The 57671-nt window shown below is 31.3% G+C and carries 60 protein-coding genes; 31 read left to right on the forward strand and 29 right to left on the reverse strand.

Features of this window, described 5'->3' with window-relative positions:
- Window positions 1-17: 17 nt before the first annotated feature.
- From accC to ACMHJW_RS06125, 8 genes are all read right to left on the reverse strand, one after another.
- The gene (accC, locus tag ACMHJW_RS06090; RefSeq protein WP_413532521.1) at window positions 18-1382 is read right to left on the reverse strand and encodes an acetyl-CoA carboxylase biotin carboxylase subunit; all 1365 of its coding nucleotides are present in this window, start codon (window positions 1380-1382) and stop codon (window positions 18-20) included.
- Between the two features lie 23 nt (window positions 1383-1405).
- On the reverse strand, window positions 1406-1888 hold the full coding sequence (gene accB, locus ACMHJW_RS06095) for an acetyl-CoA carboxylase biotin carboxyl carrier protein (RefSeq protein ID WP_413532522.1): 483 nt from the start codon (window positions 1886-1888) through the stop codon (window positions 1406-1408).
- A gap of 125 nt (window positions 1889-2013) precedes the next feature.
- Window positions 2014-2211: a 50S ribosomal protein L32 gene (gene rpmF, locus ACMHJW_RS06100; RefSeq protein WP_019975824.1), complete on the reverse strand. Its 198-nt coding sequence runs from the start codon at window positions 2209-2211 to the stop codon at window positions 2014-2016.
- A 56-nt stretch (window positions 2212-2267) separates the two neighbouring features.
- A complete protein-coding gene (locus ACMHJW_RS06105) occupies window positions 2268-2837 on the reverse strand; it encodes a YceD family protein (RefSeq protein ID WP_413532523.1) in 570 nt (189 codons plus the stop codon).
- Between the two features lie 72 nt (window positions 2838-2909).
- Window positions 2910-3983, reverse strand: coding sequence for a 4-hydroxythreonine-4-phosphate dehydrogenase PdxA (gene pdxA, locus ACMHJW_RS06110; RefSeq protein WP_413532524.1), 1074 nt, complete (start codon window positions 3981-3983; stop codon window positions 2910-2912).
- 9 nt (window positions 3984-3992) lie between these two features.
- Window positions 3993-4469 carry a hypothetical protein gene (locus ACMHJW_RS06115; RefSeq protein ID WP_413532525.1) on the reverse strand — a complete coding sequence of 159 codons (477 nt, stop codon included), beginning with the start codon at window positions 4467-4469 and terminating at the stop codon, window positions 3993-3995.
- A gap of 9 nt (window positions 4470-4478) precedes the next feature.
- Window positions 4479-4865: a RidA family protein gene (locus ACMHJW_RS06120; RefSeq protein ID WP_413532526.1), complete on the reverse strand. Its 387-nt coding sequence runs from the start codon at window positions 4863-4865 to the stop codon at window positions 4479-4481.
- A 10-nt stretch (window positions 4866-4875) separates the two neighbouring features.
- The gene (locus ACMHJW_RS06125; protein ID WP_413532527.1) at window positions 4876-7488 is read right to left on the reverse strand and encodes a putative LPS assembly protein LptD; all 2613 of its coding nucleotides are present in this window, start codon (window positions 7486-7488) and stop codon (window positions 4876-4878) included.
- Window positions 7489-7560: 72 nt separating this feature from the next.
- Here ACMHJW_RS06125 and ACMHJW_RS06130 point away from each other — a divergent pair, with 72 nt between their 5' ends.
- The 12 genes from ACMHJW_RS06130 to ACMHJW_RS06185 all read left to right on the forward strand — a co-directional run bounded on the left by ACMHJW_RS06130 (window position 7561) and on the right by ACMHJW_RS06185 (window position 17931).
- On the forward strand, window positions 7561-8856 hold the full coding sequence (locus tag ACMHJW_RS06130; RefSeq protein ID WP_413532528.1) for an N-acetylmuramoyl-L-alanine amidase family protein: 1296 nt from the start codon (window positions 7561-7563) through the stop codon (window positions 8854-8856).
- Window positions 8857-8915: 59 nt separating this feature from the next.
- On the forward strand, window positions 8916-9890 hold the full coding sequence (locus ACMHJW_RS06135) for an MlaD family protein (RefSeq protein ID WP_413532529.1): 975 nt from the start codon (window positions 8916-8918) through the stop codon (window positions 9888-9890).
- A gap of 51 nt (window positions 9891-9941) precedes the next feature.
- A complete protein-coding gene (locus tag ACMHJW_RS06140; RefSeq protein ID WP_413532530.1) occupies window positions 9942-11267 on the forward strand; it encodes a 4Fe-4S dicluster domain-containing protein in 1326 nt (441 codons plus the stop codon).
- A gap of 68 nt (window positions 11268-11335) precedes the next feature.
- Entirely contained in the window at window positions 11336-11764 is a 429-nt protein-coding gene (locus ACMHJW_RS06145) for a phosphoheptose isomerase (RefSeq protein WP_413532531.1), read from the forward strand.
- A gap of 40 nt (window positions 11765-11804) precedes the next feature.
- Window positions 11805-12596, forward strand: coding sequence for a (Fe-S)-binding protein (locus tag ACMHJW_RS06150; protein ID WP_413532532.1), 792 nt, complete (start codon window positions 11805-11807; stop codon window positions 12594-12596).
- Window positions 12597-12748: 152 nt separating this feature from the next.
- The gene (locus tag ACMHJW_RS06155) at window positions 12749-13216 is read left to right on the forward strand and encodes an ABC transporter ATPase (RefSeq protein ID WP_413532533.1); all 468 of its coding nucleotides are present in this window, start codon (window positions 12749-12751) and stop codon (window positions 13214-13216) included.
- Between the two features lie 111 nt (window positions 13217-13327).
- Window positions 13328-13939 (forward strand): LemA family protein, encoded by a 612-nt coding sequence (locus ACMHJW_RS06160; RefSeq protein ID WP_413532534.1) that lies wholly within the window; start codon window positions 13328-13330, stop codon window positions 13937-13939.
- 15 nt (window positions 13940-13954) lie between these two features.
- Complete coding sequence (locus tag ACMHJW_RS06165) at window positions 13955-14395, forward strand: TPM domain-containing protein (RefSeq protein ID WP_413532535.1); 441 nt, start codon at window positions 13955-13957, stop codon at window positions 14393-14395.
- Complete coding sequence (locus ACMHJW_RS06170) at window positions 14376-15176, forward strand: TPM domain-containing protein (protein WP_413532536.1); 801 nt, start codon at window positions 14376-14378, stop codon at window positions 15174-15176. Before ACMHJW_RS06165 ends, ACMHJW_RS06170 begins: the two co-directional genes overlap by 20 nt.
- A 93-nt stretch (window positions 15177-15269) precedes the next feature.
- Entirely contained in the window at window positions 15270-16637 is a 1368-nt protein-coding gene (locus ACMHJW_RS06175; protein WP_413532537.1) for a deoxyguanosinetriphosphate triphosphohydrolase, read from the forward strand.
- A 95-nt stretch (window positions 16638-16732) separates the two neighbouring features.
- Complete coding sequence (locus ACMHJW_RS06180; RefSeq protein ID WP_413532538.1) at window positions 16733-17185, forward strand: N-acetyltransferase family protein; 453 nt, start codon at window positions 16733-16735, stop codon at window positions 17183-17185.
- A 44-nt stretch (window positions 17186-17229) separates the two neighbouring features.
- The gene (locus tag ACMHJW_RS06185; RefSeq protein WP_413532539.1) at window positions 17230-17931 is read left to right on the forward strand and encodes a hypothetical protein; all 702 of its coding nucleotides are present in this window, start codon (window positions 17230-17232) and stop codon (window positions 17929-17931) included.
- Window positions 17932-17977: 46 nt separating this feature from the next.
- On the opposite strand, the gene ACMHJW_RS06190 is transcribed toward ACMHJW_RS06185, so the two are convergent.
- The gene (locus tag ACMHJW_RS06190) at window positions 17978-18508 is read right to left on the reverse strand and encodes an RNA methyltransferase (RefSeq protein WP_038332036.1); all 531 of its coding nucleotides are present in this window, start codon (window positions 18506-18508) and stop codon (window positions 17978-17980) included.
- An 80-nt stretch (window positions 18509-18588) separates the two neighbouring features.
- Between ACMHJW_RS06190 and mutS the strand changes: the two genes are divergently transcribed.
- From mutS to ACMHJW_RS06215, 5 genes are all read left to right on the forward strand, one after another.
- Window positions 18589-21144, forward strand: coding sequence for a DNA mismatch repair protein MutS (gene mutS, locus ACMHJW_RS06195; protein WP_413532540.1), 2556 nt, complete (start codon window positions 18589-18591; stop codon window positions 21142-21144).
- Window positions 21145-21153: 9 nt separating this feature from the next.
- Window positions 21154-21957, forward strand: a complete 804-nt coding sequence (locus ACMHJW_RS06200; RefSeq protein ID WP_413532541.1) for a M48 family metallopeptidase — start codon at window positions 21154-21156, stop codon at window positions 21955-21957.
- A 99-nt stretch (window positions 21958-22056) separates the two neighbouring features.
- Complete coding sequence (gene acs / locus ACMHJW_RS06205) at window positions 22057-23961, forward strand: acetate--CoA ligase (protein WP_413532542.1); 1905 nt, start codon at window positions 22057-22059, stop codon at window positions 23959-23961.
- Between the two features lie 101 nt (window positions 23962-24062).
- Window positions 24063-24710 carry an O-methyltransferase gene (locus ACMHJW_RS06210; RefSeq protein ID WP_413532543.1) on the forward strand — a complete coding sequence of 216 codons (648 nt, stop codon included), beginning with the start codon at window positions 24063-24065 and terminating at the stop codon, window positions 24708-24710.
- Window positions 24710-25471: an NlpC/P60 family protein gene (locus ACMHJW_RS06215; RefSeq protein WP_413532544.1), complete on the forward strand. Its 762-nt coding sequence runs from the start codon at window positions 24710-24712 to the stop codon at window positions 25469-25471. The genes ACMHJW_RS06210 and ACMHJW_RS06215 overlap by 1 nt, the downstream gene beginning before the upstream one ends.
- Before the next feature lie 16 nt (window positions 25472-25487).
- Here ACMHJW_RS06215 and ACMHJW_RS06220 read toward each other — a convergent pair whose 3' ends face one another.
- The 3 genes from ACMHJW_RS06220 to ACMHJW_RS06230 all read right to left on the reverse strand — a co-directional run bounded on the left by ACMHJW_RS06220 (window position 25488) and on the right by ACMHJW_RS06230 (window position 27783).
- Window positions 25488-26264 (reverse strand): alpha/beta fold hydrolase, encoded by a 777-nt coding sequence (locus ACMHJW_RS06220; protein WP_413532545.1) that lies wholly within the window; start codon window positions 26262-26264, stop codon window positions 25488-25490.
- Between the two features lie 89 nt (window positions 26265-26353).
- Window positions 26354-26923, reverse strand: a complete 570-nt coding sequence (gmk, locus tag ACMHJW_RS06225) for a guanylate kinase (protein WP_413532546.1) — start codon at window positions 26921-26923, stop codon at window positions 26354-26356.
- Window positions 26923-27783, reverse strand: coding sequence for a YicC/YloC family endoribonuclease (locus tag ACMHJW_RS06230; RefSeq protein WP_413532547.1), 861 nt, complete (start codon window positions 27781-27783; stop codon window positions 26923-26925). Before ACMHJW_RS06230 ends, gmk begins: the two co-directional genes overlap by 1 nt.
- A gap of 156 nt (window positions 27784-27939) precedes the next feature.
- Between ACMHJW_RS06230 and ACMHJW_RS06235 the strand changes: the two genes are divergently transcribed.
- Window positions 27940-29250 carry a DUF4026 domain-containing protein gene (locus tag ACMHJW_RS06235; RefSeq protein ID WP_413532548.1) on the forward strand — a complete coding sequence of 437 codons (1311 nt, stop codon included), beginning with the start codon at window positions 27940-27942 and terminating at the stop codon, window positions 29248-29250.
- Here ACMHJW_RS06235 and hutI read toward each other — a convergent pair.
- The 4 genes from hutI to hemH form a co-directional block, all read right to left on the reverse strand.
- A complete protein-coding gene (hutI, locus tag ACMHJW_RS06240; RefSeq protein WP_413532549.1) occupies window positions 29240-30469 on the reverse strand; it encodes an imidazolonepropionase in 1230 nt (409 codons plus the stop codon). The two genes, ACMHJW_RS06235 and hutI, sit on opposite strands and share 11 nt — an antisense overlap.
- 365 nt (window positions 30470-30834) lie before the next feature.
- Complete coding sequence (locus ACMHJW_RS06245; protein ID WP_413532550.1) at window positions 30835-31890, reverse strand: DUF3078 domain-containing protein; 1056 nt, start codon at window positions 31888-31890, stop codon at window positions 30835-30837.
- A 24-nt stretch (window positions 31891-31914) separates the two neighbouring features.
- Window positions 31915-33015: a DUF3078 domain-containing protein gene (locus tag ACMHJW_RS06250; RefSeq protein ID WP_413532551.1), complete on the reverse strand. Its 1101-nt coding sequence runs from the start codon at window positions 33013-33015 to the stop codon at window positions 31915-31917.
- An 80-nt stretch (window positions 33016-33095) separates the two neighbouring features.
- Entirely contained in the window at window positions 33096-34079 is a 984-nt protein-coding gene (gene hemH, locus ACMHJW_RS06255) for a ferrochelatase (protein ID WP_413532552.1), read from the reverse strand.
- A 108-nt stretch (window positions 34080-34187) separates the two neighbouring features.
- On the opposite strand from hemH, the gene ruvB reads away from it, so the two are divergent.
- From ruvB to ACMHJW_RS06285, 6 genes are all read left to right on the forward strand, one after another.
- Entirely contained in the window at window positions 34188-35225 is a 1038-nt protein-coding gene (gene ruvB / locus ACMHJW_RS06260; RefSeq protein ID WP_413532553.1) for a Holliday junction branch migration DNA helicase RuvB, read from the forward strand.
- Window positions 35226-35322: 97 nt separating this feature from the next.
- Window positions 35323-36270 carry a tRNA epoxyqueuosine(34) reductase QueG gene (queG, locus tag ACMHJW_RS06265; RefSeq protein ID WP_413532554.1) on the forward strand — a complete coding sequence of 316 codons (948 nt, stop codon included), beginning with the start codon at window positions 35323-35325 and terminating at the stop codon, window positions 36268-36270.
- A 59-nt stretch (window positions 36271-36329) separates the two neighbouring features.
- Entirely contained in the window at window positions 36330-37010 is a 681-nt protein-coding gene (locus ACMHJW_RS06270; protein ID WP_413532555.1) for a hypothetical protein, read from the forward strand.
- Complete coding sequence (locus ACMHJW_RS06275; protein WP_413532556.1) at window positions 37003-37533, forward strand: hypothetical protein; 531 nt, start codon at window positions 37003-37005, stop codon at window positions 37531-37533. The genes ACMHJW_RS06270 and ACMHJW_RS06275 overlap by 8 nt, the downstream gene beginning before the upstream one ends.
- A complete protein-coding gene (locus tag ACMHJW_RS06280; protein WP_413532557.1) occupies window positions 37523-38017 on the forward strand; it encodes a hypothetical protein in 495 nt (164 codons plus the stop codon). Before ACMHJW_RS06275 ends, ACMHJW_RS06280 begins: the two co-directional genes overlap by 11 nt.
- A 30-nt stretch (window positions 38018-38047) precedes the next feature.
- Window positions 38048-38566, forward strand: a complete 519-nt coding sequence (locus ACMHJW_RS06285) for a hypothetical protein (RefSeq protein WP_413532558.1) — start codon at window positions 38048-38050, stop codon at window positions 38564-38566.
- A 49-nt stretch (window positions 38567-38615) separates the two neighbouring features.
- Here ACMHJW_RS06285 and ACMHJW_RS06290 read toward each other — a convergent pair whose 3' ends face one another.
- Window positions 38616-39665 (reverse strand): endonuclease, encoded by a 1050-nt coding sequence (locus ACMHJW_RS06290; protein ID WP_413532559.1) that lies wholly within the window; start codon window positions 39663-39665, stop codon window positions 38616-38618.
- A gap of 80 nt (window positions 39666-39745) precedes the next feature.
- Window positions 39746-40624, reverse strand: coding sequence for a helix-turn-helix domain-containing protein (locus ACMHJW_RS06295; RefSeq protein ID WP_413532560.1), 879 nt, complete (start codon window positions 40622-40624; stop codon window positions 39746-39748).
- A 197-nt stretch (window positions 40625-40821) separates the two neighbouring features.
- Between ACMHJW_RS06295 and hemA the strand changes: the two genes are divergently transcribed.
- From hemA to ACMHJW_RS06320, 5 genes are all read left to right on the forward strand, one after another.
- Window positions 40822-42069: a glutamyl-tRNA reductase gene (gene hemA / locus ACMHJW_RS06300; RefSeq protein WP_413532561.1), complete on the forward strand. Its 1248-nt coding sequence runs from the start codon at window positions 40822-40824 to the stop codon at window positions 42067-42069.
- A gap of 7 nt (window positions 42070-42076) precedes the next feature.
- A complete protein-coding gene (gene hemC, locus ACMHJW_RS06305; protein ID WP_413532562.1) occupies window positions 42077-43003 on the forward strand; it encodes a hydroxymethylbilane synthase in 927 nt (308 codons plus the stop codon).
- Window positions 43003-43680, forward strand: a complete 678-nt coding sequence (locus ACMHJW_RS06310) for a uroporphyrinogen-III synthase (RefSeq protein ID WP_413532563.1) — start codon at window positions 43003-43005, stop codon at window positions 43678-43680. The genes hemC and ACMHJW_RS06310 overlap by 1 nt, the downstream gene beginning before the upstream one ends.
- Window positions 43667-44695, forward strand: a complete 1029-nt coding sequence (hemE, locus tag ACMHJW_RS06315; RefSeq protein WP_413532564.1) for a uroporphyrinogen decarboxylase — start codon at window positions 43667-43669, stop codon at window positions 44693-44695. Before ACMHJW_RS06310 ends, hemE begins: the two co-directional genes overlap by 14 nt.
- A 745-nt stretch (window positions 44696-45440) precedes the next feature.
- Window positions 45441-46217, forward strand: a complete 777-nt coding sequence (locus tag ACMHJW_RS06320) for a superoxide dismutase (protein WP_413532565.1) — start codon at window positions 45441-45443, stop codon at window positions 46215-46217.
- 83 nt (window positions 46218-46300) lie between these two features.
- Here ACMHJW_RS06320 and ACMHJW_RS06325 read toward each other — a convergent pair whose 3' ends face one another.
- The 10 genes from ACMHJW_RS06325 to ACMHJW_RS06370 all read right to left on the reverse strand — a co-directional run bounded on the left by ACMHJW_RS06325 (window position 46301) and on the right by ACMHJW_RS06370 (window position 54071).
- A complete protein-coding gene (locus tag ACMHJW_RS06325) occupies window positions 46301-46624 on the reverse strand; it encodes a T9SS type A sorting domain-containing protein (protein ID WP_413532566.1) in 324 nt (107 codons plus the stop codon).
- 128 nt (window positions 46625-46752) lie between these two features.
- On the reverse strand, window positions 46753-47577 hold the full coding sequence (tsf, locus tag ACMHJW_RS06330; protein WP_413532567.1) for a translation elongation factor Ts: 825 nt from the start codon (window positions 47575-47577) through the stop codon (window positions 46753-46755).
- Window positions 47578-47691: 114 nt separating this feature from the next.
- Window positions 47692-48438, reverse strand: coding sequence for a 30S ribosomal protein S2 (rpsB, locus tag ACMHJW_RS06335; protein WP_413532568.1), 747 nt, complete (start codon window positions 48436-48438; stop codon window positions 47692-47694).
- A gap of 124 nt (window positions 48439-48562) precedes the next feature.
- A complete protein-coding gene (gene rpsI, locus ACMHJW_RS06340) occupies window positions 48563-48949 on the reverse strand; it encodes a 30S ribosomal protein S9 (protein WP_413532569.1) in 387 nt (128 codons plus the stop codon).
- A gap of 9 nt (window positions 48950-48958) precedes the next feature.
- On the reverse strand, window positions 48959-49414 hold the full coding sequence (rplM, locus tag ACMHJW_RS06345) for a 50S ribosomal protein L13 (RefSeq protein ID WP_019975767.1): 456 nt from the start codon (window positions 49412-49414) through the stop codon (window positions 48959-48961).
- Between the two features lie 344 nt (window positions 49415-49758).
- On the reverse strand, window positions 49759-50619 hold the full coding sequence (locus tag ACMHJW_RS06350) for a fumarylacetoacetate hydrolase family protein (protein ID WP_413532570.1): 861 nt from the start codon (window positions 50617-50619) through the stop codon (window positions 49759-49761).
- Window positions 50620-50745: 126 nt separating this feature from the next.
- On the reverse strand, window positions 50746-51885 hold the full coding sequence (locus ACMHJW_RS06355) for an acyl-CoA dehydrogenase family protein (protein ID WP_413532571.1): 1140 nt from the start codon (window positions 51883-51885) through the stop codon (window positions 50746-50748).
- A 35-nt stretch (window positions 51886-51920) separates the two neighbouring features.
- Window positions 51921-52715 carry a porin family protein gene (locus tag ACMHJW_RS06360; RefSeq protein ID WP_413532572.1) on the reverse strand — a complete coding sequence of 265 codons (795 nt, stop codon included), beginning with the start codon at window positions 52713-52715 and terminating at the stop codon, window positions 51921-51923.
- Between the two features lie 26 nt (window positions 52716-52741).
- On the reverse strand, window positions 52742-53482 hold the full coding sequence (gene ubiE, locus ACMHJW_RS06365) for a bifunctional demethylmenaquinone methyltransferase/2-methoxy-6-polyprenyl-1,4-benzoquinol methylase UbiE (RefSeq protein ID WP_413532573.1): 741 nt from the start codon (window positions 53480-53482) through the stop codon (window positions 52742-52744).
- Between the two features lie 25 nt (window positions 53483-53507).
- Window positions 53508-54071, reverse strand: coding sequence for a hypothetical protein (locus ACMHJW_RS06370; RefSeq protein ID WP_413532574.1), 564 nt, complete (start codon window positions 54069-54071; stop codon window positions 53508-53510).
- Between the two features lie 124 nt (window positions 54072-54195).
- Between ACMHJW_RS06370 and ACMHJW_RS06375 the strand changes: the two genes are divergently transcribed.
- Complete coding sequence (locus ACMHJW_RS06375) at window positions 54196-55269, forward strand: 3-oxoacyl-ACP synthase III family protein (RefSeq protein WP_413532575.1); 1074 nt, start codon at window positions 54196-54198, stop codon at window positions 55267-55269.
- 15 nt (window positions 55270-55284) lie between these two features.
- Complete coding sequence (gene aroC, locus ACMHJW_RS06380; RefSeq protein WP_413532585.1) at window positions 55285-56349, forward strand: chorismate synthase; 1065 nt, start codon at window positions 55285-55287, stop codon at window positions 56347-56349.
- A 33-nt stretch (window positions 56350-56382) separates the two neighbouring features.
- On the opposite strand, the gene ACMHJW_RS06385 is transcribed toward aroC, so the two are convergent.
- Window positions 56383-57522: a M24 family metallopeptidase gene (locus ACMHJW_RS06385; RefSeq protein ID WP_413532576.1), complete on the reverse strand. Its 1140-nt coding sequence runs from the start codon at window positions 57520-57522 to the stop codon at window positions 56383-56385.
- Window positions 57523-57671: the final 149 nt, after the last annotated feature.

A 57671-nucleotide genomic window follows, 5' to 3' on the forward strand; every position in this document is an offset into this window, starting at 1 on the left:
TTGAAATATTTAATTTCTTATAATTCTGAATAATTTGCGTAAGATTCGTCAAAAACAAAATCTTCCATAAATTTAGTTGTGTAATTACCTGCGATAAAATCTGGGTGATCCATCAACTGTAAATGGAATGGGATTGTTGTTTTGATTCCTTCGATATAGAATTCTCCTAATGCACGTTTCATTTTGCTAATTGCTTCTTCACGAGTTTGTGCAGTAACAATTAATTTAGCAATCATAGAATCGTAGTTTGGTGGAATTGTATAACCAGCATAAACGTGTGTATCTACACGAACACCATTACCACCAGGGATATTAATATTTGTAATTTTTCCTGGAGAAGGGCGGAAGTCATTATATGGATCTTCTGCGTTGATACGACATTCAATAGAATGTCCTTGTGGGAAATAATCTTTACCTGAAATAGGATGACCAGCAGCTAACATGATTTGTTCGCGAACTAAATCAAAACCTGTTACTTGTTCTGTAATTGGGTGTTCTACTTGAATACGAGTGTTCATCTCCATAAAGTAGAAATCTCCGTGTTTATCCACTAAGAACTCAATAGTACCAACACCTTCGTAACCGATATATTCACAAGCCTTAACAGCAGCATCTCCCATACGTTGACGTAATTCATCAGTCATAATTGGAGAAGGTGTTTCTTCAGCTAACTTTTGATTACGACGTTGAATAGAACAATCGCGTTCAGATAAGTGACAAGCTTTTCCGTTTTGATCACTTGCTACTTGTATCTCGATATGACGTGGCTCTTCGATTAATTTTTCCATGTACATTCCGTCGTTACCGAAAGCTGCAGCAGCTTCTGTACGAGCAGATTCCCATGCATGTAATAAATCTTCTTCTTTCCAGATAGCACGCATACCTTTACCACCACCTCCGGCAGTAGCTTTAATCATTACAGGGTATTTAATTTCGCGAGCAACTTCTAAAGCTTGTTCATAGCTTTCTAATAATCCGTCTGATCCTGGAACAACAGGAACACCTGCTTCTTTCATTGTGGCTTTAGCATTCGCTTTATCTCCCATACGGTCGATATTATCTGCTGGCGCACCAATGAATTTAATTCCGTTTGATTGACAGATTTTAGAAAAAGTTGAATTTTCAGATAAGAATCCATAACCTGGGTGAATAGCATCCGCATCAGTAATTTCTGCTGCTGCGATGATGTTAGCCATTTTTAGGTATGAATCTTTACTTGGAGCAGGACCAATACATACCGCTTCGTCTGCGAAACGAACATGTAATGATGTTTCATCTGCTGTAGAGTAAACAGCAACCGTTTTGATTCCCATTTCTTTTGCAGTACGTATAATACGCATTGCAATTTCACCTCTATTAGCGATTAATATCTTTTTAAACATAGTTTTCTAATCTAAAAAATAAATTAAGCTGGATCAACTAAGAATAATGGTTGATCGTACTCAACAGGACTAGCGTCATCAACTAAAATTTTAACGATTTTTCCTGAAACTTCTGATTCAATTTCATTGAATAATTTCATCGCTTCAACAATACATAATACTTTTCCTGGAGCAATAGAATCACCTACACTTATGAAAGGTTCTTTACCTGGACCTGCAGAACGGTAAAAAGTTCCAATCATAGGAGATTTTACTGTGATTAAATTACTGATTTCTTCTTCTGATTGAGTTGTAGAGTTATTTGCTGGTTCAGCAGCTAAAGTTTGTGGCGCTGAAGCTTGTGCTACAGGAGCTTGAGGTACATAAAATTGTTGAGACGCAACTTGTGCAGGTACGCTAGCTAAAGTTTTGATTTTGATCTCGATGTCATCTTGTTTGATGCTCACTTCAGCAACTTCTGCTTTTGATACGAATCTAATTAAATTTTGAATGTCTTTAATGTCCATATAATGCGGTTTTTATTTGACCTTTTATGTTTGTTTTTTATAAAACGATTTCAAAGGTATTGAAAAAAAAATAAAAAAAGCTGTTTCTTTTATAGAAACAGCTTCAAAATCTTTGTAAGATTATATTATTCAGTAACTTCTTGTACTTTCTCTAATACTACTTTACCTTTGTAGTATAATTTTCCGTCAGACCAGTGAGCTCTGTGGTATAAGTGTGCTTCACCTGTTGTTTTATCAATTGCTAATTGTGGAGCTTCGATTTTGTAGTGTGTTCTACGTTTATCTCTTCTTGTTGACGACTGTCTTCTCTTAGGATGTGCCATATCTAACTACTTTTTTTTCTTTATTTCTATAATTTATTTTAATATAAAAAAACCAATTATGGTTTTAAATCTTTCAATTTTGCCCAACGAGGATCGATGTCATCATCATCATCGTTATTGTTGTCATCATCTTCTTTGTCTTCTAGGTTTTCGTCTATTTCGTAAATGCTATACTGATCTAACAGTTTTATCATTTCAGAATCGCTCTTACCGTTTAAAACATCGGGATGAATTCGTTTTGTTGGTACTGATAAAATTGCTAATTCATAAAGAACTTGTGCAACATTGATTTGGTATTCTTCTCTTGGAATAACCCAGATATCAAAATCAGTATCGTCAAACTCGTCGCCAAATTTAACAATTAATTCTGCATTATTTGAAATTTCTTGCTGAAACAATTCTCCAGTCAAATCACAAGGGACTGTAATCTGTCCTTTCAAGTTGATTTCTAGCTCAAGCATTGTCGATTTTTTATCTAAAATGATTGTTGCAATCAAATTAGGATTTTCAAAATCTTGCTCAATTTCAAATAAATCAAAGAACGATTGTGATAATTCGAACGTAAAATCACTCTTACCTAAAGGCAAGCTTGTAAATACAATATTATAATTTTTTAACTTGTCCATACCACAAAAAGGTGTGCAAAGATAATCTAATTTATTTAAAATTAATAGCTCTTTGCAACTTATTTTAATTTTTTATTCTTTATTATCTCCTTTCTCTAATTTTAGAGGAATGTGCTTTAACACATTTTTAGTTAACTCTTGATATTCGTTTCGATTTCTATACAAATCAATTGCAGCGAAAATAGCTTCTTTAAAAGATTCTTCGTTTGCAATTCCTTTTCCTGCAATATCGTAAGCAACACCATGATCTGGCGAAGTTCGTACATATTTTAGTCCAGCTGTATAATTAACACCTTCGTCGAAACTGATAGTTTTGAATGCGACTAAACCTTGGTCATGATACATTGCTAAAACGGCATCAAAAACGTTTAGATTATTTGGGTTGAAGAAACTATCTGCCGAATATGGTCCAAAAACTAATTGATCTTCGTTGATGCAACGCTCGATAACTGGTGCAATAATTTCTTTTTCCTCCGATCCTAATAATCCATTATCTCCTGCGTGAGGATTAAGTCCAAGAACTGCTATTTTTGGTTTTTCGATTGCATAATCTTCAATCAAACTTTTATGAATTTGTTGAATTTTTGTATAAACAGATTTTGGATTAATGTTTTTTGCAACATCACGAATCGGAATATGTTGTGTAACTAAGCCAACTCGTAATTTCTCAGAAACTAAAAACATCAAAGGATTGCCTCCCCAAACTTCTCCTAAATATTCTGTATGTCCTGGGAAATGGAATTCTTCGGACTGAATATTGTCTTTGTTGATTGGAGCAGTTACTAAGACATCTGTAAAACCATCTGTTACAGATTGAGCAGCTGCTTTTAAAGACTGGTAAGCATGTTCACCAGCTTCTTTGGTTACTTTACCATAATGTACATCAATTTGGTCTTTCCAAAGATTAACCACATTGATTTTTCCATCTACAATTTGACCTGCATTTTGGATTCCTTGAAAATTGATTCGGTCAAATTTTAAACGATCTTTTTGAAACGATAATAATTTGGTAGAACCAAAAATAACAGGTGTAAAAAATTCTGTTATTTCTTTTTCTTGTAAGGTTTTTAAGATGATCTCAATTCCGATTCCGTTGTAATCACCAATTGAAATGGCAACTCTAATTTTTCTATCTTTTTCAGACATAATGTTAGTTTAATATGATTGGCTGGATGGTTTATGTTTTTTTAAAAACTTCTTGTAAATTAAATCTACAATTAAACCTCCAATCCATGATGAAAAGAATAAAACTGGACAGATTGCAATTTCGTACCAAGTTGGATGAGCAGGTGTAATAAGAACATCGCCTAATGCAATAATTAAGACAATGAAACCTACAAACATTGTATATGCTTGTTTTGCTCTTTTTACAATAAGTGCTGTTACAACACCACCAACTAAAGCCGCAATTCCACTAATTGCTAGCATTGATCCAAAAAATTGAACCTCGTATTTTTTTCCTTCTTTATTAGAAAAGTATTTGATAATGTGTCTCCATTCTGGGAAAACTTTATCATCCCAACCTAATCTATTTGCGTTGTATAGAAGACCAAATTGTATAATAGCGTAGATAACAATTAGTCCTACTACAACAGCAATTGTATTTCTTAATACAGTTTTGTCTTTTAGCATAATATTTTATTAATCTGCAATAGCGATTACAGAAATTTCAACATTTACATCGCGTGGTAAACGTGCAACTTCAACACATTCTCGTGCAGGATAATTTTCGTCATTAAAATAAGAAGCATAAACTTCGTTTACAGCATTGAAATCGTTCAAGTCTTTTACGAAAATTGTTGTTTTTACAACTTGATCAATTGTTGTTCCACCAGTTTCTAAAATTGCAATTATATTTTTCATTACTTGGTGTACTTCGTCTTGAATACCAGTAGTAACTAATTCATTTTTTTCTACATTGAAAGGAATTTGTCCAGATGTATAAAGAAATCCGTTGTATTTTACTCCTTGTGAATAAGGTCCGATAGCTTGCGGAGCTTTTTCTGTATGAATGATTTGTTTTTTCATTTTAATATTTTTAGTAATTAAGTCTTGATCTGTCGTTGTATTTTAAATCTTGTAGGATTGAAGCTTTGATTCCGATAAAGAAATCATAACTTTTATAAGTTCCCATTGGCGTCCAATTGAATGATAATGTAAAGCTTCGTAAATCTCTTTCAAAACCAAAACGTACGTAGGTAATTTCACTATTTATAAAATCATAAGTTGCATTTGCAGAAATTGCCCAATATGGTGTTGGTGATATTTTACCATTCAATGCAACGGAACCTGTACTATTTCCTTTTCTCTCCGTTCCTTTACTATAATTATAACTCAAGTTAGCTGTTAAACTCCAAGGTATGGAAAATTGAGCATAATTATCGTTATCGTAATAAAAATTCTCATCACGAACTGTACCACGTTTTTTATAGTTCTTGGCATCAAAACGTTTTCCTCCAAAAGTACTATTATCAAAAGTATAACCAGTTCCTAATGTCATATTTGAAATACGAAGATTTCCTAAGCCAAGTTCATCAACGTATTGAGAAATTTCTTTTCCTTCTGCATTTATATAACGTTGAATTTTGTATGGATTAACAGTTGATGAAAATTGAACGTTTACTTTTCTATCAAACAAAGATGTCATTCCATTAATACTAATTGGCGAAAGTTTAAATTCTTCTGCAGAAAAATTATAAGAAGAACTGAAACGTAAATATTCAAAGATCTTAACTTTTTTGAAGCCATTAGGATCATTAGAATCTTTTATTTTCATCTCCAAGTTATTCGAAAGTCCAAAGTTTAATGAATTTGTTAACCCTGGGATTGATACACCATATAACATATTTTGATATTGGTTATACCAAACTTCTTCTTGATTTAGGTTTTGATAAGCTTTGTAATATCCCCAAGATTCACTTTGGAAATTTGGAGTGTAACTATAGCCAATAGATGGCGTGATTACGTGCTGAATACCTAATATCTTAGCATTTTTGTTTGGATTAAGGTATAATCCATAAATATTTGTAGAAACAGAAGCATTGAAATTGAATGTACGATAAGTATTAAATCCTTTCAATGTTGTATCTTCTACTTTTCCATTAACAGGGTTATAGTTTTTAATTAAACGATTATCTCCCCATACTTCGTTGTAATCAGAAGAAAGTGTAAATGGAAAATAATTTGCAAGTGTAATACCTGTTTGTAAACCAATTTTATGGTTTGCACCCATTCGCATTTGATCTTTCCACATTTTATCTGTAAAAATATCTTTATCGTTGGTGTTGACCTCGTTTCCTGCTTGCATACTATATGTTAACCCAAGGTTTTGAATTAAACCTTCTTTTGGCATATTTTTCTTTGCAAATGGAAAAATACGTGACATTGTTAAGTTTAAACGAGGAAATGCAATATTAATATCTCCAGTGTTATAGTTTTGAGAATGTGACATACTCAATTGAGCTGTTAATGGTGCATTCTCAAAGTTTTTTGTTAAGTTGATGGATGAGTTAACGTTGTTGGTGAAAACTTGTCCATTATTGATATATTGATTTCGTACCGATTCACGATAATATTTTGAACTCGAAAAATTCACATTCGCATTAAATAACCAGTATGGATTAGCTTTCGGATCTTGACTATGCGACCACATAACACCAAATAAATTCTGTTTTGAGAAAGCATTTGCTCCATTGTTAATACCTTTTATACCTGTTAAACGATTTTCAATATTCGCAGCAAGTCTCCCATTGTACTTGTATCGTTTTTTATAGGTAGATTCAGCTCTTGTTGCCCAACTCCCTTTTGTATAAATATCTCCTGAAAGTTTTAAATCAAAATTATCACCAAATGGGATGTAAAATCCTAAATCTTCAATAAAAAAACCAAGATTAGTACGTTCCCCTGGACGAGGCATTAATATACCAGCAGCACGTTTTGCTCCCATAGCTGGAATATATCCAAATGGTAAAGCTAATGGTGTTGGAACATCATAAATCCACATATTGATAGGTCCAGTAATTAATGTTTTCTTACCGTTTTTATCAATCATTTTTCCTTCTTTCGCACGAAGAAAATAATCTGGTCGAGTGTCTTTTTCTTCTTTAAAATAAGTATCTGTTGTAAAATCAGCACGTTTTAATAACATAACCGAATCGTTGACGCGTTTTGCTTTATCTGCAATGATAATTCCATCTTCTTGCGCCATACGAATATTATACGCGATACCAACTTTTGTTTTGAAATTTACTTTGAAAGCATCTTGTAAAATTTCTTGTTGACCTTGTATAAATTTTGTTTTTTCAATTATGTTTCCGATAGAGTCACGCTTACCTTCAGCATATACATCACCAGTATCCCAATTGAGTTCTATATAATCTGCATCAATAGTCATATCACCATAAACAACATGTGCCTTACGTAATAGGTAAGTCATACGTTTTTTACGATTATGTATTTCATCCTCGGAACTGTGTTCTACCACAAACTCTAATTTCTCTTTTACAGGAATAATCGTATCTAATTTTATAGAATCAGAAACTACCTTAGAGTGATCTTTATCGTTATTATTTTGCTTAACTTGTCCAAAAGAAATGGTGCAAACCATAACTGGACTAAAAAATAAAATCGATTTAATTGCCTTTGTAAACAAATTGAAAAACTTATTTTTTATAAATTGCGTCAAAATTAATCAAAAAAACAAACCTAAAGTATGAGTTTAAAAATGATTAACATACAAAAGTATTTATTTTTTGCGATGATAATGGTATTTTCTACATTTTCATTTGCTCAAAAGAAACAAAATTTTGTAATTGTTATTGATGCTGGTCATGGCGGACATGATGCTGGAGCAAGGGGAGTCGCTGATTTAGAAAAGAATATCACGTTGGATGTTTCGAAAAGATTAGCAGAATTAATTAAAAAAAATCACAAAGATGTTAAAGTTGTTTTAACACGTGATAGAGATATTTTTTTAGAATTATGGGAACGTACAAAAATATCGAATGATAATCATGCGAATTTATTCGTCTCGATTCACTGTAATTCGGCTGATAACAAAAGTGCAACTGGAACAGAAACATTTGTAATGGGATTGAAACGATCTAACGAAACAGATGAAGTATCTAAACGAGAGAATTCAGTTGTATTTTTAGAAAAAGATCAAGAGCGTTACGAAAAATTTAATCCAAATGATCCAGAAGCTGTTATTGCTTTTGAGATTATGAATGCTGCTTATAAAGAACAATCTATTCGTTTTGCAGATTTAGTTGAAAAAGGTTTTGTGAACCGTGATTTCAGAAAAAGTAGAGGAGTTAAACAAGCAAATTTTCACGTATTGAGAGGAAATGCGTCACCTTCTGTTTTAGTTGAGTTAGGATTTATTTCTAATTATGATGAAGGAACATACCTAGCTTCTGAAGAAGGAAAGGAGAAAACAACAAATACTATTTACGAAGCTTTCAAGCAATTCAAAAAAGAATACGATCGTAGAAGTGGAATAGAGGAAGAAGATGAGAAATCAAAACCTGTTAAGAAAGTTGAAAAACCTGTAGAAGGAAAAAAATTGAAGGTGAAAGTAATGGAATCTAAAATGAAATTTTCTTCAACTTCACCACAATTAAGAGGTTTAACAGATTTAGATGTAATTCAAGAAGGAGACAATTACGTTTACTATTATGGAGAAACAGATTTGCAATCTCGCGCCGACGATTTATTACAAACTGTAAAACGTAAAGGTTTTTCTGGTGCGAAAATTGTAGAATTTGAAACGAATAAAAAATTAGAAGGCGGTAAAAATTATCGTGTTCAGTTTATGACATCAAACAAGAAATATAAAGACAAAGATGATAAATTTAACGGACTGACAAATGTTTTGAGAGTGAAAGAAGGCGGGCTTCAGAAATATTATTTCGGAGCTGATAAAACAATGGAAGCCGCTCAAAATACATTAAAAAAAGTTCAAGACAAAGGATTTAGAAACGCATTTATCGTTACTTTTAATGGTGAAGAACCAATGTAAACGTAATATAAAATGTTTCTTTATAAATTAAATTTTATTTTTGCATAAAATCATAACAAGTGAAGTTATCTAAAGAATTAAAAATAGGAATTGTTACTATCTTAACCTTAGTAGGTTTTTTCATGCTATTCAATTTCCTAAAAGGTCAAAATATTTTTTCATCAGGACGTTTGTTTACAGTGAAATATGAAAACGTAAGCGGATTAGCTCCTTCAAAACCTGTCTCTGTAAATGGATTGAGAGTTGGTCAGGTGAAAGAAATTAAAATTGTTGATACAGCAAAACCTATCTATTTTGAAGTTGTAATTTCTGTAGAAAAAAATATTCAGTTTTCGAAAAAAACGATTGCAGAGATTTATGAACCAGGAATTATGTCTGGACCAGAAGTTAGACTTTTATTAGACTATGGACCAGATATTGCAAAAGATGGCGATTTTTTACAAGGTCGTATTGCAGGAGGAATGTTAGATGGATTAACAAAACAATTATCACCAACCCAAGCAAAACTAGATAGTGTTTTATTAAGTTTTAACCATACATTAGGAAGTTTAAACAATGTGTTAGATCCATCAACTCAACAAGATATTAAAGCGATGTTGAGAAATCTTAACCATACAATAGATTCTTTCGATAAAACAGCACAATCTTTAACTGCAACATCAAATAGTGCAAACAGATTAATTGCTACAAACGAAAAAACATTGAATACAACGTTGAACAACGCAAGTGCTACAATGGCTTCTGCAAAAGCAACGGTAGATAAATTTGGGAAAACAGCAGATAAATTAAATGCTTTAGAATTAGATCAAGTGATTAAAAACTTCGAAAATGCATCTAAAAACCTAAATACTTTGTTAGAAGATATGAACAATGGTAAAGGTTCTTTAGGTAAATTAGCAAAAGATGAAACACTTGCAAACGAATTAGAAGCAACAATCAAAAATATGAATGAATTAGTAACAGACCTGAAAAAGAATCCAAGTCGTTATGTAAACATTTCAGTTTTTGGAAAAAAACAAAAGATAGAACCATAAGATTAGAACAAAATAAAACTCAAAACTCACAAAAAAGACAAATAAAAAATGATGAAGTACATTCCAAATGTAATCTTTCTTCTAATTATGATTGGAAGTATTTGGTTTTTTGCGCAGAATGTAAAAAAGCTAATACGTAATATCAAATTAGGAAAAGAAATCGATCGTTTTGATCATCCAGCAGAAAGGTGGAAAACGATGGCTCGAGTGGCTTTAGGACAAGGGAAAATGACCGTTCGTCCTGTAGCTGGTATTCTACATATTTTTGTTTATGTAGGATTTGTATTAATTAATATTGAAGTGCTAGAAATCATAATAGATGGTGTATTCGGAACTCACCGTGTATTAAGTTTCTTAGGAGGATTCTATAATGGAATGATAGCATTCTTCGAAATTTTAGCATTTTTAGTAATGGTTTCTTGTATCATATTTTTGATCAGAAGAAATATCGTGAAAGTTCAACGTTTCTGGAAACCAGAAATGAAAGGCTGGCCGAAAGATGATGCAAACTATATTTTGTATATGGAGGTAGCATTTATGTTAGCTTTATTTACAATGAATGGAGCAGATCAAGTTTTGCAAAAAATGGGAGCGCCTCATTATTTACAAGTAGGTACTTTCCCAATTTCGTCTTGGTTAACAGCACCACTTATTAGCCATTTCAACGATATTACATTTATTACAATTATAGAAAGAGCCGCTTGGTGGTTCCATATTATTGGAATCTTCTTTTTCTTGAATTATTTATATTACTCAAAGCATTTACATATTATCTTGGCTTTTCCTAACACATGGTTCTCTAAATTAGAGCCAAAAGGAGAATTTAACAATTTACAATCTGTAACAGATGAGGTAAAAATGATGATGGATCCAAATGCAGACCCTTATGCTGCTCCTGCTGAACCACAAGGAGAACCAGAAACATTTGGAGCTAAAGACGTTTTTGATCTAAATCGTGTACAATTACTAAATGCATATACTTGTACAGAATGTGGTCGTTGTACTTCCGAATGTCCAGCAAATTTGACAGGAAAAAAATTATCTCCTCGAAAAATTATGATGGATACTCGTGATCGTTTAGAAGAAATAAGTAGAAATATCGATACAAATGGAAAATTTGTAGATGATGGAAAAATGCTTGTGAATGATTACATCACACCAGAAGAATTATGGGCATGTACATCTTGTAATGCTTGTACACAAGCTTGTCCTGTAAATATAGATCCTTTATCAATTATTATTGATTTACGTCGCTATTTGGTAATGGAACAATCTGCAGCACCACAAGAATTAAACATGATGATGACCAATGTCGAAAACAATGGAGCACCATGGCAATTTAACAATGCAGATAGATTAAACTGGGCAAACGATTAAAATTGTCTATATAATTTTACTCATTCTCGAAGAATTATTAATTTACATATAACACAAACACAACACAAATGAAAAATTTCTTAGAGGAGAAGATTGAGAACGGAGAAAGATTAAGTCCCATTTTGCCTGCAAATGTTAAAAACTATTTGATTGACATTGACGGAACAATTTGTGACGATATTCCTAATGAAGAACCAGAAAGAATGTTAACAGCAAAGGTTTATCCAGATGCTTTAGAAACATTGAACAAATGGTATGATGAAGGACATATAATCACCTTTTTTACGTCAAGAACAGAAGAGCATCGCGAATACACTGAAATTTGGTTAAAAAAACATGGTTTTAAATATCATGGAATTCTGATGGGAAAACCTCGTGGAGGAAATTATCATTGGGTAGATAACCATTTAGTAAAAGCAACACGATACAATGGTAAATTTACAGATTTGATTGAAAAAAATGTTTCCATTCAAGTTTTTGATGATGGAAAACATTAAATCAAATCCATTATTATAACAACAAAGACTACAAAAAAATATGTCAAATATTACAGTTAAGACAATGGCTCAATATATGGCCGAAGGCAAACAACCAGAAGTTTTATTTTGGGTGGGATGTGCTGGAAGTTTTGATGATAGAGCAAAAAAAATAACACGAGCATTCGTAAAGATTTTAAATAATATCGGGGTAGAATTTGCAGTTTTAGGAACAGAAGAATCTTGTACAGGAGATCCTGCAAAAAGAGCTGGAAATGAATTTGTTTTTCAAATGCAAGCGATGATGAATATTGAAGTTCTGAATGCTTACGAAGTGAAAAAAATTGTAACAACTTGCCCGCACTGTTTCAATACTTTGAAAAATGAATACCCAAGTTTAGGAGGTGAATATGAGGTTTTACACCATTCTCAATATTTACAACAATTAATTAACGAAGGTAAATTGAAATTAGAAGGTTCAGAAACATTCAAAGGAAGACGCATTACTTTTCATGATCCTTGTTATTTAGGTCGTGGTAATAATGTTTACGAAGCTCCTCGAGAATTAATCGAAAAATTAGATGCCGAGTTGGTAGAAATGAAACGTTGTAAAACACGTGGATTATGTTGTGGAGCTGGAGGTTCGCAAATGTTCAAAGAACCAGAAAAAGGAAATATCGATATTAATATTGAGCGTACCGAAGAAGCACTAGAAAAAGAACCACATATTATAGCTACAGGTTGTCCTTTCTGTAATACAATGATGACAGATGGTGTGAAACATTTCGAGAAGGAATCTACAGTTCTGGTAAAAGATTTAGCAGAACTAATTATGGAAGCCAAAGATTTATAAATCTTACATCATTTAAAATAAAAAAACAAATCAACCATTTCAATATTGAAATGGTTGATTTGTTTTATAAAGTTTGATCTCAACATTTAATTTAAAAAATCTCTAATTAATTATTTCGTAACTTTGAAAAACAAATTATAAACAGAGAGAAAATGAATTTAGCAGACGATTCAAGAATTTGGATTTTTCAAGCCAATCGTAAATTCTCAATAGAAGAAAAACAAGCTATCACAGCAAAACTAAATAATTTTATTGCAGATTGGAATGCTCATGGAGCCGAACTTTTAGCAGATTTTGATTTACCATACGATCAATTTATTGTAGTTGGGGTAGACGAAAAACAAGCATCTGCAAGTGGTTGTTCAATTGATAAACTAACAAAAATTATTCGCGAAATAGATGCTGATTATTCATTTGATTTACTAAATAGAATGTTGGTATCATACGAAAATGAAAATGAAGTAATCATTGAAAAATTACCAATATTTAAACAAAAAGTAAAAGAAGGCGAAATCAAAAATGTAAAAGTTTTTAATAATGGAATTTCATTATTGAATGATTTTAAACAAAATTGGTTGTTACCATTAGAAGAAAGTTGGGCAAAAACGTTATTGAATTAATCTTTTTTAACTAAAAATAATATTTAGCCGAGTTCCTTAAGCTCGGCTTTATTTTTGTTAATATAAATTGAAAAAACACTATTTTTACGTAATAATAAATTGAAAAATACTATGAAAAACAAAGGATGTCTTATCGGAGGAGGTGCATTTATAGCTATTATTGTAATTATCGGCTTATGGCTAATGTCTGCTTATAATGGATTGGTGCCTATGCAAGAAAATGTTGCGGCTCAATGGTCGAATGTAGAAAATACCTACCAAAAACGTTCAGATTTAGTTAATCAGTTGGTTGGAACTGTAAAAGGAGCGGCTAACTACGAAAAAGAAACATTAACTGCTGTAATTGACGCACGTGCAAAAGCAACTTCTAATCAAATTAAAATTGATGATCCAAGTCAATTAACACAAGAAAATATTGCTAAATTTCAAGCAGCTCAGGATCAATTAGGATCTACATTAAGTCGTTTATTAGTTTCTGTAGAAAGATATCCAGAATTAAAAGCTGTAAATGGTTTTACAAACTTACAAGCTTCTATAGAAAGTATGGAACAGGAAGTTTTATTCGAAAGAAAAAAATATAACGAAGCAGCAAAACAATATAATACTAGTATCAGAAAATTTCCAACGAACATAATAGCTGGAGTTACAGGATTTACTCAAAAAGGATATTTCGAGGCTGCAGCTGGAACTGAAAATGCGCCTACTGTAGATTTTTCTAAATAATAAAAAATCATCATTATGGGAAAAAAGAAACATAAATTTCTTTCTTCAAAAGATGAAAAAAAAATAATCGAAGCGATTCAAAAAGCAGAGAAAAATACAAGTGGAGAAATTCGGATTCATATTGAGTTCGAATCTTCTCCAAATCATTTTGATAAAGCTTTGGAAGTTTTCGAACGATTAGAAATGCATAAAACCAAAGATAGAAATGGAGTTTTGTTCCATGTTTCTCCAGCAGATCACAATTTTACAATAATTGGAGATCAAGGAATAAATAATGTAACGCCAGATGATTTTTGGGACGATATAAAAGAAGATGTCGTTAAGCATTTCAAAAAAGAACATTATGTGAAAGGGCTTTGTGAAGGAATTAAGAAAACAGGCAAAGCGCTTAAAAAATATTTTCCTTATCAAGAGGATGATACAAATGAATTACCAGATGAAATTAGCTACAGTTAAATATTTTTTTCTAACTTTTTTTCTTTCCATTTTAACCGCTTTCGGGCAAACACCTGATGAATTGGTGAAGATGGAACATCCTCCAAAAAAATTAGTGCAAGATTATGCACACGTTTTTGATGCGATGCAACTAAATGAGTTAGAACAAAAATTAGTTGCTTATGACGATTCTACTTCTACCCAAATTTTGGTATTAACAGTAAAGTCTTTAGATGGCTATCCGTTAGAAACTTTTGCAAATGACATTGGTCAAAATTGGAAAGTTGGAACCAAAGGAAAAGATAATGGAGTAGTAATCGTATTAAGCGAACAAGATCGTAAAATTACGATCAGAACTGGTTATGGCGCTCAAATTTATTTACCACCAAGTATAAACAAATCTATTATAGATAATGTCATTATTCCATATTTCAAAGAAGGTGATTATGCTGGAGGAATAAATGCAGGAGTGACTTCTATTTTTCAAGCATTTGCTGGAAAGTATAAACAAGATAAACAAAAGTCTAATGAATCTGACATCGATTGGTTTGCACTAATTTTTGCAATTGGTTTCTTCATCTTTATTTTTATTATTATATCTAAAGGTAAAGGAGGAAACAATGGAGGAAATGGAGGCAGACGTAGAAGTTTTTTAGATGATCTTATCATCATGAACACAGGAAGTTCTGTTTTCGGTTCAGGAGGAAGCTCTTGGGGTGGATCTTCTGGCGGCGGAAGTGGCGGTTTTGGTGGTTTTGGAGGTGGAACCTTCGGAGGTGGAGGTGCTTCAGGAAGTTGGTAAAACATTCAAAATATTAGAATTAATCCGAACGAATCCGTTCGGATTTTTTTAGGACTAAACATTATTCGCTAAATTCGTTTTCTAAATCAGTTTATGGAACTTCTAAATCATATTTATACCAATCAACGTAGCAATACAAACAATACTTCTGATGCGAGATCTGAATATCAACGCGATTATGATCGTATTATTTTTTCGTCTGCGTTTCGTCGTTTACAAAATAAAACACAAGTTTTTCCTTTACCAGGAAGTGTTTTTGTCCATAATAGATTAACGCATTCGTTAGAAGTTTCTTCGGTTGGTCGTTCGATGGGACATTTGGTTGGTAAGTTTATTACTGAAAATTATCAATTGACAAATGAATCGAACGAATTTTATAATTACAGTATTCACGATGTAATTTCGGCAGCATGTTTATGTCACGATATCGGAAATCCAGCTTTTGGACATTCGGGCGAAGATGCAATTGCTTCTTATTTTGATCGTCACGAAGCAGATTTGAAACAATATTTTACAGAAGCAGAATGGGCCGATTTGATAAATTTTGAAGGAAATGCAAATTCAATTCGAATTTTAACACAACAACAAAATGGTAAATCGGAAGGAGGTTTACGTTTAACGTATTCTACTTTGGCAGCGATTGCGAAATATCCTTGCGAATCTATCGCAAAAGATAAAAGTCAGTTACATCGAAAAAAGTTTGGTTTTTTTCAGGCACAAAAAGATGCTTTCAAAACAATTGCAGAAAAAACAAATATGATTTTGGAAAATGATTCTCCAATTATTTACAAACGACATCCGTTTGTTTGGTTGGTCGAAGCAGCAGATGATATTTGTTATTCGATAATCGATGTAGAAGATTCTCAACGTTTAGGAATTATCGATCATGATAAATGCAGAAAATTATTCTTGAATTTAGTCGAATCTTTAGATACTTCTCAAATTGATAAAACAAAAACAACATTAAAATCGATTTCAGATAAAAATGATCGAATTGCTTATTTACGTGCAAAATCAATTAACTTATTAACACAGAAATCGGTTGAAGTTTATCAAAATAATTTTGAAGAAATTGTAAAAGGAGAATTCAAAACAGCATTGTTAGATGTCATTAAAAATGAAACGGAACAAGTAACAAAAAGAGTTTTAGACGAAATTCAGCGTTTTTCTATCGAAAATATTTATAACCATCGTTCTGTTATTGAAATAGAAAATGCAGGTTATAATGTAATGTCAGAATTACTTTCTCAATTTATTCCTCCTGTTTTGAAAGATGAAAAAGAACGAAAAAGCTTTGAGAAAAAAGCTTTGCGTTTGGTTCCTGCTCAATTTTTGTACGAAAAAGGAACAAAATATCAGAAAGTCATGGGGATTTTGGATTATGTTTCTGGAATGACAGATAATTATGCAACAGAATTATATCGTAAGATAAAAGGAATTGAAATTGGAATGACACTTTAATTCTTAACAAATTTTTCAACATATAATAAGCATTCATCTGAAATTATTATTATATTTTAATCAAAGAAAAAGTATGATAATCAAAATACTATAAAATGGAAAATATAATAATACGACAAGCAAGAAAAGAAGATTGTCCTCGAATTTTAGATTTAATACATGAATTAGCTTTATATGAAAACGCTCCAGAAGAAGTAACCGTAACTTTGGACGAAATGGAAGAATGTGGTTTTGGAGAAAAGCCAGTTTGGGGTTCTTTGGTTGCTGAAGTAAATGGAAATATAGAAGGTATTGCGTTGTATTATGACCGATATTCTACTTGGAAAGGTCGCAAACTATATTTGGAAGATTTAATCGTCACTGAAAAAATGCGTGGTTCTGGAATTGGAAAATTATTATTAGATGAATTAATTGTTTATGCCAAAAAACAGAATTATCACGGAATGGTTTGGCAAGTTTTAGATTGGAACGAACCAGCAATTAATTTTTATAAAAAATACCAAGCTGATTTTGATTCGGAATGGATAAATGTTTCTGTTAATTTTTAAAAATTCCAACTTTATATGTATTATTGCAGAAACCAAAAACGAATATGAAAAAAATATTTTTAGCATTATGTCTTTGTCTTTCTGTGAATTTATTAGCACAAGAAAAGAATTTTCCATCGATTACAAGTGGAGAAATGATTTTAAAGAATAATCAGAAAATTAAATTTAGTTCTTTAGAAGAAGAAGGAGATAAAATTTATTTTTTTAACCTAAATAGTCAACAAAGAGAACATGTATACAAAAGTTCAATTCTATCTATTGAAGGAATACAATTAATAGAACCAGATTTACAAACAAAACAGAATGTAGAAAAACAATCGGTTGTAGCACTTGAATATATCAATAGTAGAAATATTTTACAGCATAATAAAAAATTATCTAAAGGAGATTTAATTAATATTCTTTCACCGAATAATAGTGCATTAAATCAATATAAAAGTGGAGTTTCTCAAAAGAATATAGGTACAGTTTTGATCATTGCCGGAGCAGGATTATTTGTAGGAAATGGAATAGCAAATATTTCAACATCTAATTCTGGAAATGAAAGAAAAAGTCCCACATTTTTATTTATTATAGGAGGAGGTTTGGCAGCTTCTGGCATTGTGTTGAAAATTACAGGCGCTAATTCAATTAAAAAATCAGTTGAAACCTATAACAAACAAAGTTTAGCTTATAATGATAAATCAAATTTAGATTTTAAATTTCTCGTTTCTAATAATGGAGCAGGATTAAGATTAAATTTTTAAAAATAAAAAAAACTCAAACCATTTGGTTTGAGTTTTTTGTTTCATATTATTTCATAAAACCTTCGTACCATTTCCATAAAATAATTCCTGTACACACCGAAACATTTAACGAATGTTTTGTTCCAGATTGAGGAATTTCAATACAAGTATCACATTGATCAATGATAGATTGTTGTACGCCATCCACTTCATTTCCCATTACAATTGCATATTTCTGAGATTGATCCACTTCAAATTCATTCAACAAAACAGAACCTTCTGTTTGTTCAATTGTTACAATTTGGTAACCATCTTCTTTTAGTTTTGCAACCAATTCATTCGAATCTTTTACATATTCCCAATCTACAGAATTTTCTGCTCCAATTGCAGTTTTATGAATTTCTTTATGTGGCGGAGTTGCCGTGATTCCACACAAATATATTTTATCAATTAAAAAAGCATCCGAAGTTCTAAAAACAGCACCAACATTGTGCATACTTCTTACATTATCCAACACCACAACAATAGGATGTTTTTCAATAGCTTTATATTCTTCCGCAGAAACGCGACCTAATTCGTCTAATTTTAGTTTTCTCATCACTTCGTTTTTAACTAACTTAGCTGTTCAAAATTTATAATAATTTGACAAAAGTAGTAAAGAATAAGGAAACTCCTCTAATGAAACAATATAACACGATAAAGGCGAAATATCCTGATGCGATGTTGTTGTTTCGTGTAGGAGATTTTTACGAAACATTTGGAGAAGATGCAGTGCGAGCTTCTCGCATTTTAGATATAGTTTTAACAAAACGTGCCAATGGATCTGATAATAGTGCTTTGGCTGGTTTTCCTCATCATAGTTTGAATACATATTTACCAAAATTGGTGAAAGCTGGTTTGCGTGTCGCAATTTGCGATCAACTAGAAGATCCAAAAATGGTAAAAGGAATCGTAAAACGTGGTGTAACAGAATTGGTAACGCCAGGAGTTGCTTTGCAAGATGAGGTTTTATCTTCGAAATCGAATAACTTTTTAATGGCCGTTCATCAAGGAGATAAAGCTTTCGGAATTGCTTTGTTAGATGTTTCTACAGGAGAATTTTTGGTTTCGGAAGGACAAGAAGATCAAGTTGCGAAAATCATTCAATCTTTCCGACCAAGCGAAGTTATTTACCAAAAAAGAGTAAAATATAATTTTTCTGATGTCAAAAGTAAATTTTTGTTGGATGATTGGGCTTTTCAGTATGATTTTGCTGTTGATAAATTAACCAATCTTTTCAAAACAAAAAATTTAAAAGGTTTTGGAATCGAAGATTTAAAAGATGGAATTATTTCAGCTGGAGCAATTTTGGCTTATTTAGATGATACACATCATTTTGAAATTCAACATATCACATCAATTCAACGTCTTAATCAAGATAGTTTTGTTTGGATGGATCCATTTACAATTCGTAATCTCGAGTTGGTTTATTCTCCACATCCAAAAGGTGTTACGTTATTAAATATTTTAGATGATACCAAAACTCCAATGGGCGCTCGTTTGCTAAGTCGTTGGATGGTAATGGTATTGAAAGATTTAAAATCAATTCAACGTCGTCAAAATATTGTAGAATATTTCTACAAATTCGGAGATTTACGTTACGATTTAAGGGAAAAATTAGGTCAATTAACCGATTTAGAACGTTTAGCAGCAAAAGTTTCAACTGGAAAAATTACACCTCGCCAATTGCAACAATTGGCACAAAGTTTAAAAATTTCGGAAGAAATAAAAAGTGTTGCGGAACAATCAAATATAAAAGAAGTCTCTGATTTATTCTCACGAATTGAACCAATTGAGGATTTAACTCAAAAGATTTTTGATACACTTTCTGATGAACCACCTCATCAAATTGTAAAAGGAAATGTGATAAGAGAAGGTATTTCTGAAGAATTAGATCGTTTGAGAAAAATTCAGTTTTCAGGAAAAGATTTCTTGGACCAAATGTGTCAAAGAGAAACCGAACGAACTGGAATTTCGTCATTAAAAATTGCATTCAATAACGTATTTGGATATTACATAGAAGTTCGAAATACGCACAAAGACAAAGTGCCAGAAGAATGGATTCGTAAGCAAACATTGGTAAATGCTGAACGTTATATTACTGAAGAATTAAAAGAATACGAAACACAAATTCTTGGTGCAGAAGAAAAAATTCTTGCGATAGAAAATCAATTATTTATTGAATTATTACAAGAAATTATTACTAAACTTCTACCAATTCAACAAACCGCAAAAGCAGTTGCATTTTTAGATGTTTTATCAACTTTTGCAGAAATAGCTGATAAAAATAATTATACAAAACCTTCTCTTAACGATAGTTTTGAAATAAATATAAAAGAAGGTCGACATGCTGTGATTGAGCAACAATTGCCAATCGGAGAAGAATATGTTTCGAATAATGTCGAGCTAAATGCTGATCATCAACAAATCATTATGATTACTGGACCAAATATGTCTGGTAAATCGGCGCTTTTACGTCAAACAGCTTTGATTGTTTTAATGGCGCAAATGGGAAGTTTTGTTCCTGCAGAAACTGTCGAATTAGGAATTGTTGATAAAGTTTTTACTCGAGTTGGAGCTTCTGATAATATTTCTTCAGGAGAATCTACTTTTATGGTTGAGATGAATGAAACGGCAAGTATTTTAAATAATATTTCGGAACGAAGTTTGATTTTATTGGATGAAATTGGTCGAGGTACTTCGACATATGATGGAATTTCAATTGCATGGGCAATAGCAGAATTTTTGCATCAAAGTGCTTTGAAACCAAAAACATTGTTCGCTACACATTATCATGAATTGAATGAAATGTCAAAATCGATGGAACGTATCAAAAACTTTAATGTAAGTATTAAAGAAACAAAGGATACTATTTTATTTTTGAGAAAATTAGTTCCTGGTGGAAGTGAACATAGTTTTGGTATACATGTTGCAAAAATGGCAGGGATGCCGAAACGTGTTGTTGATAGAGCAAATGATGTGTTGAAAGTTTTAGAAGCATCGAAAACTGACGAAGGAATTTCGAATAAAACAGAAAAAATCACACAAGATAATATGCAATTAAGTTTCTTTCAGTTAGATGATCCTATTTTAGAATCGATTCGAGAAGAAATTATGAATACGGATATAAATACTTTAACACCTGTTGAAGCATTAATGAAATTGAATGAAATTAGAAAGAAGCTTGGTAAATAAACTTAAAATATGAAAAAAATAATTTTAACCGTAGCAGGAGCTTTAGTATTGGCTTCTTGTGCTACAAACCCTGTTACAGGACGTAAATCTTTGTCATTAGTTTCTAATGCAGATTTATTTCCGGCAGCTTACAATCAATATTCTCAAGTTTTAAAACAAGGGAAAGTAATAACAGGTACAGCTGATGCTAGAATGGTGCAAACGGTTGGAGAACGTTTAAAGTATGCTGCTGAAAAATATTATCAGGAAAAAGGAATATCATCTCAATTACAAGGTTATCAATGGCAGTTTACATTATTACAATCAAATGAAGTAAATGCATGGTGTATGCCAGGAGGAAAGGTAGCAGTTTATTCAGGGATTTTACCAATAACTAAAGATGCAACTGGTTTAGCTGTTGTTTTAGGTCACGAAATTGGTCATGCTTTAGCAGGTCATAGTGCAGAACAAGCTTCTCAACAAATGGCAGCTCAAGGTTTAGGACAAATCGTTGGAGGATCTATCGGAAATGCAGAATATGCAAAAGTTTTTGAACAATTGTATCCTGTAGGAGCACAAGTTGGTTTATTAAACTATTCTCGTAAAATGGAATTAGATGCAGATGTAACAGGTTTATATTTGATGGCAATGGCAGGATATGATCCTTCTCAAGCTATTCCTTTCTGGGAAAGAATGGCAGCTAAAAGCGGTTCAGCAAATGTTTCAGAGTTTTTAAGTACTCACCCTTCAGATGCTACACGTATCATGAAAATAAAAGAAGCTTTACCAACAGCTTTGGCATATTATAAAGCGAGCCCTTACAAAGGAAAATAATAAATAAATCATAATTGATTAAAATAAAAACGAGCTGATTTAATAAATCCGCTTGTTTTTTTATATCTTGTATACTCAAAACCACAAAATATTTTATAAATGATTAATGATTTTAGAATTCAATCTTTTTCTGAATATAAAAAAGAGTATAAAAAGAGTGTAAAAGATCCAGAAAAATTTTGGGATAAGATTGCTGAAAACTTTGTTTGGCATCAAAAATGGGAAAAAACGCTTGAGTACGATTTCGAAAATGCAGATTTCAAATGGTTTCAAGGCGGAAAATTAAATATTACTGAAAATGTTTTAGATCGTCATTTAGAAAAAAATGGAAATAAAACAGCTCTAATTTGGGAACCAAATAATCCGCTAGAAGAAACTAGAATTATTACTTATCGACAATTACATTCAAAAGTTTGTCAATTTGCGAATGTTTTAAAAAATAATGGAATCCAAAAAGGAGATCGTGTGTGTATCTACATGCCAATGATTCCTGAATTGGCAATTGCTTTATTAGCTTGTGCAAGAGTAGGAGCAGTGCATTCAATTGTTTTTGCAGGTTTTTCTTCCTCAGCAATAGCTTCTCGTATCAATGATTCTCAATGTAAAATTTTGATAACAGCAAACGAAGTTTACCGTGGAACAAAATCGATTAATTTAAAAGCAATTTGTGACGAAGCCTTAAAAGATTGTCCATCTGTGCAAACTTGTATAGTTTATCGTCGAGCTATAGAACCTACTTCTATGGTTGGTGGAAGAGATAAATTTTGGATTGATGAAATGCATAAAGTAGATGACAATTGTCCTGCCGAAATTATGGACGCAGAGGATCCTTTATTTATTTTATATACATCTGGTTCTACAGGAAAGCCAAAAGGAATGGTGCATACATGTGGCGGTTATATGGTAGAAACGGCATATTCATTCGATAATATTTTCCAGATGGATCAAAATGATATTTATTGGTGCACAGCAGATATCGGTTGGATTACAGGACATAGCTATATTATTTATGGACCTTTGGCTTGCGGAGCAACTTCTGTAATGTTCGAAGGAATTCCAAGCTTCCCAGACTTTGGACGTTTTTGGGAAATTGTAGAAAAATTAAAAGTTACTCATTTCTATACAGCTCCAACAGCTGTTCGTTCATTAGCACGAGAATCTCTAGATTATGTCGAAAAATATGATTTATCTAGTCTTAAAGTTTTAGGTTCTGTAGGAGAACCAATCAACGAAGAAGCATGGCACTGGTTAAATGATTATATAGGAAAAGGTAATTGCCCAATTGTTGATACTTGGTGGCAAACAGAAACAGGTTCTATAATGATTTCGCCATTAGCAGGAATTACGCCGCTTCGTCCAACGTTTGCAACTTTACCTTTACCAGGTATTCAGCCTGTTTTAATGGATGATAACGGACAAGAAGTAGAAACAATAAACGAAAAAGCAGAAGGACGTTTGGCGATCAAATTTCCTTGGCCTTCTATGGCAAGAACGATTTATGGTGATCATAAACGTTACATAGAAACCTATTTTTCTACTTTTCCAGGTTATTATTTTACAGGAGATGGAGCATATCGTGATGCGATGGATAATTACAGAATTACAGGTCGAGTAGATGATGTTGTAATCGTTTCTGGACATAATTTGGGAACAGCACCAGTTGAAAATGCAATTAATCAAAATGAAGCTGTTGCAGAAAGTGCTGTAGTTGGTTTTCCTCATGATATAAAAGGAAATGCATTATATGCTTATGTAATTTTGCAAGATGGAATAGAAGGTTCAAAAGAATTAGAAGATATAATTAAAAATGAAGTTTCTAAATTAATCGGTCCAATTGCAAAACCAGATAAAATACATTTTGTACCTGGATTACCAAAAACACGAAGCGGAAAAATTATGCGTAGAATTTTAAGAAAAATTGCAAGCGATGAAACGGATTTTGGAGATACATCAACATTGTTAGATCCAGAAATTGTAACAATCATTCAAAACGGAAAAATATAGGATCTTTTTTCCAAAAAAATATAGATTAATTCGTATTGAAATTCGTTTTTATAGCCGATATTCAATACGAATTTTTTATTTTTGTAGACTTTTTTAAAGGTATGATAAATATTTCACCAATATTAGAATCTTATTTGGATCATCACGCAGATCAAGAACCAGAAATCTTGAGCCGTTTACGTGTTGAAACGTATCAATGTACAACGCAGCCGCACATGATTTCGGGCGAATATCAAGGTCGTTTGTTAAGTATTTTATCAAAGATTTTAGCTCCGAAAAAGATTTTAGAATTAGGCACTTTTACAGGTTATGCAACATTGTGTTTAGCAGAAGGTTTAACTGCTGATGGAAAAATCATAACAATGGATAAAAATGATGAGTTAGAATATCTTTGCAGAAAATATTTTGATGAATCAGAATTTGCTTCAAAAATTGATTTCAGAATAAAAGATGCACGAGAAGAGTTGAATACAATTGAAAAAGATTCTGTAGATTTAGCTTTTATTGATGCTGATAAAGAGAGTTATCCTTATTATTTCGAGAAGGTTTTAGAACTTCTTCGTCCTGGTGGAACTATGTTGGTTGACAATGTATTGTGGTACGGAAAAGTGATGATGGAAGAAGAAGATAAAAAAGATCCTTCGACAAAAATTTTGAAAGAATTTAATGAAATGGTAACAAAAGACGAACGTGTTGAGTCGATTATTTTACCAATTCGTGATGGAATTACATTAATTCGAAAAAAATAATGAAGTACGCCATTTGTCAAGTAAGTGTTGCGCCATTGCGTTCCGAAGCAAGAGATTCATCAGAAATGGTGAGTCAAGTTTTATTTGGAGAAAAATTAATTATTTTAGAAGAATTAGAAAAATGGTCAAAAGTTCAATTGACTTTTGATGGTTACGAAGGTTGGCTTGATCCGAAACAAATCGTAGAAATTTCTGAAGAAGAATTTAATCAAGATTTGATAGAGAAATTCGCTATAAATCCTTACAATCATGCAATGGAAAATGGCTTGCCAATGACTTTAACAATTGGAGCTGAATTGAGCAGATTGTATGAAAGTAAAATCAAAATTGGTTCAAAATGTTTTGAATATTTTGGTGTATATACTTCTGGCAAAAAATCGAAAGATCAATTAGTCGAAATTGCAAAAGCTTACCTAAATGTTCCTTATTTATGGGGCGGAAAATCTTCATTTGGAATTGATTGTTCTGGATTAACGCAACAAGTTTACAAGATAGGAGGTTATAAAATTCCAAGAGATGCTTATCAGCAAGCAGAAATGGGAGATGTTTTGAGCTTTTTAGAAGAAGCAGATCCTGGAGATTTAGCCTTTTTTGATAATGCAGAAGGGCGAATAATTCATGTTGGAATTATGTGCGGTAATGGAAAAGTTTTACATGCACACGGAAAAGTTCGCATTGATCCTATAGATACGAATGGAATTTTCAATACAGATTCTCAAAAATATTCGCACAAACTGCGATGCATTCGTAAGATTATTTAAATCTTTTTACTTTTTACTAAGCTAGTAAATTATTAATAAACGCAACTGTTTTGTCTAAAGTAGGAATTCGATTTTCTTTGTAAGGTGTATGTTTCGCATCAGGAACAAGATAACTTTCTTTTGTACCTTTTACATTATTGATAATTCCATTTACTTGCTCAATCGTTCCAAATTCATCATCAATTCCTTGAATGACCAAAGTCGGACATTCTATATTTTTTAGTTCTTTTCGAATATCAAAATCAATAAAGTCTGGACGTAACCAAGTTTTTGTCCACATTTCAAAAACCTTTTCGGTATTATCACCATGATATTTTGTTAATCGTTCTTTTAGATTTGTATCGCGATAAGCAACAACAGCATCTTTAATTCCGTTTAATGTAGCTTCTTCTACAATAATATGCGAACCAACGACAATAATTCCTGTCAGATTTTGATGATATTTCGAAGCATAGAGTAAAGCAATTGTTCCGCCATCGCTATGTCCAAATAAAATAATTTCTTTGAAATTGAAATGTCGAACCAAATCATTCAAAAAATCAGCTTCATCGTGCATATACGTTAATTCGCGACGATCAATTGTAAAAGGAGATGATTTTCCATAACCTTTTCTATCGTAAATAAATAAATTACAATCTGTTTTTTCAGCAACTTCTTTTGGGAAATCTCGCCAAAGTTGAGTACAACCTAATGAATCGTGCAAGAAAATAAGTGTTGGTCTTTCAGGATTTATTTCATGATGATAATAATGAATATTAGCATTACTAATTTCTAAACTCTTTTCTATTTCCATTTTACGTACTGATTTTTTCGAAAGCTAAAGATAACAAAAATGCCTCGATATTATTCATTCGAGGCATTTGTATTGTTAATGTTTTAGAATTATTTTTTGATAAAATCTGTAATAATTTCTAACGTTTTTGCTTTTGCAGTTTCCAAATCGTCGTTCAATAAAATGACATCAAATTCTTTGGCTTTTTCCATTTCAATTCCGGCTTTGTCCAAACGTTGTTTCAATTTATCTTCGCTTTCTGTATTACGAGAAATCAAACGTTGTTTCAGAATTTCCAATGAAGGTGGATTCACAAAAACCGTTAAACATTCATCTCCGTACAATTTTTTGATATTTAATGCACCAATAACATCAATGTCAAAAATCACAGAATTTCCTTCTGATGTAATACGATCAACTTCAGATTTTAAAGTTCCATAAAAATTATCGCGGTAAACTTCTTCGTATTCTACAAATTCGTCTTTTGCAATTTTTGTCTTAAATTCTTCTGTTGTTAAGAAATAATAGTCTTCTCCGTGAGCTTCACCTTCGCGTTTATCTCTAGTTGTACAAGAAATAGAAAATTTGATATTTTCTAATTGCTCTAAAGCGTAGCGAACCAAAGTTGTTTTCCCTGCACCAGATGGAGCTGAAAAGACAATTAATTTTCCTTTTTTCATTATAAAATGTTTAGCGATTGTTCTTTAATTTTTTCTAATTCATCTTTCATCTGAACAACAATTTTTTGCATTTCAGAATGATTTGATTTAGAACCTAATGTATTGATTTCTCGACCAATTTCTTGTGAAATAAAGCCTAATTTTTTTCCGTTTGATTGATTTCCTGCTAATTCTTTCAAGAAATATTCGCAATGATTTTTTAAACGAACTTTTTCTTCAGTAATATCTAATTTTTCGACATAAAAAATTAATTCTTGTTCAAATCGGTTTTGATCAATATCAACTTTTACTTCTTCCAAACGTTTATTGAAACGTTCTTTTATAGTTTCAATTCGTTCTTTTTCAAAAGGAACAACTTGTGTTAAAAGCTCAAGAATATTATTCAAATTTAAAGTCAAATATTTTTCAAGAACTTTTCCTTCGTCTAATCTGAATTGGTTCAAAGCATCAATTGCTTCAATAATTGTGGCACGAATTTGATTCCATTCGTCTTCACCCAAATCATCTTGTGTATATGAAATAACGTCTGGAAGGCGCATTACCACAGGTAACAATTCTCCATCAGTCACATTTGGTGTGATTGATTTGAATTCTTCCATATAACTTTTGATTAATTCAGCATTTATATTTTGATTTCTTGCAGCAGGATTTAACTCTACCAACATCGAAAAATCAACTTTTCCACGTTGAACTTTTTCTGAAATAAGGTTTCTGATTTCTAATTCTTTTTCACGATAAAAAGAAGGAATTCGAGTATTCAAATCCAATGTTTTACTGTTTAAAGAACGGATTTCTATCGTTACTTTTTTCTCAGGTAATTCCAATACGGCTTTACCGTAACCTGTCATAGATGCTATCATAATTGTAAAATTATGCGAGCAAAATTACAATAAATTAACGTAATGCGAAGTGAATTATCAGCTTTAATCATTTTAAAGTTTAACATTTCGCTAAAATTTTGATGAACTTAAAACATTTATCTTTAACAAAATTCAAACAATAATTATACTTACACTATGACAAATCAAGAATTGTATAAAGGAATCGCAGAAGATGGATTGAGTTTGCCATCTACAATGGGAATTTTTCCTTCATCAAAAGATTTTGTATTTACGAAAGAATCAATTGAAAATAGTTTAAAATCAACGAATTATTTCAAATTATTAAATTTTGAAGCTATTGAAATTGATAAGGATGAAAACGGAGCAGTAAAGCAAGAATATCAACTTTTGGTTTCGTATTTAGAAGAAGAGTTTGAAATCAATTTATATGTAGTAGATGCAAGAAGTAACGATTATTCTGAATATGGTTTTGGAAACTTGATTTCTGAAGAAGAAATGGAAATTGCAGGACAACAAGATTTTTATTTAGAATCTGCAATGTATTTTGGAAACGACGCTTTGGATAGTTTTCATTTGCAATTGAAAGTGATGCAGGCAATTGTTGAAAATCCTTCTATTGTTGTAGATTTTATGGCTTATCGATTATTATCTGGTAAATGGGCAAAAGTTACTGCAGAGTCGGAGATCCCGCCTTCACCTTCTTATTTGTATGTGATTCATGGTGTTTATGATGAAGATGAAAATGGCGAACGTGTTTATTGGATGCACACGCATGGTTTGCATCGTTGTGGTTCTGTAGAATTGGAAATGTTGAATATTAGAGATGGAGTAGATCAGATGAATTCGGCATTGGATATGATTGTGAATGTATTTATAAAACCAGATTTTCGTTCACCAGAAAATGAAGAATTTAATATTGGTTATGATGGATTAGATATTACATTCTGTTGGAAACGTTGGGAAGATGTCGTAAAAGATTATCCAGCTACAATTCCAGGAGGTTACAATGAACGTCAACCAGAAAATGAGAATTACGATCCATGTGGAGTTTTATTAGCGGTGCAAGAAGGACATACATTAACACCAGAAGTATATGCATCGACAATCGCAGATAATCCAATCTTCTTTATTAGTGATCAAGAAACGGAACGAATGTCAGCTTTGGCATATCAACGTTTTGAATCGTATAAAAAAGCTTTTCAAACTTATTTTGATCCAGAAGCTGATGAAGAAAATTATTACAGATTCATAATCAAATTAGGATTTGATGTTGATCATGATATGAATAAAGAACACATTTGGTTTGATGTATATGGAATCAATGAAAACAACGAAATTCTTGGTGTTTGCTTGAATCGTCCTTATGCTGTAGAAGGTTTAAATGAAGGAGATGAAGGTCTTTATCCGCAAGAAATGATTACCGATTGGATGATTTACACGCCGACAAACACCATCACTCCTGATAATATTTATACTATTGATTAATCAACGTTCCATTCTTCCAAACATGTGTTGGTTGTAATTGTCCCTGATAATAGATAATATTACGATAATCGAAGGTAGAGAAGCTGATAAAATCGGCTTTTTTACCTTTTTCTATTGTTCCTCGATCAGTTAAATCTAATGCTTTTGCAGCACGAAAAGTAATTGCGGCTAAAACTTCTGCCATTGATAATTTTTCGAAAGTAGCTAAAACAGAAGCTTGTGTTAGTAAATTTCCCATTGGCGCAGAACCAGGATTCCAATCCGAAGCAATAGAAACACAACAATCTGCATCTAATAATTTTCTAGCCGGCGCATATTGCATTCCTAAACCGATTGAAGCTCCAGGTAAAACTGTTGCCACAACATCAGAATTAGAAAGGTTTTTAATTTCTTCTTCTCCAGAAAATTCTAAATGATCTGCACTTAACGCATGATGTTTTGTTGCTAAATAACTTCCGCCAGCTGTAAATTGATCAGCGTGAATTGTGATATTAAATCCGTGTTTTTTTGCTTCATTCAAGAAATAATCTCCATCTTCTACTGAAAAAGCAGATTGTTCTACAAAAATATCTACGCGATTTGCTAATTTATCTGATTTTAGTTTTGGAAAGACTTCTTTCACCAAAAGTTCTAAATATTCTCTATTCGTTCCTTCGAAATCTTTTGGTTTCATATGAGCGCCCAAAAAAGTTGGAATTAAATCAATTTCACTTTCTTGGTTTGCCATATTTATGGCTTCTAACATTTTAATTTCGCCTTCAACTGAAAGTGCATAACCAGATTTTACTTCAGCAGTTGTAATTCCTTGTTTTGTTAACTGTGCAATATGTTTTAGCGTAATATCTTTCAGTTCATCAGCTGTTTTCTTGCGTGTTTCTGTTACTGTAGACCAAATACCACCGCCATTTTCAGCAATTTCTAAATAGGTTTTTCCGTCCAAACGCATGGCAAAATCTTTGGCACGATTTCCTCCAAAACAAACATGTGTATGCGAATCTACAAATCCAGGAAGAAGAATTTGTTCGGTTTCTATTTGTTCAATTTCAATGTTTGGATGTTGTTGAGAAAGCGTTTCAAAATTTCCTACTTCTACAATAATTTCATCATCAACAATAATTCCGCCATCTTGAAGAATTTCGACTTGATTTTCGTGAATTGCACCTTTTAATGGTAAATTGGCAAGTGTTATAATTTGTTTGAAAGGACCGATTAATTTCATTTTTGTTGTTTTATAACACAAGTTTACGAAATTTAAGGGAGATTTTATTCGAATTTCGAAACTCGTTTACGAACTTCGAAGTTTTTTATTTTTTCTTCAGATAAGTTGGATTGTTAGGATATTTGATGACTTTGATTAAGGTAACAATTGTAATAATAAGAAAGATGAATATAACGATAGCACTAAGAATGATTCGGTTATTTTGCTCTTTATTGAAACCTATATAAAGCTCGAAAGCAGCCCAAACAATGATTAAAATTTGTGGTAGTAGTGCGCCGAAAATATTTTTTGTCATTTTTATTCTTCTATTGAGTTGTAAAAATAATAAAAATAAAAACCTGCTTGTTAAAAGCAGGTTGAAAAAATTATTGAGTGACTAATTTTGTTTCATTAAGAATTGGCTCTTCTTTTAGAATATTCATTGCCATTTCTACAGTGTCTTGTTTTTCTTCAAAAATTGGAGCTTCTTGTATAAAAGCTGTTGCTGGAGCTTCTTCAACTTTTGGTGGTTTGTTATCAAATTTGTAATTAAATCCGATTCCAAGAGTTTGTTTTATTTGTGTTTTTTTAATTTGATCTTCATCATATAATAAATTCACACTTACTTGTGCAGAAACAAATTTGTTTACTTTCATATCCAAAATTCCTTGATAAGCAATATCTACATTACCAAATTTTTTCAAATAATCAGCATAAAGACCTAAGCGGTTATCATAAGTAATTCCGTCCATTATTTTTAATTTGTAACGAGCACCTAAATATGCACCAAATTCAAATAGAGTATTATCTCCGTCATTTTTTAAACCAAAGTTTCCTTTTTTCTGTAAATCTTTGTCTAAAACAAATGTCATTCTTGGAGTGAATGGATGGATATTAACTTGAAAATTTTCGTTTGGTTTGTAGTCAACACCTAATCCTAAACTTAAATAACCAGGAGCCATTAAGTTCGAAATTTTTGTTTTTGGTTCAGTTCCGTAATCATAACCTTCTGAAAACTGTGTACGAAAATTCATAGATGCAGCTAAATACCAATTGTTTCCAATGTTGTATCCATACGAAGAAGTAAGGTCGATGATGTCATTTGTTTTACGAGAACTTTCTCCTTTATTGTTTTGTAGACCATAACCCAAAATGATATGGTTATCCCAAATATGTCTATCTTTTGTAAGGTTAAATTCGTAATCAAGATTTCCATTTAATGCAAATGAGTTAACACCTCCTGCAACCCAATTACTGAATGCACTTTGCGAAAATAAAAGTGAATTATTTCCAGAAACGAACCAACCAGGTTGGCGACCATCAAATTTTTGATCTTTTAAATAACGCTTGCTATCAGTGGCAACATTGCCGTCTTTCACAGTTTGCGCATAAATTGTTGTAGCACTTCCTAAAATTGCTAATGTAAATAAAAATTTTTTCATAAAATATGGTTGATATTTATCAATTTATTCCAAAAATATGGATTCTGATTTAATATATGTAGATTTTTCGTCGATTGTATTTTTATCAAAAACCTGATCGTAATTTTGTTTATTTATTTTTACAACTGGTAATTTGATAGGAAACTTGCCAGAAGTATCAAAATAAGGTAGAATTTCTTTTCTTCGAGATTTCTTCTTTTCTTTTTTCTTGGTACTATCTATTTTATAAGTCAACCCAATCCCAAGAGCTTGTTTGAATTGGGTTTGTTTAATTTGATCATCATCATAAATCAAATTAAGCGTTAATTGAGTAGACATAAAATTATTAATTTTCATATCTAGTAGACCTGCGTATACAATATCTAGATTATAAAATTTGTTCGAATAATTAGAGAAAATTCCAATGTTATTATCGTAGGTTACATTTTCAAAAAGTTTGACTTTGTAACGTCCACCCAAATAAGCACCAACTTCAAAAAGAAAAGTATCTCCATCATTTACTAAACCATAATTCCCTTTTTTTTGTAAATCTTTATCGGCAACAATTGTTGTTCGAGAAGTTAAAGGTTGAAAAGTAACAGAGAAATTAGAATTAGGAGTGTAGTTAGCACCAACCCCTATCGTTACATATGCAGGAGCAAATAGATTGGATAATTTCTTTTTTGGTGTTGCTGCATAATCATATCCAGCAGAAAATTGAGAACGTATATTTAATGATGAGGTTAAATACCATTTTTCTTTAATTAAATATCCGTATGAAGTTGTTACGTTAATATTATCAGCTGTTTTACGTGTTCCGTTGGTTTTATTGTCTAAAAAACCATATTCAAAAATAAAACGATTGTCCCAAAAATGCTTATTTTTTCGGAAGTTGAATTCATAATCTGTTTTTGCATTTAGAGAAACAGAATTTTCTCCTCCTGCCATCCAATTGGAAAATGTATTTTGATTGACAGTCAAAACATTTGCACCATAAATTTCCCAACCAGATTTTCGTCCAGTTGTATCAACTTTAGATTTTAAATATTTTCGCCCATCAATAATTAGATTTCCACTTGTATCTAAAAACTGAGCAGAACTAAAAAGTGATAGGACTAAAAAAATAAGTGAGAAAATTAGTCTCATTCTAAAAAAAATATCTTTGTCTAAAATTGAAAATTCCAAACAAAGATATTTAATTTATTTGTTAAGGATAAAACCCTTTCTTAATTATTTTCCCAACCTTTTAGCCATTTTACCATAACATCTATCCAATCTTGTCGATCATTTAAACAAGGAATATACGTAAATTGTTCTCCTCCAGCTTTTAAGAATTCTTCTCGACCTTCTATTGAGATCTCTTCTAAAGTTTCTAAACAATCAGAAACAAAGGCAGGTGTACAAATTGCTAAGTTTTTAACTCCTTGCGAAGGAAACTCTTCTAACATATGGTCTGTATACGGTTTAATCCATGGATCTCGACCTAAACGTGACTGAAAAGAAGTCGTATATTTATCTTCTGGTAATTGTAAATATTCAGTTACCAAACGTGTTGTTTCAAAACATTGGTTTCGATACGTTTCAATTGGTAATTTGCTTATTTTAGCTGCTTTCAAAGCTTTATTATCATGGCGTTCTGGTATTCCATGGTAAGAAAATAATAATTTATCAAAATTAGCAGGTAATTTCTCTTTAATAGATTCTGCTAAAACTTTAATATAATCAGGATGATTGTAGAAAGCTTTCAAGAAATTAATCTTAGTATCTTTATAAGTTTTTTTCTGAATTTCAAGAACTTTATCTGCAACAGTTTCTGTAGAAGACATTGTGTACTGAGGATATAAAGGAACAACCAAAATATCACGAACACCTTTTTCATGAAGCTCGCGCATACCAGCTTCTATCGAAGGATTTTTGTAGCGCATTGCCAAAACAACTGGAATATCCATTTGTTTTTGTACCATATCTCTCAAAATTTTAGAAAATACAATTAATGGTGATCCATCTTTTGTCCAAATTTTTCGATAAGCTTCTGCAGATTTTTCTGGTCTTTTTGGTAAAATAAATAATTCAACGATAGTTTTACGAATAATCCAAGGAGAATCCAAAACTTTCTTATCCATTAAAAATTCGCGTAAATAAGTTCTTACGTCTTCAACTTTGGTAGAATCGGGCGAACCTAAATTCACTAATAATATTCCTTTGCTCATAATTCTTTTTATCTAAAAAAATATTGCGTTCTTTGTAAGTGTAAAAGTACGGAGGATAATTTAAATTGTCCTTCGTAATATTATCATTATAATTTATATCATCATTTTATGTCAGATTTATTGAATCCTGATAAAGAATTTTATCCAGATGACGATCTAAATCACGAAAATACTGTTCGTCCGCAAAGTTTTGATGATTTTGCTGGACAAGCTCATATTCTCGAGAATTTAGAAGTTTTCGTAAAAGCGTCTAAACTTCGTGGTGAAGCTTTGGATCACGTTTTGTTGCACGGACCTCCAGGTTTAGGAAAAACAACATTGGCAAATATTATTGCGAATGAATTAGGTGTTGGAATAAAAATTACTTCTGGACCAGTTCTCGATAAACCAAGTGATTTGGCAGGTTTGTTGACAAATTTAGAAGAAAATGATGTACTTTTTATTGATGAAATACATCGTATGTCTCCTGTTATCGAAGAATATTTATATTCCGCAATGGAAGATTTTAAGATTGATATCATGATAGAATCTGGACCAAACGCTCGTTCAGTTCAAATTGGTTTAAATCCTTTTACATTAATTGGTGCGACAACACGTTCTGGTTTATTAACTGCACCATTACGCGCACGTTTTGGAATTAATTTCCGTTTTGAATATTATAATGTCGAATTGTTGAGTTCTATTGTAGAACGATCTTCTCGTATTTTAGATACTCCGATTGACGAAAGAGCTTCAATAGAAATTGCAGGTCGTAGTCGTGGAACACCTCGTATTGCAAATGCATTATTGAGAAGAACACGAGATTTTGCACAAATAAAAGGAAATGGAAAAATTGATTTATCAATTGCAGAATTTTCTCTAAAAGCCTTGAAAGTTGATGATAATGGTTTAGACGAAATGGATAATAGAATTTTATCAACGATTATCGAAAAATTCAAAGGTGGACCAGTTGGAATTACAACTTTAGCAACAGCAGTTGGTGAAAATGGCGGAACGTTAGAAGAAGTTTATGAACCATATCTTATTCAAGAAGGTTATTTAATGCGTACAGCTCGTGGACGTATTGCAACAGAAAAAGCTTATCAACATATCGGTGTAAAATATCGCGGAGAAAATTCTCCCCAAACAGATTTGTTTGATTTGTAAATATATCTTCTGTTTTTATAAAAAAAACGAGTAAATATTATTCTCAATCTATTCTTTGTCAAAAAAATATCTGAAAATCGTTAATTTTTAGCAATAAATGCTCCTTCAGACAGAAGAACATATCAAAATAAAATGGTCCCAATGCATCAAAGAAAAAGCTGAAGCATTGGGATTTATTTCTTGTGGTATTGCCAAAGCAGATTTTTTGGAAGAAGAAGCACCACATTTAGAATCTTGGTTGAAGAATAATTACAATGGAGAAATGCAGTATATGGAAAATAATTTCGATATGCGATTAGATCCTCGGTTGTTGGTCGAAGGTGCAAAATCTGTGATTTCGTTGGCTTATAGTTATTATCAAAATCTAGATAGAAATCCTGATTCCTATAAGATTGCGATGTATGCACAAGGCGAAGATTATCATTTTGTGGTAAAAGAAAAAGTGCGCGAATTGTTAGATTATATCCAAGAAGAAATAGGAGAGGTTAGTGGACGAGCTTTTACAGATTCAGCTCCAATTCTAGAACATGCTTGGGCGAGAAAAGCTGGAATTGGTTGGGTTGGAAAAAATTCATTGACCTTATCCAAACAAAAAGGTTCACTTTTCTTTTTGTCCGAATTGATTATTGACTTAGATTTAGCTTACGATTCTCCAATACAAACCGATCATTGTGGAAAATGTACACGTTGCATAGATGCTTGTCCAACAGATGCAATTTTGCCCAATAAAACTGTAAACGGAAGTCAATGTATTTCCTACTTTACAATAGAATTGAAAGATCAAATTCCAACAGAAATGAAAGGCAAATTTGACGATTGGATTTTTGGTTGCGATGTTTGTCAAGAGGTTTGTCCTTGGAACCGTTTTTCGTTGCCAACAAAAGAAACTCGTTTTATTGGTCACGAAAAAATTAATCAATTCTCTAAAAAAGATTGGGAAGAAATTACGGAAGATGTTTTCCGAAATATTTTTAAAAAATCTCCTGTGAAACGCACAAAATATGATGGTTTGAAAAGAAATATCGATTTTGTAAAATCACTATAAATCGTGAAAATTTTTGGTTTAGATTTTGTTAGCTTTACTTCAAGAAAATCAAATCAAAAATGAAAAAAAGTTTAATCATTCTTGCTACTTTTTTAAGTTATTTTGCACAAGCTCAGTTCGGGATTGTACAAGATAAAGATGGTTTTGCAAATGTGGGAGATGAAAAAAGTACTTCGTCTAAAATTGTTGGTAAAGTCAATTCAAATTCAATTTATCCAATTGATACTGATGAAGAAAATTCGAAATGGTATTTGGTCGAATATAAACCTGAAAAAGCAGGTTATGTTTGCTATGATCGAATCAAAAAGTTAGAAGATTTTGAAACGATTTCACCAACTTCAGTAAATGATTCTAAAATAGAATTTTCGGTTGCTGATTATATCATTCAGCTCGAAACACAAAAATTTAATACTATAAATCGTGTAATAAACATGGATAATTATCTTGTTTATGCAATTGATAATAGTGATTTTTATGGAACAGATGGCGAAATTCCTATAACTGAATTCAAATCATTTAAAATATCATTCAAAGGAAAAGAAATTAGCATTCCAAAAGAATATTTCTCCAACTTATATAATGCAAATTTATCAGCCACAAAACTTACTTATAATAAAGAATTAAATCAATATTATTTGTTCGGAACATATAGCGATGGAGCTGCAGTTTATGATTCGCTTTGGATATTAGAAAATGGAAAAATTGTAGAACATTTTGTTCAATTGAATGCATATGCTTAATCGAATATTTTTAGCTTTCGGATGTTTTTTCATATTTACGTCGATGATGTTTGCGCAGAAAGTAACGACTTCGAAGTTTGGAGATATTTCATACGAAATGTCGCAAAAACAAGTTACCGCTTTATCGCCAGATAAATTAGCACTTTATGATGTAAGTAATGCAGAAATGCCTGAGCACGATATTGAGTTGAATGGAATAAAATATCACATTTCGTATTATAAAAATCTGAAAAATAAACAATACGAAGTTTATACAATTTCTTCAATAAGTTCAAAACTTTCGACTTTATCAGGAATAAAAATTGGAAGTTCGTTGGATGATTTATGGAAAGCATATAAAAAATATGATATTTCTGTACAAGATATTTTCGAAGATGATGAAACAAAATCTGTAAGAGCTTTCTCAATAAATGATCTTGATAATGGTTGTACTTTATATTTTTATTTGAAAAATAATAAAGTTGTTAAAATGGTTTTGTCAAACGAATCTGGTTTTTTAAATAATAATATTTATGAGAACTAAAATCGCTTTTTTCGGATTTTTTCTATTATCAATAATTGGATTTGCACAAATTTCTACAACACGAATGAATGAGTTGAAAATAGGAATGCGTCCACCTGAAATATTGAAATTGTTAGGCAAAAATCCAGCTGCAATTGCAGATGAAGGAGAAATGAATATCACGTTGAAAGGAATTAATTATACCATAGAATTAAGAAGTGGTTATTTGAGCAAAACAGAAAATGATACCTATTTAAGTTCTATTTCGACAGCAAGTAAAAATATTAAAACACTTTCGGGAATTGGTATTGGTAGTTCTTTAGAAGATTTGTGGAAAAATTATTCATCGAAATACACGATATTTTTAGATAAATCGAATGATGATTACAGAGAATTTAGAATCGATGACAAAGAAAATGGAACAATTTTACTTTTTCAATTACGAAATGAAATCGTTACTAAAATGGAACTAAATTCATATAATCCTGAAGAATGTACACTTTAAAAAATAATGATTTAAAACCTTTAAAAAATGATGAAGAAAATATTTTTTATAACTGCTTTTATAGCTGGAATAGCTTTGCAAGCACAAGTTTCTACAACTAGAATAAATGATTTGAAACTAGGAATGAAATTGTCTGAATTAGAAAAATTAATTGGACAAAAACTTAAATTAAAATTGAATGAATATGGTTATCCAGATGGAGATGTAAAGATTGTCTCTAAAGGAATCACTTATAAAGTTGGATTTACGACAAATGGAGAAGAAGGAATAAATCCTTCAGTTTTTACTGTATATAGCATAAAATCTTCTGATTCTAGTCTTAAAACATTATCAGGAATAAAAATTGGATCGTCTTTGGATGAGTTAATTAATAAGTATAAAAATTTGAATATTTCGATCTACGATGGCTATGATGACAAAACAGACAAAAGAACAAAAGCTTTTCGTTATTTTAATGTAGATGATTATGACAATGGATCGATGTTACAATTCTATTTAGTGAATGATAAAGTAGTTTCTTTCGATGTAATGTACAACGAAGGTTGTTAAAAATATATCATTAAAAAATCCAACTCAATGAGTTGGATTTTTTTTGAAATTATTTTTTGACTACTTTTTTAGTGATAATTTTTCCATCTTTTAAGTGAATAGATAAAATATAAATTCCTACTGGATATGATTTTAAGCTAATTTCATTTCCTAATTCAATTCCAAGTAAACGTCCATTAAGATCATATAGATTAGTATAATCAAAATTCTTTGCATTAATTTTTACAATATCTGTTGTTGGATTTGGAAAAACTTCTACAAGTGTTTGTTGATAGTTATAATCATTTGATGATAATTCTTCCCAAGTATTTTCAGCTTTTTCTCCTCCCCAAATTAATGTTGCTAAATAAGGATTATCAATAAAAGGATTTCTGCTTCCTTGCGTTTCAGCAATTATTTCGTTTCTTACTTTTTCAAATTCTGATACTTTATCTTCCACATTCCATTTCAAAAACATATCTGGCATTCTATCATTATTGCTTGTTGTTTTGTTATAAGCAACTAATTGCGGATCTGTTTCTAAACCATAATGTACATACATATACATTATAATGCGTGCAACATCTCCTGTCCATTCATCTCCGGGATAAAAAGCTTTATCCATTAATTTTGCTTGTCCAGTAACATCTTTTGGCGTTTTTTCACGGTAAGGGTTATTACTTCTTGTCGAATTTATTTGTCTATCAACAGCACGTAAATTATGTGCATCTGTTCCAGTTCCAGGATAATCTGTATTTAATTTAGGATTTGCTAAAGATTTCGGAAAAACATGTTCTCGTTCCCATTTACCAGTTGATGCTCCTCCAGTATTGTTTTTGTTATTAACATCACGCGTTCGTTGTTCAGAATAAATGGTAGAATTGTCGTTAAAACCATAAATCAGTAATACACGTCCTTGTGAATCTAAATCCAAATCAGATTTATCTAAAATATTCCAAACTCCAGGTGTATAAGAGACTGAATGATGTGTGGCATTGATTAAATCATGTAGTTCTTCCTTTATAACTTTTCCATTTTGCTTAAAATTGATTCCTTCATAATAATTTGGTTGTTGCGCAAAAATGGCAAAAGGAAATAAAACCAGTAAAAATTTTCTCATAAACATTTATAAATATTTAGCGAAAATAAGTATTTATAAATAGTTTAAAAAGACTTTTAGATTAACAAAAATTAAACTTTTTAATGAAATTGTTTGATATATTGTTTTGGAGTTAAACCATATTTTTTCTTAAAGGCTGATATAAAATGAGATGGATTTTCATAACCAATTTCAAAAGAAATATCTTTCACCATTTGTTGATTTTCTTCTAGCTTATGCAATGCATATTCCAATTTTTTATCTAACAAATAGCCATAAACAGTAGTTCCATAAAGTTCTTTAAAACCTTCTTTCAAATGATATTCAGAAATCGAAAATTTTTCGCAAAGTTGTTTAATCGTTGGAGGATTTTTAAAATCGGCTAATAAATAATCTTTGATTTCCTTGATTCGCTTGCCTTCATTTTCATCATTTAAAAAAGGACAATGTTCAGTTTGGTTTTCTATTTCGGAAAAATAAAGCGTGAACAATTCATACATTTTCCCAATTAAAAATAAATTTTGAAATTGAGGAGAAAGTTTCATTTGTTCAATTTGATTTAGCACCAATTTAATTGCAGGTCCAATTTCGCGTTCAATATAAAATTTTTCTTGCGTCATACTCGAAATCAAATTATTTTGAATTTGATATTCTGCAAACAATTGATGCAATTTCTGAATAGATAAAACCACAATATAAACCTTACTTTCGGCATTAACATTTAACGATAATGGAATGTCTAAAGTCGGATAATAAAACAAAAAACATTTTCCTTCATTCAAATTGATTTTATAAATACCACTATTAAAATTAAATGTCAACGAACCTTTTGTACAAAAATAAAATTGTATATAACGTTTGTCAATCCCTTTTAGAATCGTATCGGTAGAAGCTGTAAAGTTGTCTATTTGAGCGATAAATACGTCTGTTGATAATTTATACTCGTTAATTTTACTTTTATGGGTATTTTTTAAATCCATTTCGAATGATGAGCTTTGTCATATAAAAAACGTGATAATTGTAAAATTCGCTCTTTATAATGGTTTACATACAAATATAAACTTTTAATTTATAATTATTCTAAAAAAGCCTTCTTTAATTTTTAGCGTTATTTTTTATTTTTAAAGTTATTTTTCGAAGAGTTTTTGAAACTACTTTTGTATCAGTATTTGAAGAAATGGTAATTACAAGTAACAAAAAGGAAAGAAAATTTTATGTAATCGGAATCAGTTATGAAAAAGCTGATGCTATTACGCGTGGTAAATTTACATTTTTCCCAGAACAAGTCGAAACATTTACACAAGATTCTAAATCAATTGGTTTAGAAAACTTTTTTATTGTATCAACTTGTAATCGTACTGAATTTTATGGTTTTGCAGAAAACGAAGATCAAATCGTTGAGCAATATTGTAAATATACAGAAGGTAATGCAGATGAATTCCGTCAATTTATGATGGTAAAAGAAGGAGAAGAAGCGATTACACATTTATTCCGTGTTTCATCGGGATTAGAAAGTCAGATTTTAGGTGATTTTGATATTATAGGACAAATTAAAATTTGGTTTTCTCGTTTCAAAAAACAAGGAGCCTCAAATGCTTTCTTAGAACGTTTAGTAAATACTGCAATTCAAATTAGTAAAAAAGTTAAGAATGAAACTTTCTTAAGTAATGGTTCTGCTTCAGTAGCCTATTCAGCCGTTAATTTTATTCAAGCAACACAAGGAAACTTGGTCAACAAAAATATTTTGTTGTACGGAATTGGTAAAATTGGACGAAATACATGTGCTAATTTGGTAAAACATTATCCAAATACAAATATTACATTAATTAATCGTACAAAAGAAAAGGCAGATGTTCTAGGATTGAAATACGATATTACTGTAAAAGATCACAGTGAATTAAAAGAAGAATTAGGACATACAGATATTTTAATTGTTGCAACAGGAGCAAGTAATTATACAATTACAGAAGAAATGATTCCGTTCGATAAAGAAATGACAATTATTGATATGTCTGTTCCAGAAAATGTAATTCATACGTTAGCTGCTCGCGAATCTATTCAATTGGTAAATGTAGATGGATTATCTAAAATGGTAGACGATACAATTGCGCAACGTCGTAATGCAATTCCAGAAGCTCTGGCAATTATAGAAGAACATTCTAACGAGTTTTATGAATGGTTAGAAACTAGAGAATTAGTTCCGGCTATTCAATCTTTCAAAGATAGATTAGACTTTTTTCAGAGTTTTGCTTTAAATAACTTGAAAAAAGATAACGTAAACATCGACGAAAATGAAACGATTTTAACTGAAAAAGTAATTCAAAAAATTACAAATCAGTTTGCTTCTTATTTGATAGAGAATAAAGAAAATGCAGACGAAACAATTCAGTTAATCGAAAAAATGTTTCATTTAAAACAAGCTTAATACAATCATGAAAACAATAAAAATTGGTACACGTCAAAGTCCATTAGCACTTTGGCAAGCCAATAAAGTAGCTTCTATTCTAGAAGCAAAAGGACATCCAACAGAAATAGTTCCGATTACTTCTGAAGGTGATGCAAATCTAAAACAACCTATCTATTCATTAGGATTAACAGGTGTTTTTACGCGTTCGTTAGATATTGCTTTGTTAAATGATCAAATTGATATTGCAGTTCATTCGTTGAAAGATGTGCCAACTGTTTTACCTGAAACATTAGAATTAATTGCTTACCCAGAACGCGCAAGTTCTGCAGATATTTTGGTTTATAAATCGGAAGATATTTTTGAGAAAGAACATCGAATTATAGCAACAGGTTCTTTGCGTCGTAAAGCATTTTGGAATCATAAATTTCCAAATGATACCATAGTAGATTTACGTGGAAATGTGCAATTACGTCTAAAAAAATTACAAGACAATGCAGATTGGGATGGAGCTATTTTTGCTTTTGCAGGTTTAGATCGTTCAGAAATTTTAGATGAATTAGCAGAAAAAGGACTTTATTATAAAGTAATTGATTGGATGATTGCTGCGCCATCACAAGGTATTTTGGGAATTGTAGCAAAAGAAGGTTTAGATTTGAGTGATATTAATAACTCAGAATGTGAACTTTTTGCAACAGTAGAACGACAATTCTTAAATGTTTTAGAAGGTGGATGTACAGCTCCAATTGGTGCATTAGTTGAGAAAATTGATGACGAAAATTATTCGTTCAAAGGAGCAATTTTATCAATTGATGGACAAGAAATGATTTCAATCGAAAGACAATTCAAAGCAAATGAATACTTAACAAAAGGTAGAGAATTTGCCGAAGAATGTATTGCGCAAGGAGCAGGGAAAATGATTGAAGAAATAAAAAAAGAAATCGGAACGAAATAGTGCAAAAGAAAATTTTATTCACCAAGTTGATTTCTCCTTCAATTCTTGAAAAAGAATTTGGAAATAATGTTGAGGTGCTTTGCAAACCAACTTTAGAAATAGAATTAACATCGACGAATGAAATTTTAGCACAACTTGATGATTCAGTTCATCAATTTATCGTAACGAGTCAAAATACAGTAAATGCCATTCAAGAATTGGAATTGAATGGTCATTTTTTTGTTGTTGGAAAGAAAACGGCAGAGAAACTAAAAGCACAAAACAAAGAAGTTGTTTTGATAGAAGATTATGCAGAAGATTTAGCTCCGAAATTAATTTCAGGAAATTATATTCCGAAATGGAATTTCTTATGTGGTTCTTCTCGTCGAGATTTGTTGGTGAATGAATTATCAAAAGCAAATCACAAAGTCAATCAAATTATTACATATCAATCAAAACAAATTATTTATCAATTAAATGAAACATTTGATTTGTATGTTTTTTTTAGCCCATTATCGTTCAAAGCTTTTCATCAAGAAAATAAAATTCCAGAAAGTTCGCGTATTTTTACAATAGGAAATACAACAACTTCTGCAATAAAAGAAGTTTATCCAAATTATGAAATTGTAACTGCACAAACACCTTTGGTGGAAGTAGTTATCGAAAATATAAAAAAATACATCAATGATAAAAAATGATTTGCTTTTAAAAGCATTGAGAGGTGAGGAGGTAGAACGTCCACCAGTATGGATGATGCGTCAAGCAGGACGTTATTTACCAGAATTTATCGAATTGAGAGATAAATATGATTTCTTTACACGTTGTCAAACACCAGAATTGGCTGCTGAGATAACAGTTCAACCAATTCGTCGTTTTCCATTGGATGCAGCAATTATCTTTTCAGATATTTTAGTTGTTCCACAAGCAATGGGAATGAATTTCGAAATGAAACCTGGTGTTGGACCTTGGTTAGAGAATCCTATTCGTACAGCTAAAGATGTAGAAAAAGTATATATTCCTGATGTTGAAGAAGAATTAGGATATGTGTACAAAGCAATGGATTTGACGAAAAAAGAATTGGATGATAAAATTCCATTGATTGGTTTCGCAGGTTCTCCATGGACATTGTTGTGTTATGCAGTAGAAGGTCGTGGTTCTAAATCTTTTGATATAGCAAAAGGTTTCTGTTTCCAAAATCCAGTTGCAGCACACCAATTGTTAGAAAAAATTACACAAACAACAATCCAATATTTGTTGAAAAAAGTAGAACACGGAGCAAATGTGATTCAGATTTTTGATTCTTGGGGAGGAATGTTATCTCCAAAAGATTATGACGAATTTTCTTGGAAATACATCGAGCAAATTGTAAACGAAGTTTCTAAAGTAGCTCCTGTAACTGTTTTTGCAAAAGGTTGTTGGTTTGCTTTGGAAAAAATGGCCGATTCTAAAGCATCTGCTTTGGGAGTTGATTGGACAATTACGCCGCAATTAGCGCGCGAATTCACAGGTTTCAAAAAGACATTACAAGGTAATTTTGATCCTTCTCGTTTGTTATCTCCACCAGAAACTATTCAAAAAATGGTAAAAGAAATGATTGACGATTTTGGTCCTTATAAATACATTGCCAATTTAGGTCACGGAATTTTACCAAATGTTCCAGTAGAAAACGCACAAGCTTTTATAGAAGCTGTTGTAAATTATAAAAGAGATTAAGAAACTCGATATAAATAAAAAAACCTTCCATTATGGAAGGTTTTTTTATTTGAATTAAAATTTATATTAATATTTTATTTAGCAAAACTTCTTGAGAGTTTATCACTGAAAATAATTCCAATAAAAGAAAGTAAAATAATAATTGTACTTGAGATTAAATCAGAAGTAAGTCCTTCTTGAAAAGTATCTTTTACGCTTAAATATTGTATTGTTGTATTGATAAAAATAGGTAATTGAAAAATAAATAAAATAATCGAAATGATTAGAATCGAAATCTGTGTATATTTTTGAATAGGAATTGTAAGGTCTTCAATTTTTGTATCTCCGAAATATTTTTCAACTTTAAGAAATTTAATTATAATTTCTGTTTTGTAAATAAAGGTTTAGTAGATCAAAAATAGAATAAGAATTATAGTAATAAGTGTTACATAAGGAAACAAAAAAATATTCTGGCTTCTAATTTCCTCAGGAAAAATAATATCAAGGTTAATTAAAAGATTTATTTGTTCGGGAATAAATGTTATAAAAATTTCAAGAATAAAGAAAAGTCCAATTAACTTAATAATTACAGCAAATAGATTTTTAATCGTCATTTTGTTTCGTATTAATTATTATAAATTTAATGAAAATAAGTTATAATCACCATTTTAACAGAAAATTAGAAGTTAAGAATTTTATTTTCAGTCAAAATCCTTTATTTTAGTAGAAATATTAATATTGTAAGTAAACTACATAAAAAAATAAGATGAAAAAGGGTATATTTTTGATGTCAGTTCTGGGTGTTCTTTTCTTTGTTCAATCATGTGAAACTAAGAAGGAAAATACTGACTCAACAACAAAAGAAGTCGTAAAACAAGATACAGTAAAAGCGGAGGAATCTTTAGGAAATCCTACAGACGTTAAAGCTGACCCAGGAACTTTCCAAATTAAACCATTAAAATATGGGTACAACGAGTTGAATCAATATATTGATGGGAAAACAATGGAAATTCATTTCTCTAAACATTATTTAGGATACATAAACAAATTAAATACTGCTCTTAAAGAAGCTAATATCAAATCTAATGATATTGTAGATATTCTGAAAAAAATGGATATGAATAATGGAGCTTTAAGAAATAATGCAGGAGGATATTACAATCACATGCTTTATTTTGATATTATGTCTCCAACGCCACAAAAAGAACCTTCAGGAGAATTAAAAGCAAAAATTGACGCAACATTCGGTTCTACAGAAGAACTTCTGAAACAATTGGATGAAGCAGGAGCAAAACGTTTTGGTTCTGGTTGGGCTTGGTTAGTAGTAAAAGAAGATGGTTCTTTAGCAGTAACAAGCACAGCAAATCAAGATAATCCTTTGATGCCAGGAGCAGAAGTTGCAGGAATGCCAATTTTGGGAATTGATGTTTGGGAACATGCCTATTATTTAAAATATCAAAACAAACGCGATGATTATTTGAAAGCGTTTAACAATGTTTTAGATTGGAAACAAGTTGAAGAGAATTACAAGAAAGCAAAGTAAACCTTCGTATAACAATATTAAAAAAGCTTCTCAAAATTTTGAGAAGCTTTTTTAATATATATAATTTTAAATTTAAAAAAAAATTAATTCTTAATTAACGCTTGAGTTTCTGTTGTTCCATCATCATTAAAAATACGAACAATATATTTTCCTTTTCTTAGATTCTGTACGTTAAAGTTTGTTTTCTGACTACCATCTAATTTTTTATTCATGACTTCGTTTCCGATAATTGAATAGATAGAAACAGAACTTGCCTTTGATGGATTGTCAAGTTTTATTGTCAATGTTACACTTGCCGGATTAGGATAAATACTAAAAGAAGATTTATTCTGATCAAATCCCGATTGGGCTGACGCAGGTATTATTGTGAATAAAAAAAGTGTTATAAATAGTATAAGGTGTTTCATATGCTTCTAATCCTAACAAATATAGAAATAAATAATTATAAAACAAACAATTCAAAATATATACCAAATAAAAAAAAGTGATGCTAAATTTTAGCATCACTTTATATATAATAAAAAATTATAATGTATTATAAGCTGTAACGGATATATCCAGTTACTTTTAAGTCAGCATTAACAGCTTTAACTACGTCTTGAACAGAAGTTTTTCCGTCTTTGATTGAAGCTTGGTGAACTAATGTATTCTCTTTGAAGAATTTTTGTAATTTACCTTTAGCGATATTTTCAATCATGTTTTCTGGTTTACCTTCAGCAACTAAAGTTTCTTTAGCGATAGCTAATTCAGTATCAATTACAGATTGAGCAACTTGAGTTTCGTCTAAAGCTACTGGGTTCATTGCAGCAACTTGCATAGCAACGTCACGAGCAACTTCTGAAGCTCCTTCTACGTTAGCAGATAAAGAAACTACAGCTCCAATTTTGTTACCAGCGTGGATGTAAGAATTTACGATAGCACCTTCAATTGCTTGGAATGTACCAATTTCAATTTTCTCACCAATAACACCTGTTTGCTCTGTTAATTTTTCACCAACTGTAATACCAGCATATGGTAAAGCTAATAATTCGTCTTTAGAGTTAACAGTTAAAGCTAAGTCAGCAATTTCGTTTGCCATAGCAACGAAAGCTTCGTTTTTAGCAACGAAATCAGTTTCACAGTTTAAAGCAATTACGATACCTTTAGTTTGGTCAGCATTTACTTTAGCGATAACTGCACCTTCAGTAGACTCACGGTCAGCTCTTTTTGCAGCTACTTTTTGTCCTTGTTTACGTAAAACTTCTACTGCTTTATCGAAATCTCCACCAGCTTCTTCTAAAGCTTTTTTAGAGTCCATCATTCCCGCTCCAGTTGCGTTTCTTAATTTACTTACCTCAGCGGCTGTTGCTTTGTAGCTCATAGTAATATTTTTATTTTGTTTCTTAATATTTTAAATAAAAGTAGCTCATACACCATAAAATGGTATAGGAGCTACAAGGTATATTATATCGATGAATAGATCATCAAGTTAATGTTAAGCTTCTTTCGTTTCAGCTCCTTCTTCTTTACCTTCTTTTGCTTTTTCTTTTTCTGCTTTACGTGTAGATAAACCAGCTTTGATAGAATCAGCTACTGTAGATAAGATGATATCGATAGATTTAGAAGCATCATCATTTGCAGGGATTGGGAAATCTACTTGACGTGGGTCAGTATTTGTATCAACCATTGCAAAGATTGGAATACCTAATTTTTGAGCTTCTGCTACTGCGATGTGCTCACGTACGATATCTACAATAAATACTGCAGATGGTAAACGTGTCATATCAGCGATAGAACCTAAGTTTTTCTCTAAAGATAATCTTTGACGATCAACTTGTAATCTTTCTTTTTTAGATAGTGTTTCAAACGTACCGTCTTTTTTCATACGATCGATTGAATTCATTTTTTTAACTGCTTTACGGATAGTAACAAAGTTAGTTAACATCCCACCAGGCCAACGTTCTGTAATATAAGGCATGTTGATTTCTTCAGCATGCTTAGCTACAACATCTTTCGCTTGTTTTTTAGTTGCAACAAAAAGAACTTTACGTCCAGATGCAGCAATTTTTCCTAAAGCTTCAGATGCTTCATCTAATTTCACTGCAGTTTTGTGAAGGTCGATGATGTGGATTCCGTTTTTCTCCATAAAAATATAAGGAGCCATAGCCGGATTCCATTTTCTTGTTAAGTGACCAAAGTGCACACCAGCACCTAATAAGTCCTTTACATTTACTTTTGCCATTTTCTTTTTTTTAGTTTACGTTCCGTTATCTCAACAAGCAACAAATAAGTGGTCGAAAAATTCTAGCCTTATTTGTTTAGATGCTAAACCAACGGAAAATGGATTTTTTAATGAATTGAATAAATTAACGTTTAGAGAATTGGAATTTCTTACGCGCTTTCTTTTGACCGAATTTTTTACGTTCAACCATACGTGGGTCACGTGTTAATAACCCTTCTGGTTTTAATTGTAAACGAAAATCTGCGTCAATTTCACATAAAGCTCTAGAAATTGCTAAACGAATTGCTTCAGCTTGACCAGTGATTCCACCACCAAATACTTTGATATCTACATTGTATTTCTCTTTCGTACCAGTGATTAAAAATGGTTGTTCTACTTTGTATTGTAATACTGCTGTAGGGAAGTAGTTTGCTAACTCGCGCCCGTTAATGAAGATTTCTCCATTACCTTCTTGTAAGTATACACGAGCAACAGATGTTTTTCTACGTCCGATTTTATGAACTATTGCCATGGAATTAGATTATAAATATTCGTTAATATCGATTTGTTTTGGTTGTTGAGCTTCATGATTGTGCTCTGTACCAACAAATACATGTAAATTAGTCAATAATTTACTACCTAATTTATTTTTAGGTAACATTCCTTTTACTGACTTTTCGATTAAGCGTACAGGATCTTTTGCAAATACTTCTTTTGCAGTTAAAGATCTTTGTCCACCTGGGTAACCTGTGTGACGAATGTATAATTTGTCATCCCATTTGTTACCTGTTAATTGAATTTTGTCAGCGTTTAAAACAATTACATAATCTCCACAATCTGCATGAGGAGTGAAGTTTGTTTTGTGCTTACCTCTGATAAGCTTCGCAACACCTGACGCTAAACGACCTAATGATAAGTCAGTAGCGTCCACAACTACCCATTCTTTTTGAGCAGTTTCTTTGTTGGCTGATGAAGTTTTGTAACTTAACGTGTCCACTATCTTGATTTTTAATATTTTATAAATTACCGACAATCCGATCGGGGTGCAAATGTACAAAATGATTCTGTTTTCCCAAAAGATTTTAGGAATTATTCATCACTTTGAATGATTTGTACCATTTATATGGTTGTCGAAACGTTTGCAAAATTACGTTAATTAATTGAATATCCAATATTTTTTCGAAATAGAAATACAATTTACCTAATATATCTATAAGATGAATTTTAATGAAGAATAAATATTGTTTTACAATGTAATCGGTTAACTAAATAATAAATGAATTGAAAAGCGTGCGATTCAAAATTTGAATCGCACGCTTTTTAGTTATCAGATATGTTATTTTAATCTTTTGAAAAAGGCAAAATAGTTTGAGTTGTAGATCCTAAACCTTCAATTCCGTATTCGATAACATCTCCTGGTTTTAACCATACTTGAGGTGTTTTTCCCATTCCTGAACCTGCAGGAGATCCTGTAGAAATGATGTCACCAGGCATGAATGACATGAATTGAGATAAATAAGATATTAATTTAGGAATACGATAAATAAAATCGCTTGTATTTCCATCTTGCATTAATTCTCCATTTAATTTTAACCAAACTCGTAGATTATTTACATCTTCAATTTCGTCTTTTGTAGCAATAAAAGGACCAACAGGAGCAAATGTATCACATCCTTTTCCTTTGTCCCAAGTTCCTCCGCGCTCTGTTTGGAAAGCTCGTTCAGAAACATCATTAATTAATGCATAACCATAAACATGGTTCATAGCTTCTTCTTCTGTAACGTTGTTTGCTTTTTTACCAATGATGATACAAAGTTCTGTTTCCCAGTCCATTTTTGTAGAACCATTAGGTTGCATAATTCCATCCTGAGGTCCACAGAAAGATTGATTAGCTTTGATAAACATAATTGGTTCTGCTTGTTGTTGCAAACCTGTTTCTTTTACGTGATCATCAAAATTAAGTCCTACACAAACAATTTTCCCTGGACGAGTTAAAGGTGTTCCAATACGGATATCATCTTCAACTAAAGGCAAACTGTTAATGTTTTGCTCAATATATTTTTTTAAAGTTTCTTGTTTTTCATCATTACCGAAAAAATCTTCATCATATACGATTCCTGATGCTGAAACATCAAATTTTGTCCCATCGATAATGATCCCTGATTTTTCTTGACCTTTCGGTCCGAATCTAAAAATTTTCATTTTCTTTATATTTTTTCCGAAGCAAATATACAACGATTAGATTTTTCAAGATTAAATAAAAAAAAGACATCTGTCAGTAACAGATGTCTTAAGTAAATAAATATATTTTTATTTATTCAAAAAAAGTTATTTAGCAATTCCTCTCGAAATTACAATTTTTTGAATTTCTGATGTTCCTTCGTAAATCTGAGTAATCTTTGCATCGCGCATTAAACGTTCCACATGATATTCACGTACATAACCATTTCCTCCGTGAATTTGAACAGCTTCTGAAGCAACTTCATTTGCTGTTTTAGAAGCAAATAATTTTGCCATGGCACCAGAAATTGAGATGTCTTTTCCTTCATCTTTCTCAACTGCAGCTTTGAAACATAACATACGAGCAGCCGTAATATTTGTTGCCATGTCTGCTAATTTGAATGCAACTGCTTGATGATTGATAATTTCTGTTTTGAATGCTTTACGAATTTTTGCATAATCTAATGCTAATTCATAAGCTCCTTGTGCGATACCTAAAGCTTGAGAAGCAATACCAATACGACCTCCGTTTAAAACATTCATTGCGAAAGCAAATCCAAATCCATCTTCGCCAATACGGTTTTCTTTTGGAACTTTTACATCATTAAAAAATAATGAATGTGTATCTGAACCACGAATTCCCATTTTTTGTTCTTTTGGTCCAACTTCAAAACCTTCCCATCCTTTTTCTACAATAAAAGCATTGATTCCTTTGTGTCCTTTTTCTGGGTTAGTTTGAGCAATTACCAAATATGTAGAAGCTGTACTTCCGTTGGTAATCCAGTTTTTTGTACCATTTAATAAATAGTAATCTCCCATATCTACAGCAGTAGTTTTTTGAGAAGTTGCGTCTGAACCAGCATCTGGTTCTGATAAACAAAAAGCTCCAATTACTTGACCTGAAGCTAATGGAACTAAATATTTTTGTTTTTGATCTTCGTTACAATATTTTTCCATACCAGCACAAACCAAAGAGTTGTTTACTGACATAACAACAGCAGCCGAAGCATCAACTTTTGCTATTTCTTCCATTGCAACTACGTAAGAAACGCTATCTAAACCTGATCCTCCGTATTTAGGGTCAACCATCATTCCTAAGAATCCAAGTTCTCCCATTTTCTTTACTGCGTCTGTTGGAAAAGTTGACGTTTCGTCACGTTCGATAACTCCAGGTAATAATTCAGCTTTAGCAAAGTCACGTGCTGCTTGTTGAATCATTAATTGTTCTTCCGATAATTGAAAATTCATGTGATTATTTTTTTATGGTTTTTATTATTTTAATTTTACTCAAATTTCAGAGAAAAAACAAATGCTCTGGTTGATAATGAATTTAAACTTCCAGTCCAATATTGATCTGTAGAAGGTTTGTCAGGGACAATTTCATTATTAAAGAAGAACATTCCTTTTAGTGCTGGAGTTAGCTTAAATCGTTTGAAATAAATTTCAACTCCAATTTCAGCTTGCCAGTTAAAGTTATTCGTTGTTGTTCTGAAAACTCCAGTTTTATTATCGTCTTCTTTATTTTCGTTTGATTGTAAATTCATCAAATAACCCAAACCACCTTGTATATATGGACGAGTATTATACCAACGATTTCCATGAAAATTTAACAATAATGGAATTTCAACATAGGTAGATTTCACTTCACGTTTTACATTGGGATCATCTAAGTAATTAGTATCATCTGTTGGTGTTTCTGCCAATGGTGCATTACGGAAATATAGAATACGTTGAGAAAAATGCAAACCAGGTTCTGATTTTAAATCGATGTAATCATTTACACGCATTTTTGCGATTAACCCGACAGAGAAACCAGCTTTACTTTCTTGATCTAAATAAACCAAACCATACTTATTTACTCCATCCCCAGGTGTTGTTGGATAAGTAGGTGATGTTTTGTCAATTGCTTTTGGAACAATCTTGTAACTCATGATATTAGTTCCCAAGAAATATCCAAAACTAAATTTTTTCTGATCAGTTTCAGTTCTGTTTTCGCTTCTATCATTATTAGGACGAAACTGTGCATTTGCAATACTTGCAACAGTTAACGATAATGCGATGATTAGATTTTTTCTCATAGACTTTCAACGAATAACAAGCAAATTTATTTTATACTTTTATAAATGCTTGCAATACCAAAAGTAAGTTTTTTATCAATAGGTTGTGTGAAATTTACACTTTTCAAAATGTTTTTCATTTCTTCTCCATGTGGAAAAGCACGAACAGAGTCAGGTAAATAAGTGTATGCACTTTGGTCTTTTGAAACCATTTTACCAATTGCAGGCAAAATATTTTTAGAATAAAACGTGTACAATTGTTTCATAGGAAATGAAGTTGGATACGAGAATTCTAAAATAATAAAAGTTCCTCCTGGTCGTAAAATACGATTAATTTCGGCTAAACCTTTTTCCAGGTTTTCAAAATTACGAACACCAAAAGAAACCGTAACACAATCGAATGTATTATCTGGGAAAGGTAAATTTTCTGAATCTCCTTGTACCATTTCGATACGATTTTCCAATCCAGCTTCTTTTACTTTTTTGCGACCAACTTCTAACATTCCGTTAGATAAATCCAATCCAGTAATTTTGGCATCGGTATTTTTCCCCATCATAATAGCTAAATCTCCTGTTCCTGTTGCGATATCTAAAATCGTTTTAGGATGAGAAGCTTTTACCATTTTGATGACATCTTTTCGCCACTGAATGTCGATTCCCATAGATAAAACACGATTTAATAAATCGTATTTAGGGGAAATATTATCGAACATTTGTTCGACTTGTTTCTTTTTATTTAAATCTGATGCTTCGTAAGGAGTTACAGCATCGTGTTGATGATTTGCCATTTTGTAAAGTTATAAAATCTAAATCTTATTCGTAATTTTCGAAATAGAATTGTTTAAAATCTTCTTTGTTAAATATTTTTGATAAATCTGTAGCTTTTTCGCTACCTGCACTTTTAATAAACATTTTAGGATAATCCTGATCGATGTTGTAGTAAAAATTTTCGATGTATAACTGAGAAGATTTTTCGATGATTCCGTGATATATTTTGTTTTCTATTGCAATGTTATTTGATAAAAAGATAGAATCCTTATTTTTTCTAACTCCATAAGGTCGAGTAAATGTGTAATATTCTTGGCGAGCAGGATTTATAAAGCCATTAGCTCTTGTAATATTTACAATTGTATCTACATTTTTGTTATTAAAATTATAAACAATATGTGTTTTTCCTTTTTTCAATTCCACTCGTGCATTTTGTTGTGGTGCAATTGTAAAATCTTTATCGTTAATTTTGATTGTCAAGGTTTTGTTTGATGGATTATCAATTACATATCCGTCTTTTTTATTCAAAAAAGAATTATAGATAATAACGATTAAAGCAATTAATCCACAGACAATTAAAAGACCAATTAATGAAGAATTTTTTTTCATGCTGCTAAATTAATTATACTTTATTAATTTCGGTATGAGTTATTACATATTTTTCATTACTATTTTAATGAAATGTGTAACTTTGTCGCTATTATTTTTATTATTAAAATTGAACAATATTAATATGATAAACTCTGTAATTACAGGTTCTGGACACTACCTACCAAATAGAATTGTTACGAATGAAGATTTTATTAACCACGAATTTTATGACGAAACTGGAAATCGTTTAGAAAAAACTGGTGAAGAAATCACGCGCAAATTTGAGGAAATTACAGAAATCAGAGAAAGAAGATATGTAGAAGATGATTTATTAAATTCTGACATCGCAACTTTTGCAGCTAAAAAAGCAATTGAAGAATCTGGTGTTAATCCAGAAGAATTAGATTATATTATCGTTGGACACAATTTTGGTGATATAGATCCTGTTGGTCATCAAATAGATATTATGCCATCAATTTCGGCAAAGGTTAAACATAATTTAGGAATTAAAAACCTAAAATGTAAACCTTATGATATGACTTTTGGTTGTCCAGGTTGGATAGAATCTTTGATATTAGCTCATCAATTTATTCAAAGCAATATTGCAAAGAAAATTTTGGTAATCGGTTCAGATACTTTATCTCGTGCTGTAGATCCACATGACAGATCTGCTATGATTTTTGCAGATGGAGCAGGAGCAGTAGTTTTAGAAGCGAAAGAAGCAGATTATAAATATGGAATTTTAAATCATGAAACATTAAGTTATACAGGAGATGAATTAGCTTACTTAACAAATAATGTTTCTGTTAATCCAGATTTCAAAGGTTCGGTTAAAACAATTAATATGAAAGGTCGTAAAGTTTACGAATTTGTATTAAAAAACGTTCCACCAGCAATCAAAGAATTGTTAGATGAAACTAATTTATCAATTACAGATATAGATAAAATTTTATTGCACCAAGCCAATGCAAAAATGGATCATGCCATGATAGAACGTTTGTATAAATTATATGGCGTTTCAGTTCCAGAAAAAATAGATCCAATGACGGTTCAATTCTTAGGAAATACATCTGTAGCAACTGTTCCTACAATGTTTGATTTGATTAAAAAAGGAGAATTAGCTCCTCATCAATTTCATGCAGATGATAAAATTATTTTAGCTTCTGTAGGAGCAACAATGAACATTAATGCGGTAATTTACCAATTCGAGAAATAAAAATATAACACATAAATTATTGTGAATACATTCGGAAGATTATTTAAAATCTCAACTTTTGGAGAAAGTCATGGTGTAGCTATTGGCGGAGTAATTGATGGCGTTCCAAGTGGAATCGAATTAGATTTTGATTGGATTCAAGCACAATTAGATCGTCGTAAACCAGGACAATCTGCAATTGTCACGCAACGAAAAGAACCTGATACAGTACAATTTCTTTCAGGAATTTTTGACGGAAAAACAACAGGTGCCTCTATCGGTTTTATTATTCCGAATGATAATCAAAAATCACACGATTACGATCATATCAAAGGTGTTTTTCGTCCTTCTCATGCCGATTTTACATACGAAACAAAATATGGCGTACGAGATCATAGAGGTGGAGGAAGAACTTCTGCTCGAGAAACTGCAAATTGGGTTGTAGGTGGAGCTGTTGCAAAGCATGTAATTCCAAATATCAATATTACAGCATATGTAAGTGGAGTAGGAGAATTGAAATTGACGAATGATTATTCTGAATTGGATTTTTCTAAAATTGAGGAAACAGCAGTTCGCTGTCCAGATTTAGAAATGGCAGAAAAAATGATTGATCGAATCAAAGAAATACGCAAAGAAGGTGATACAATTGGTGGAGAAGTAACTTGCGTAATTCAAAATGTACCTGTTGGTTTAGGTGAACCAATTTTTGATAAATTGCATGCGCGTTTAGGACAAGCCATGTTATCGATAAATGCTGTGAAAGGTTTTGAATACGGAGAAGGTTTTGCTTCTACATCTATGAAAGGTTCTGAAATGAATGATCAATTCAATCAAGATGGAACAACAAAAACCAATTATTCTGGAGGAATACAAGGTGGCGTTTCAAATGGAATGGATATTTATTTCAAAGTAGCTTTCAAACCGGTTGCAACATTAATGCAAGAACAAACTACATTGAATGCAAATGGCGAAATGATAGAAATGCATGGAAAAGGTCGTCACGATCCTTGTGTAGTGCCAAGAGCTGTTCCTATTGTAGAAAGCTTAGCTGCGATGGTTTTAGCTGATATGTTACTAATACAACGAACAAGAAATATATAAAAAAATCACGGTAAAAGTTTACCGTGATTTTTTTTACTCTTTATTTCTCTTAAGAATTAAATCTTCTAATTTATCAACACAATTGGTTAAAATTTCATATCCATCTTTTTTGATGAGTACAGTATCAGAATGTCTAAAACCTCCAACTCCTTCTATATAAATACCAGGCTCTATACTTACAATCATGTTTTCTTCTAAAACTGTTTTGTCTCCAACAGCCAAATAAGGACCTTCATGATTGCCTAAACCAATTCCATGTCCTGTTCTGTGTAATAAATTATCACCTAAACCTTTCTCTTTTATAAAATTTCTTGAAGCATAATCAATATCCTCAGCTATAACTCCAGCTTTTAATATTTCATAACTCTTTTTTCTAGCTTCTAACATTATTTCGAAGACCTCTTTTTGTTCGTTTGTTGGATCAGAAGTAAAAAAAGTTCTTTCTAATTCTGCAGCGTAGCCATTAATTCTAAAAAAAGATAAACTTATGTGAGTTCCTTCTATAAGTACATCATCAATTCTAGGAACACCATGTGGTTGAAAAGCAATTCGACTTGGCCAAGCGGCAATTAATAATTCAGAAGATAAGTCAAACTCGCCTTCTTTAATTAAGCTTGCTTGAATATGACTCGCAATTGATAAAACTTCATATTCGGGCATTCCATAATATGCTTTTTGGTTAAGAATATCTACAGCTTTATCACAATATTTTGATGTATGTCTTATTAATTCAATTTCTTTATCAGATTTTATCCAACGTAACTGCTCAATAATATGACTTAATTTAGTAGGATATTGCTGTTCTAGTAAAAAGTTTCCTATTTCGAAAGGAGATTTACTAGATAAACCGACTACAGAGCCGCTAGGAATTTCTTTTAGTAATAAATCTTGCCAACGATCAGGAGATTGGGCAGGATATTCCCAATAATAAAGAATTTCATCAACATTAGAAACATGTTTTAAGTGAGGATATTCCATTTTAGGTAAAATAAATTTTACTTTATCCTTGGTGATTAAAAGTAGAAAAATTCTTTCTAAACTTTTATAAGTTAATCCCGTCAAATAGAAAATTTCCTCTTCTTCAGAAACTATAAGTGTATCTATATCTTCTTGTGCTAATATAGATTTTATTTTTTGTATTCTGTTTTTGTATTCTTCGGTTGATATTTTCATAATACTTAATATTTAGATTGGTGTTTTAAAGATATAAAATATTTTCTAATTGATATAGATTACAGCAATTTAAGTAAAAAATATTGGAAATATTTTTCTCTCAAATAGTAGTTTTTTTACTAGTTTAGAAATAAATAATTGTATCAATT

Origin of the sequence: Empedobacter brevis (assembly GCF_965118635.1) — a bacterium.
Classification (GTDB): Bacteria; Bacteroidota; Bacteroidia; order Flavobacteriales; family Weeksellaceae; genus Empedobacter; species Empedobacter brevis_A.

What these genes read in the sequence shown, in the direction of transcription:
- accC (WP_413532521.1), bottom strand. Translation starts at nt 1,382, where the DNA reads ATGTTTAAAAAGATATTAATCGCTAATAGAGGTGAAATTGCAATGCGT.
- accB (WP_413532522.1), bottom strand. Translation starts at nt 1,888, where the DNA reads ATGGACATTAAAGACATTCAAAATTTAATTAGATTCGTATCAAAAGCA.
- rpmF (WP_019975824.1), bottom strand. Translation starts at nt 2,211, where the DNA reads ATGGCACATCCTAAGAGAAGACAGTCGTCAACAAGAAGAGATAAACGT.
- ACMHJW_RS06105 (WP_413532523.1), bottom strand. Translation starts at nt 2,837, where the DNA reads ATGGACAAGTTAAAAAATTATAATATTGTATTTACAAGCTTGCCTTTA.
- pdxA (WP_413532524.1), bottom strand. Translation starts at nt 3,983, where the DNA reads ATGTCTGAAAAAGATAGAAAAATTAGAGTTGCCATTTCAATTGGTGAT.
- ACMHJW_RS06115 (WP_413532525.1), bottom strand. Translation starts at nt 4,469, where the DNA reads ATGCTAAAAGACAAAACTGTATTAAGAAATACAATTGCTGTTGTAGTA.
- ACMHJW_RS06120 (WP_413532526.1), bottom strand. Translation starts at nt 4,865, where the DNA reads ATGAAAAAACAAATCATTCATACAGAAAAAGCTCCGCAAGCTATCGGA.
- ACMHJW_RS06130 (WP_413532528.1), top strand. Translation starts at nt 7,561, where the DNA reads ATGATTAACATACAAAAGTATTTATTTTTTGCGATGATAATGGTATTT.
- ACMHJW_RS06140 (WP_413532530.1), top strand. Translation starts at nt 9,942, where the DNA reads ATGAAGTACATTCCAAATGTAATCTTTCTTCTAATTATGATTGGAAGT.
- ACMHJW_RS06145 (WP_413532531.1), top strand. Translation starts at nt 11,336, where the DNA reads ATGAAAAATTTCTTAGAGGAGAAGATTGAGAACGGAGAAAGATTAAGT.
- ACMHJW_RS06150 (WP_413532532.1), top strand. Translation starts at nt 11,805, where the DNA reads ATGTCAAATATTACAGTTAAGACAATGGCTCAATATATGGCCGAAGGC.
- ACMHJW_RS06155 (WP_413532533.1), top strand. Translation starts at nt 12,749, where the DNA reads ATGAATTTAGCAGACGATTCAAGAATTTGGATTTTTCAAGCCAATCGT.
- ACMHJW_RS06160 (WP_413532534.1), top strand. Translation starts at nt 13,328, where the DNA reads ATGAAAAACAAAGGATGTCTTATCGGAGGAGGTGCATTTATAGCTATT.
- ACMHJW_RS06165 (WP_413532535.1), top strand. Translation starts at nt 13,955, where the DNA reads ATGGGAAAAAAGAAACATAAATTTCTTTCTTCAAAAGATGAAAAAAAA.
- ACMHJW_RS06170 (WP_413532536.1), top strand. Translation starts at nt 14,376, where the DNA reads ATGAAATTAGCTACAGTTAAATATTTTTTTCTAACTTTTTTTCTTTCC.
- ACMHJW_RS06175 (WP_413532537.1), top strand. Translation starts at nt 15,270, where the DNA reads ATGGAACTTCTAAATCATATTTATACCAATCAACGTAGCAATACAAAC.
- ACMHJW_RS06180 (WP_413532538.1), top strand. Translation starts at nt 16,733, where the DNA reads ATGGAAAATATAATAATACGACAAGCAAGAAAAGAAGATTGTCCTCGA.
- ACMHJW_RS06185 (WP_413532539.1), top strand. Translation starts at nt 17,230, where the DNA reads ATGAAAAAAATATTTTTAGCATTATGTCTTTGTCTTTCTGTGAATTTA.
- ACMHJW_RS06190 (WP_038332036.1), bottom strand. Translation starts at nt 18,508, where the DNA reads ATGAGAAAACTAAAATTAGACGAATTAGGTCGCGTTTCTGCGGAAGAA.
- mutS (WP_413532540.1), top strand. Translation starts at nt 18,589, where the DNA reads ATGAAACAATATAACACGATAAAGGCGAAATATCCTGATGCGATGTTG.
- ACMHJW_RS06200 (WP_413532541.1), top strand. Translation starts at nt 21,154, where the DNA reads ATGAAAAAAATAATTTTAACCGTAGCAGGAGCTTTAGTATTGGCTTCT.
- acs (WP_413532542.1), top strand. Translation starts at nt 22,057, where the DNA reads ATGATTAATGATTTTAGAATTCAATCTTTTTCTGAATATAAAAAAGAG.
- ACMHJW_RS06210 (WP_413532543.1), top strand. Translation starts at nt 24,063, where the DNA reads ATGATAAATATTTCACCAATATTAGAATCTTATTTGGATCATCACGCA.
- ACMHJW_RS06215 (WP_413532544.1), top strand. Translation starts at nt 24,710, where the DNA reads ATGAAGTACGCCATTTGTCAAGTAAGTGTTGCGCCATTGCGTTCCGAA.
- ACMHJW_RS06220 (WP_413532545.1), bottom strand. Translation starts at nt 26,264, where the DNA reads ATGGAAATAGAAAAGAGTTTAGAAATTAGTAATGCTAATATTCATTAT.
- gmk (WP_413532546.1), bottom strand. Translation starts at nt 26,923, where the DNA reads ATGAAAAAAGGAAAATTAATTGTCTTTTCAGCTCCATCTGGTGCAGGG.
- ACMHJW_RS06230 (WP_413532547.1), bottom strand. Translation starts at nt 27,783, where the DNA reads ATGATAGCATCTATGACAGGTTACGGTAAAGCCGTATTGGAATTACCT.
- ACMHJW_RS06235 (WP_413532548.1), top strand. Translation starts at nt 27,940, where the DNA reads ATGACAAATCAAGAATTGTATAAAGGAATCGCAGAAGATGGATTGAGT.
- hutI (WP_413532549.1), bottom strand. Translation starts at nt 30,469, where the DNA reads ATGAAATTAATCGGTCCTTTCAAACAAATTATAACACTTGCCAATTTA.
- ACMHJW_RS06245 (WP_413532550.1), bottom strand. Translation starts at nt 31,890, where the DNA reads ATGAAAAAATTTTTATTTACATTAGCAATTTTAGGAAGTGCTACAACA.
- ACMHJW_RS06250 (WP_413532551.1), bottom strand. Translation starts at nt 33,015, where the DNA reads ATGAGACTAATTTTCTCACTTATTTTTTTAGTCCTATCACTTTTTAGT.
- hemH (WP_413532552.1), bottom strand. Translation starts at nt 34,079, where the DNA reads ATGAGCAAAGGAATATTATTAGTGAATTTAGGTTCGCCCGATTCTACC.
- ruvB (WP_413532553.1), top strand. Translation starts at nt 34,188, where the DNA reads ATGTCAGATTTATTGAATCCTGATAAAGAATTTTATCCAGATGACGAT.
- queG (WP_413532554.1), top strand. Translation starts at nt 35,323, where the DNA reads ATGCTCCTTCAGACAGAAGAACATATCAAAATAAAATGGTCCCAATGC.
- ACMHJW_RS06270 (WP_413532555.1), top strand. Translation starts at nt 36,330, where the DNA reads ATGAAAAAAAGTTTAATCATTCTTGCTACTTTTTTAAGTTATTTTGCA.
- ACMHJW_RS06275 (WP_413532556.1), top strand. Translation starts at nt 37,003, where the DNA reads ATGCTTAATCGAATATTTTTAGCTTTCGGATGTTTTTTCATATTTACG.
- ACMHJW_RS06280 (WP_413532557.1), top strand. Translation starts at nt 37,523, where the DNA reads ATGAGAACTAAAATCGCTTTTTTCGGATTTTTTCTATTATCAATAATT.
- ACMHJW_RS06285 (WP_413532558.1), top strand. Translation starts at nt 38,048, where the DNA reads ATGAAGAAAATATTTTTTATAACTGCTTTTATAGCTGGAATAGCTTTG.
- ACMHJW_RS06290 (WP_413532559.1), bottom strand. Translation starts at nt 39,665, where the DNA reads ATGAGAAAATTTTTACTGGTTTTATTTCCTTTTGCCATTTTTGCGCAA.
- ACMHJW_RS06295 (WP_413532560.1), bottom strand. Translation starts at nt 40,624, where the DNA reads ATGGATTTAAAAAATACCCATAAAAGTAAAATTAACGAGTATAAATTA.
- hemA (WP_413532561.1), top strand. Translation starts at nt 40,822, where the DNA reads ATGGTAATTACAAGTAACAAAAAGGAAAGAAAATTTTATGTAATCGGA.
- hemC (WP_413532562.1), top strand. Translation starts at nt 42,077, where the DNA reads ATGAAAACAATAAAAATTGGTACACGTCAAAGTCCATTAGCACTTTGG.
- hemE (WP_413532564.1), top strand. Translation starts at nt 43,667, where the DNA reads ATGATAAAAAATGATTTGCTTTTAAAAGCATTGAGAGGTGAGGAGGTA.
- ACMHJW_RS06320 (WP_413532565.1), top strand. Translation starts at nt 45,441, where the DNA reads ATGAAAAAGGGTATATTTTTGATGTCAGTTCTGGGTGTTCTTTTCTTT.
- ACMHJW_RS06325 (WP_413532566.1), bottom strand. Translation starts at nt 46,624, where the DNA reads ATGAAACACCTTATACTATTTATAACACTTTTTTTATTCACAATAATA.
- tsf (WP_413532567.1), bottom strand. Translation starts at nt 47,577, where the DNA reads ATGAGCTACAAAGCAACAGCCGCTGAGGTAAGTAAATTAAGAAACGCA.
- rpsB (WP_413532568.1), bottom strand. Translation starts at nt 48,438, where the DNA reads ATGGCAAAAGTAAATGTAAAGGACTTATTAGGTGCTGGTGTGCACTTT.
- rpsI (WP_413532569.1), bottom strand. Translation starts at nt 48,949, where the DNA reads ATGGCAATAGTTCATAAAATCGGACGTAGAAAAACATCTGTTGCTCGT.
- ACMHJW_RS06350 (WP_413532570.1), bottom strand. Translation starts at nt 50,619, where the DNA reads ATGAAAATTTTTAGATTCGGACCGAAAGGTCAAGAAAAATCAGGGATC.
- ACMHJW_RS06355 (WP_413532571.1), bottom strand. Translation starts at nt 51,885, where the DNA reads ATGAATTTTCAATTATCGGAAGAACAATTAATGATTCAACAAGCAGCA.
- ACMHJW_RS06360 (WP_413532572.1), bottom strand. Translation starts at nt 52,715, where the DNA reads ATGAGAAAAAATCTAATCATCGCATTATCGTTAACTGTTGCAAGTATT.
- ubiE (WP_413532573.1), bottom strand. Translation starts at nt 53,482, where the DNA reads ATGGCAAATCATCAACACGATGCTGTAACTCCTTACGAAGCATCAGAT.
- ACMHJW_RS06370 (WP_413532574.1), bottom strand. Translation starts at nt 54,071, where the DNA reads ATGAAAAAAAATTCTTCATTAATTGGTCTTTTAATTGTCTGTGGATTA.
- ACMHJW_RS06375 (WP_413532575.1), top strand. Translation starts at nt 54,196, where the DNA reads ATGATAAACTCTGTAATTACAGGTTCTGGACACTACCTACCAAATAGA.
- ACMHJW_RS06385 (WP_413532576.1), bottom strand. Translation starts at nt 57,522, where the DNA reads ATGAAAATATCAACCGAAGAATACAAAAACAGAATACAAAAAATAAAA.